The sequence below is a fragment of the Duganella sp. OV510 genome (assembly GCF_900100205.1).
GTDB lineage: Bacteria > Pseudomonadota > Gammaproteobacteria > Burkholderiales > Burkholderiaceae_D > Rugamonas.
In genome coordinates this window covers 507975-565645 of the sequence record NZ_FNEQ01000001.1, presented here as the reverse complement: position 1 = coordinate 565645, position 57671 = coordinate 507975, and the positions used below count along the sequence as shown (strand labels likewise).

The 57671-nt window shown below is 63.6% G+C and carries 45 protein-coding genes (2 of these 45 cut by a window edge); 15 read left to right on the top strand and 30 right to left on the bottom strand.

Annotated elements, in window-relative coordinates; genetic code table 11:
• Together BLS51_RS02640 and BLS51_RS02635 are read left to right on the top strand one after the other, a co-directional pair.
• Window positions 1–695, top strand: the 3' portion of a protein-coding gene (locus BLS51_RS02640) for a TonB-dependent receptor (protein ID WP_175472499.1). 1672 nt of this gene lie to the left of the window's left edge; only the last 695 of its 2367 coding nucleotides appear in the window; the start codon falls outside the window, past its left edge; it ends in the stop codon at window positions 693–695.
• A gap of 9 nt (window positions 696–704) precedes the next feature.
• Window positions 705–1940 (top strand): ComEC/Rec2 family competence protein, encoded by a 1236-nt coding sequence (locus tag BLS51_RS02635; protein WP_090180729.1) that lies wholly within the window; start codon window positions 705–707, stop codon window positions 1938–1940.
• Here BLS51_RS02635 and BLS51_RS02630 read toward each other — a convergent pair whose 3' ends face one another.
• The 4 genes from BLS51_RS02630 to BLS51_RS02615 all read right to left on the bottom strand — a co-directional run bounded on the left by BLS51_RS02630 (window position 1941) and on the right by BLS51_RS02615 (window position 5532).
• Entirely contained in the window at window positions 1941–2372 is a 432-nt protein-coding gene (locus BLS51_RS02630; protein ID WP_090178739.1) for a copper chaperone PCu(A)C, read from the bottom strand. It abuts the gene before it with no gap.
• Window positions 2369–2986, bottom strand: a complete 618-nt coding sequence (locus BLS51_RS02625; protein ID WP_090178743.1) for an SCO family protein — start codon at window positions 2984–2986, stop codon at window positions 2369–2371. Before BLS51_RS02625 ends, BLS51_RS02630 begins: the two co-directional genes overlap by 4 nt.
• Window positions 2987–3057: 71 nt before the next feature.
• Window positions 3058–3420: a DUF2946 domain-containing protein gene (locus BLS51_RS02620; protein ID WP_090178746.1), complete on the bottom strand. Its 363-nt coding sequence runs from the start codon at window positions 3418–3420 to the stop codon at window positions 3058–3060.
• A gap of 105 nt (window positions 3421–3525) precedes the next feature.
• A complete protein-coding gene (locus BLS51_RS02615; RefSeq protein ID WP_090180732.1) occupies window positions 3526–5532 on the bottom strand; it encodes a methyl-accepting chemotaxis protein in 2007 nt (668 codons plus the stop codon).
• A 426-nt stretch (window positions 5533–5958) separates the two neighbouring features.
• On the opposite strand from BLS51_RS02615, the gene BLS51_RS02610 reads away from it, so the two are divergent.
• Window positions 5959–8211, top strand: coding sequence for a carboxy terminal-processing peptidase (locus tag BLS51_RS02610; protein WP_090178749.1), 2253 nt, complete (start codon window positions 5959–5961; stop codon window positions 8209–8211).
• Between the two features lie 263 nt (window positions 8212–8474).
• Window positions 8475–10622, top strand: coding sequence for a gluconolaconase (locus BLS51_RS02605; protein WP_229207410.1), 2148 nt, complete (start codon window positions 8475–8477; stop codon window positions 10620–10622).
• A gap of 11 nt (window positions 10623–10633) precedes the next feature.
• On the opposite strand, the gene BLS51_RS02600 is transcribed toward BLS51_RS02605, so the two are convergent.
• Complete coding sequence (locus BLS51_RS02600) at window positions 10634–10891, bottom strand: NHLP-related RiPP peptide (protein WP_090178755.1); 258 nt, start codon at window positions 10889–10891, stop codon at window positions 10634–10636.
• 140 nt (window positions 10892–11031) lie between these two features.
• Here BLS51_RS02600 and BLS51_RS02595 point away from each other — a divergent pair, with 140 nt between their 5' ends.
• Complete coding sequence (locus tag BLS51_RS02595) at window positions 11032–12192, top strand: putative peptide maturation dehydrogenase (RefSeq protein ID WP_090178758.1); 1161 nt, start codon at window positions 11032–11034, stop codon at window positions 12190–12192.
• Here the strand turns inward: BLS51_RS02595 and BLS51_RS02590 are convergent.
• The 4 genes from BLS51_RS02590 to BLS51_RS02575 form a co-directional block, all read right to left on the bottom strand.
• Window positions 12189–17051, bottom strand: coding sequence for a hybrid sensor histidine kinase/response regulator (locus BLS51_RS02590; RefSeq protein WP_175472497.1), 4863 nt, complete (start codon window positions 17049–17051; stop codon window positions 12189–12191). The genes BLS51_RS02595 and BLS51_RS02590 overlap by 4 nt on opposite strands.
• A gap of 170 nt (window positions 17052–17221) precedes the next feature.
• Complete coding sequence (locus BLS51_RS02585; RefSeq protein WP_229207411.1) at window positions 17222–18421, bottom strand: DUF4861 family protein; 1200 nt, start codon at window positions 18419–18421, stop codon at window positions 17222–17224.
• Between the two features lie 19 nt (window positions 18422–18440).
• Window positions 18441–19841, bottom strand: coding sequence for a glycoside hydrolase family 88/105 protein (locus BLS51_RS02580; RefSeq protein ID WP_229207412.1), 1401 nt, complete (start codon window positions 19839–19841; stop codon window positions 18441–18443).
• Entirely contained in the window at window positions 19838–21145 is a 1308-nt protein-coding gene (locus BLS51_RS02575) for an MFS transporter (protein ID WP_090180737.1), read from the bottom strand. The genes BLS51_RS02580 and BLS51_RS02575 overlap by 4 nt, the downstream gene beginning before the upstream one ends.
• A 71-nt stretch (window positions 21146–21216) precedes the next feature.
• On the opposite strand from BLS51_RS02575, the gene BLS51_RS02570 reads away from it, so the two are divergent.
• The 4 genes from BLS51_RS02570 (at window position 21217) to BLS51_RS02555 (ending at window position 24922) form a co-directional block, all read left to right on the top strand.
• A complete protein-coding gene (locus tag BLS51_RS02570; RefSeq protein WP_090178771.1) occupies window positions 21217–21669 on the top strand; it encodes a winged helix-turn-helix transcriptional regulator in 453 nt (150 codons plus the stop codon).
• A 100-nt stretch (window positions 21670–21769) separates the two neighbouring features.
• On the top strand, window positions 21770–22960 hold the full coding sequence (locus BLS51_RS02565; protein WP_090178775.1) for an acyl-CoA dehydrogenase family protein: 1191 nt from the start codon (window positions 21770–21772) through the stop codon (window positions 22958–22960).
• A gap of 10 nt (window positions 22961–22970) precedes the next feature.
• Window positions 22971–24107 carry an acyl-CoA dehydrogenase family protein gene (locus BLS51_RS02560; RefSeq protein WP_090178779.1) on the top strand — a complete coding sequence of 379 codons (1137 nt, stop codon included), beginning with the start codon at window positions 22971–22973 and terminating at the stop codon, window positions 24105–24107.
• Between the two features lie 50 nt (window positions 24108–24157).
• Window positions 24158–24922, top strand: coding sequence for a hypothetical protein (locus BLS51_RS02555; RefSeq protein ID WP_090178782.1), 765 nt, complete (start codon window positions 24158–24160; stop codon window positions 24920–24922).
• Between the two features lie 613 nt (window positions 24923–25535).
• Here the strand turns inward: BLS51_RS02555 and BLS51_RS02550 are convergent.
• The 10 genes from BLS51_RS02550 to kduI are packed head-to-tail and all read right to left on the bottom strand — an operon-like array spanning window position 25536 to window position 37482.
• Window positions 25536–27167, bottom strand: coding sequence for a glycoside hydrolase family 43 protein (locus BLS51_RS02550; RefSeq protein WP_229207413.1), 1632 nt, complete (start codon window positions 27165–27167; stop codon window positions 25536–25538).
• Window positions 27164–28342 carry a glycoside hydrolase family 88 protein gene (locus tag BLS51_RS02545; RefSeq protein WP_217636411.1) on the bottom strand — a complete coding sequence of 393 codons (1179 nt, stop codon included), beginning with the start codon at window positions 28340–28342 and terminating at the stop codon, window positions 27164–27166. Before BLS51_RS02545 ends, BLS51_RS02550 begins: the two co-directional genes overlap by 4 nt.
• Before the next feature lie 8 nt (window positions 28343–28350).
• Entirely contained in the window at window positions 28351–29568 is a 1218-nt protein-coding gene (locus BLS51_RS02540; RefSeq protein ID WP_090178790.1) for an oligosaccharide MFS transporter, read from the bottom strand.
• Between the two features lie 33 nt (window positions 29569–29601).
• Complete coding sequence (locus BLS51_RS02535; RefSeq protein ID WP_090178793.1) at window positions 29602–31485, bottom strand: glycoside hydrolase family 97 protein; 1884 nt, start codon at window positions 31483–31485, stop codon at window positions 29602–29604.
• A complete protein-coding gene (locus BLS51_RS02530) occupies window positions 31473–32423 on the bottom strand; it encodes a carbohydrate kinase family protein (RefSeq protein WP_090178796.1) in 951 nt (316 codons plus the stop codon). Before BLS51_RS02530 ends, BLS51_RS02535 begins: the two co-directional genes overlap by 13 nt.
• Window positions 32420–33634, bottom strand: coding sequence for an AGE family epimerase/isomerase (locus tag BLS51_RS02525; protein WP_090180744.1), 1215 nt, complete (start codon window positions 33632–33634; stop codon window positions 32420–32422). The genes BLS51_RS02530 and BLS51_RS02525 overlap by 4 nt, the downstream gene beginning before the upstream one ends.
• A gap of 14 nt (window positions 33635–33648) precedes the next feature.
• A complete protein-coding gene (locus BLS51_RS02520; RefSeq protein ID WP_090178799.1) occupies window positions 33649–34713 on the bottom strand; it encodes an aldose epimerase family protein in 1065 nt (354 codons plus the stop codon).
• A complete protein-coding gene (locus tag BLS51_RS02515) occupies window positions 34700–35821 on the bottom strand; it encodes a sugar kinase (RefSeq protein ID WP_090178803.1) in 1122 nt (373 codons plus the stop codon). The genes BLS51_RS02520 and BLS51_RS02515 overlap by 14 nt, the downstream gene beginning before the upstream one ends.
• Complete coding sequence (kduD, locus tag BLS51_RS02510; protein ID WP_090178807.1) at window positions 35818–36624, bottom strand: 2-dehydro-3-deoxy-D-gluconate 5-dehydrogenase KduD; 807 nt, start codon at window positions 36622–36624, stop codon at window positions 35818–35820. The genes BLS51_RS02515 and kduD overlap by 4 nt, the downstream gene beginning before the upstream one ends.
• Window positions 36625–36633: 9 nt before the next feature.
• Complete coding sequence (kduI, locus tag BLS51_RS02505) at window positions 36634–37482, bottom strand: 5-dehydro-4-deoxy-D-glucuronate isomerase (protein WP_090180749.1); 849 nt, start codon at window positions 37480–37482, stop codon at window positions 36634–36636.
• A gap of 206 nt (window positions 37483–37688) precedes the next feature.
• On the opposite strand from kduI, the gene BLS51_RS02500 reads away from it, so the two are divergent.
• Complete coding sequence (locus BLS51_RS02500; RefSeq protein ID WP_090178810.1) at window positions 37689–38759, top strand: LacI family DNA-binding transcriptional regulator; 1071 nt, start codon at window positions 37689–37691, stop codon at window positions 38757–38759.
• Here the strand turns inward: BLS51_RS02500 and BLS51_RS02495 are convergent.
• Window positions 38756–39316 carry a hydrolase gene (locus BLS51_RS02495; RefSeq protein WP_090180753.1) on the bottom strand — a complete coding sequence of 187 codons (561 nt, stop codon included), beginning with the start codon at window positions 39314–39316 and terminating at the stop codon, window positions 38756–38758. The two genes, BLS51_RS02500 and BLS51_RS02495, sit on opposite strands and share 4 nt — an antisense overlap.
• Window positions 39317–39412: 96 nt before the next feature.
• On the opposite strand from BLS51_RS02495, the gene BLS51_RS02490 reads away from it, so the two are divergent.
• On the top strand, window positions 39413–42514 hold the full coding sequence (locus tag BLS51_RS02490; RefSeq protein WP_090178814.1) for an NAD(P)-binding protein: 3102 nt from the start codon (window positions 39413–39415) through the stop codon (window positions 42512–42514).
• On the opposite strand, the gene BLS51_RS02485 is transcribed toward BLS51_RS02490, so the two are convergent.
• The 3 genes from BLS51_RS02485 to BLS51_RS02475 are packed head-to-tail and all read right to left on the bottom strand — an operon-like array spanning window position 42511 to window position 43987.
• On the bottom strand, window positions 42511–43107 hold the full coding sequence (locus BLS51_RS02485; protein WP_373994313.1) for a GNAT family N-acetyltransferase: 597 nt from the start codon (window positions 43105–43107) through the stop codon (window positions 42511–42513). The two genes, BLS51_RS02490 and BLS51_RS02485, sit on opposite strands and share 4 nt — an antisense overlap.
• Window positions 43104–43691 (bottom strand): helix-turn-helix domain-containing protein, encoded by a 588-nt coding sequence (locus BLS51_RS02480; RefSeq protein ID WP_090178818.1) that lies wholly within the window; start codon window positions 43689–43691, stop codon window positions 43104–43106. The genes BLS51_RS02485 and BLS51_RS02480 overlap by 4 nt, the downstream gene beginning before the upstream one ends.
• 44 nt (window positions 43692–43735) lie before the next feature.
• Window positions 43736–43987, bottom strand: coding sequence for a hypothetical protein (locus BLS51_RS02475; protein WP_090178821.1), 252 nt, complete (start codon window positions 43985–43987; stop codon window positions 43736–43738).
• Between the two features lie 152 nt (window positions 43988–44139).
• Between BLS51_RS02475 and BLS51_RS02470 the strand changes: the two genes are divergently transcribed.
• The gene (locus BLS51_RS02470; RefSeq protein WP_090178825.1) at window positions 44140–45210 is read left to right on the top strand and encodes a flavodoxin family protein; all 1071 of its coding nucleotides are present in this window, start codon (window positions 44140–44142) and stop codon (window positions 45208–45210) included.
• A 14-nt stretch (window positions 45211–45224) separates the two neighbouring features.
• On the opposite strand, the gene BLS51_RS02465 is transcribed toward BLS51_RS02470, so the two are convergent.
• Genes BLS51_RS02465 through BLS51_RS02455 form a run of 3 tightly spaced genes read right to left on the bottom strand, consistent with a single transcriptional unit; the run spans window position 45225 to window position 50195 of the window.
• On the bottom strand, window positions 45225–45884 hold the full coding sequence (locus BLS51_RS02465) for a class I SAM-dependent methyltransferase (protein WP_090178828.1): 660 nt from the start codon (window positions 45882–45884) through the stop codon (window positions 45225–45227).
• Between the two features lie 57 nt (window positions 45885–45941).
• Window positions 45942–47321 carry an MFS transporter gene (locus BLS51_RS02460; RefSeq protein WP_090178832.1) on the bottom strand — a complete coding sequence of 460 codons (1380 nt, stop codon included), beginning with the start codon at window positions 47319–47321 and terminating at the stop codon, window positions 45942–45944.
• Between the two features lie 60 nt (window positions 47322–47381).
• Window positions 47382–50195, bottom strand: coding sequence for a hybrid sensor histidine kinase/response regulator (locus BLS51_RS02455; RefSeq protein ID WP_090178836.1), 2814 nt, complete (start codon window positions 50193–50195; stop codon window positions 47382–47384).
• A 102-nt stretch (window positions 50196–50297) separates the two neighbouring features.
• Here BLS51_RS02455 and BLS51_RS02450 point away from each other — a divergent pair, with 102 nt between their 5' ends.
• The gene (locus BLS51_RS02450; protein ID WP_090178840.1) at window positions 50298–50927 is read left to right on the top strand and encodes a LysE family translocator; all 630 of its coding nucleotides are present in this window, start codon (window positions 50298–50300) and stop codon (window positions 50925–50927) included.
• 124 nt (window positions 50928–51051) lie between these two features.
• Here the strand turns inward: BLS51_RS02450 and BLS51_RS02445 are convergent, their stop codons facing one another.
• Both BLS51_RS02445 and BLS51_RS02440 read right to left on the bottom strand, forming a co-directional pair.
• Window positions 51052–51753 (bottom strand): YceI family protein, encoded by a 702-nt coding sequence (locus BLS51_RS02445; protein ID WP_090178844.1) that lies wholly within the window; start codon window positions 51751–51753, stop codon window positions 51052–51054.
• A 377-nt stretch (window positions 51754–52130) separates the two neighbouring features.
• Window positions 52131–54788, bottom strand: coding sequence for a M1 family metallopeptidase (locus BLS51_RS02440; RefSeq protein ID WP_090178848.1), 2658 nt, complete (start codon window positions 54786–54788; stop codon window positions 52131–52133).
• Between the two features lie 125 nt (window positions 54789–54913).
• On the opposite strand from BLS51_RS02440, the gene BLS51_RS02435 reads away from it, so the two are divergent.
• Entirely contained in the window at window positions 54914–55582 is a 669-nt protein-coding gene (locus BLS51_RS02435; protein WP_090178852.1) for a glutathione S-transferase family protein, read from the top strand.
• Entirely contained in the window at window positions 55579–56205 is a 627-nt protein-coding gene (locus tag BLS51_RS02430; protein ID WP_090178856.1) for a glutathione S-transferase family protein, read from the top strand. The genes BLS51_RS02435 and BLS51_RS02430 overlap by 4 nt, the downstream gene beginning before the upstream one ends.
• Here BLS51_RS02430 and BLS51_RS02425 read toward each other — a convergent pair.
• Window positions 56202–57146, bottom strand: coding sequence for a CheR family methyltransferase (locus BLS51_RS02425; protein ID WP_229207414.1), 945 nt, complete (start codon window positions 57144–57146; stop codon window positions 56202–56204). The two genes, BLS51_RS02430 and BLS51_RS02425, sit on opposite strands and share 4 nt — an antisense overlap.
• Window positions 57146–57671 carry the 3' end of a HAMP domain-containing protein gene (locus BLS51_RS02420; RefSeq protein ID WP_090178863.1) on the bottom strand. Its footprint extends 4370 nt past the window's final position, so the window shows 526 of its 4896 coding nt (coding positions 4371–4896); the start codon falls outside the window, past its right edge — the gene reads right to left on this strand; it ends in the stop codon at window positions 57146–57148. The genes BLS51_RS02425 and BLS51_RS02420 overlap by 1 nt, the downstream gene beginning before the upstream one ends.

Genomic DNA, 57671 nt, shown 5'->3' with positions numbered 1-57671 from the left:
GTGGCTTCACCGCCGGCGGCTTCAACGGCGATGCGTCGACGGCGGCGATCTTCCGCACGCCGTTCGATCCCGAAAAAGTCACCAATATCGAAGCCGGCGTCAAGTCGCAATGGCTGAACAACCGTCTGCGCCTGAATGCTTCGCTGTACAAGATGAAGTACACCGACAAGCAGGAATTCGTCAACAACACGCTGACCGGCATCCTGAGCATCATCAACGCCGGCAAGGCGACCGTGAAGGGTGGCGAACTGGAAGTGGCGTACAAGCCCACGCGCTGGCTCGACCTGTCGGCCGGCTACAGCCACCTGAACGGCGTCTACGACAGCTTTGCCGTTGGCACCTTCAACTACACCGGCAACCGGCTGTCGTCGGCGCCGGCCAATCAGTATTCGGCGGCCGCCAACATGACGCTGCCGCTGAACGGCGCCGGCTTCGTCACCGCTGCTGCCAACTACGCATGGCGCGACACCTACAACACCGGCGCCGCCGCCGATCCCAACCTGCAGATCCCGGGCTACGGCCTGGCCAATATGAGCATCGGCTATGAGTCGCCCGACCGCAGCTGGAAAGTGACCGCTTGGGTGAAGAACGCCAACGACACACGCTACATCCTGACCCGCTCGACGCAGGTGGTGCGTGCAGAATATGACGGCGAGCCGCGCACCTTCGGCCTGACGCTCGGCGCGAAATTCTAAGGGATGGCCATGACCGCACCTCTGAACCGCCGTCACTTTGTATTGGGCTTGCTGGCGGCGCCGCTGGCCTTGCGCGCGGCGACTGCCGCCGTGGAAGACCAGCACCTGCCGCCATGGACGCCGGGCTGCCTGGACATCCACCACATCGCCACCGGGCGAGGCAGCGCCACGCTGGTCGTCATGCCAGACGGGACCAGCATGCTGATTGACGCTGGCGCCACCAACAATGCGCTGGATGTCTCGGCCGCGCCGATGCCGGACGCATCGCACCGGCCCGGCGAATGGATAGCGCGATATGCGCAACGGCATTTGCGCGCCACCGGCCGCCAGCAGCTGGACTACCTGCTGGTGACGCACATCCATCCGGACCATCTGGGTGATGTCAATGACGCCGCGCCACTATCGGCGCAAGGTGCTTACCGGCTGTCCGGCGTGACCGATGTGGCGGAGCTGCTGCCGGTCGGCCTGCTGGTCGATCGCGGCTATCCGGCGTATGACTTTCCGCTCAGGCCAGGCGGCCGCTATGCAGAAAACTACTATGCTTTCGTGCAGTCGCGTGTGCAGCGCGGGCTGGGCGTGGCGGCAATCCGCGCCGGCAGCGCCAGCCAGCTGGCGATGCGCGGTGGCAGCGCGCCGTTCAGCATCCGCACGGTGGCTGCCAACGGCGAGGTATGGACTGGCAGCGGCGAGCAGGCCAAAAGCATGTTCCCTCCGTTGTCGTCGCTGGCGCGCGCCGACTATCCGGATGAGAATGTGTGTTCGATCGCGCTGAAAATCAGCCTGGGAAAATTCGCCTACTTCACCGGCGGCGACCTGACCAGCTACACGCACGATGGCGAGCTGCCCTGGCGTGACGTGCTGGGTGCGGCAGCCAAGGTGGCGGGACCGGTCAATGTGGCCACTGCCGACCATCACGGCATGTTCGACGGCCTGAGTGGCGACGTGGTGCGCGCGCTGCGTCCGCAGGCGTGGGTGATACCAAGCTGGCATCTCGCGCATCCGGACATGTTGCAGCTGGAGCGCATGCTAAGCCAGCGCCTGTATCCAGGCCCGCGCGAAGTGTATGCGACATCGTTGATGGCAGCAAATCATCTGGTCAACCGGCGCCTGACCAGCCAGCTGCGCAGCCGCGACGGCCACGTGGTGGTGCGGGTGGCGCCGGATGGCGCCAGCTACACCGTCTACGTCACCGGCAACGGCGACGAAGACGACCGGCTGAAGTGGGTCAGCCGGCATGCATCATGATTAGTGCGCAGCAGCGTTGAGCGGCTTGACGGGCGCGTCGACCACTACCTTGCTGCGCACCTTCTGCGCATCTTCAAACTCCAGCGTCAGCGGTACCTTGTCGCCATCCTTCAGCGGCTGCTTCAGGCCCATCAGCATCAGGTGATAGCCGCCGGGCGCCAGCTTGACGGCCTGGCCGGCTGGCAGGTCCAGCGATTGCACCTGGCGCATGCGCATCATGTCGTTATCCATTTTCATTTCATGCACCTCGACCGCGCCGGCGGCCGGCGAGCTGGCGCCGACCAGTTTGCTGGTCTGGGTCGAGGTCAGCGTCATGAACGCGCCGGTGGCTTTTTGTGCGGCCACGGTGGCGCGCACCCATGGTTCGCCGACGGTGACTTGCGCCAGCGCGGGCAGGGCTGCCATCAGCAGCAGGGAGAGCAGTTTTCTCATTGGAAGAGTCCTTTCAGGAAATTGGTTTCTTTCTTGGGGTTCAGCAGCAGGCGCAGGTCGGCTGCGCACTCCTGGGCGGTTTGCGCGTGTTTCATCGCCAGGCGGATCTTGCCGTTGGTGTCGAACACATAGGTGAGGGCAGTGTGGTCCATGGTGTAGGAACTGCCGCTCGGCACCTTGCGGTAGAAGATCTTGAAGTCCTTGGCGGCCTTGGCCGTCTGTTCCAGGTTGCCGCGCACGGCAACAAAGGTCGGGTCGAAGGCGCGCATGTACTCGGTCAGCAGCGGCGCGGTATCGCGTTCCGGGTCGACTGTGACGAATACCACTTGCAGCTTGTCGCCGTCGGCGCCCAGCAGGCGCTTGATTTCGGCGGCGCGCGCCAGCGCTGTCGGGCAGACGTCCGGGCACTGGGTGAAGCCGAAGAACAGCATCACCAGCTTGCCCTTGAAATCGCGTAGCGTGGCGGGCTTGCCGTTGGTGTAGAACAGCTGGTAGTCGGGGCCGATGTTGGCGCCGGTGATGTCGATGGCGGTGAAACCGGCGGCGTGCGCGGTGCCGGCCAGGAACGGCACGGGCAGGGCGGCCAACGACGAGATAAAGGTACGGCGTTGCATAGTCTATCCTGTAAAGCGGAAGATGCGGAGGCACGGCCGCGCGCGGGCGCGGCGATGCGGCGGGCGGAATCTCAGGCGCGGGCGGGCGGGCCGCGTGGCTGGGCGTCAGACCAGTGGCTGTGCTGTCGCTGCGCGGCTGGGCGCGGCGCCGGATAAACGTCGTGACCTTCCAGTACCGCCGGCAGGCCGGCCGCAACAGGCGGTGGCGCGTCGCCGCCGGCGTGGACGGCGCACAGCATGCAATGCTTGAGACCATGGGCGTGGAGGCCGCCTGGCACCCGCTTGCCGCCGGCCGGGCTGACGGCGAGCGGTGTGGCGCTGCAAATTTCGCTGGCCAGCATCTCGCCAGCCAGCACGGCCGGGGTGACCGCCTGGCTGATCGCCGGCGCGAACAGGTTCAGCAGGATCGCCATGGAGACGATCAGGCTGAGCATGTTAGTCAAGCGCCGGTGCTGGAAAAGAGTAGGCATTCGGCAATTATAAAATAAAAAAGCCGCCTCCGTTTTTGACGGGGCGGCTTCGACCGGCGTGCGGCCGGATTATTTCAGTGCCAGGTGCCGGCTTTGGCTCAGCGCCGGCTGGCCGGCGTGGCTGCCCAGTTTGAAGATCTTGACCACTTCTTCCAGTTCGTGGGCCTGATCCTGCAGCGCCTGCGCGGCGGCGGCGGCTTCTTCCACCAGCGCGGCGTTCTGCTGGGTTACCTGGTCCATCTGGGTGACCGCTTCGTGCACCTGGCTGATGCCGGCGCGCTGCTCTTCGCTGGCGTGGCTGATTTCGGCCATGATATCGGTCACGCGGCGCACGCTGTCCACCACTTCCTGCATGGTGGAGCCGGCTTTTTCAACCTGCTTGCTGCCGGTTTCAACCTTGGCGACGGAATCGTCGATCAGTTCCTTGATTTCCTTGGCGGCGGTGGCCGAGCGCTGGGCCAGCGTGCGCACTTCGGACGCCACCACGGCGAAGCCGCGGCCTTGTTCGCCGGCGCGGGCCGCTTCCACGGCAGCGTTCAGCGCCAGGATGTTGGTCTGGAAGGCGATGCCGTCGATGACCGAAATGATGTCGGCGATCTTGCGCGACGAATCGGTGATCGAGCCCATGGTTTCCACCACCTGCGCCACCACTTCGCCACCCTTGGCGGCGACGCTGGACGCGGCCAGCGCCATCTGGTTGGCTTGCGAGGCGTTCTCGGCGTTTTGCGTGACGGCGCTGCTCAGTTCTTCCATCGAGGCGGCGGTTTCTTCCAGGCTGGACGCCTGTTGTTCGGTGCGTTGCGACAGGTCCAGGTTGCCGTGCGCGATTTCGCTCGACGCGGTGGTGATCTGCTCGGCGCCACGGCGCACCTGGCCGACCACGCCGGACAGGTTGTCGCTGATGTTGTTCAGCGAGCGCAGTACCTGGCCGATTTCGTCCTCGTTGTCGACCTGCAGGTGAACGTCAAGGTCGCCGGCGGCGATGCGTTCGGCAGCCTCGTCGGCACGCGCCAGCGGACGCGATACCACGCTGCGTACCAGCAGGAACAGCGCGGCGGCAAACACCACCAGCGAGATCAGGCCCAGCAGCGCGTAGCGGTTGCGCAGTTGCGCCGCTTCGCGGGTGATTTCCTCGGTGTAGGTGCCGCCGACGATCAGCCAGTTCCATGGCTTGAAGGTATGGAACTCGACCATTTTCTCGCGTGGCGAGGCGCCGTCTTTTTCGCTCCAGTCGTAGGTCATGCCGCCATCCTTCTGCGCCAGCATGTCCTTGACGAACAGGCGGCCGTCGCTGCTCTTCAGGTCCAGCAGATTCTCGCCTTCCTTGCCTGGGTGGACCAGCGCGTTGCCCAGGGTCTTGCCCTCGGCGGCGTTGATCACATAGATATAACCGGTTTCACCGATCTTGATTTCCTTGATTTTCTCCTTCAGCATCGCCATGTTCTTGGCGATATCGAGGCCGATGAACAGCACGCCGATGGTCTTGCCGCTGTCGTCCTTGATCGGGTCGTACTGGGTGATGAAAGGCTTGCCGAACAGGTTGGCCAGGCCGATATAGCTGCTGCCTGAACGCAGCACCGGATAGCTCGGGTGGGAGCGGTCGAGCTGCGTGCCGACAGCGCGGTCGCCGTTTTCCTTGCGCACGGTGGTGGTCACGCGCACGAAGTCCTCGCCGGTGGCGGCAAAGATGGTGACGATGACGCCGGTGTCGGTGGTGAACTTGTCCGGGATGGTGAAGTCCAGGTTCAGCGGCTTGCCGGCGAACTTCAGTGTCGGCGTGGCCTTGCCGCCGATATCGACGGTGGTGGACGGATCGAGCGAGAACTGGCCGCCCTTGAACTCGGCGGCAAACAGGCGGGCGAAGGCGGAGGCCTCGTTCATCATCGCCGAGTTGAATACTTCGACGGTGTTGCTGATGCCGCTGAGGTTGTAGGCCACATTGGCGCGCGCACGCTCTTTCAGCATGGCGGAGGTGCTCATATTAATCAGCACCAGCAGGATGGCCATGATGACGCTCAGCAGGCCAAAGGTAAAAACGGTAATTTTCGTACCGACACCCCAGTTACGGGGATTCATCATTATTGTTTTCATTGATCTCTTCAGAGAATAGGTATTGCGTTTGAGGTCGCTCGGAATCGAGCTGCTCCGGGGGCGGGGGAGCATAGCGTGGGGCGAAGACACTGCCGTAATAGTGCTGCCTGGCGGGGCCGTCAACATGAAACTAAGACCATTATGATATACAGTTTTTTTCTGTTAGGCAATGAAACTGAACAGGTTCTCGAAAGATTTCTATTTATAAAACAATGACTTGTGTAAAAAATTGCACATTGGTAAGTATTTATACTTAGTAAAATCGTGTTACCGGATGTTTCGTTTCAGCCATCTTTAAGCTTAGGCGGGGAAACTGTGAAATACCAGCCCCGTGCAAGTCCGCCTCCCTGTAGAATGAGATTGCACACATTTACGCAACAAATTTATTCATATATGTTTCGGAGTAAGCCGATGAAGAAGCAAATGCTGTTGGTGGCCGTGCTCGCGGCCCTGTCAGTTCAGGCCGGTATCGCCGCGCCAGAGAAAGCGGCGGACACCCCCCTCAAGCCGTTGCCAGGCCAGACCATGGCGGCCCGCTTTACCTCCGTAGTGCTGGGCAAGGCCCACTACAAGCCCTTGCCGCTGGACGATGCGATGTCGGAAAAGATCTTCGACCGCTATTTCAAGTCGCTGGACGCGGAGAAAATGTTCTTCACGCAGGCGGATATCGACCAGTATTCGATCGTGCGCACCCGCCTGGACGACGCCATCAATACTGAAAACCTCAGCGTGCCGTTTGCCATCTTCAACCTGTACCAGCAGCGCTTCAACGAGCGCATCGCCTATGCGCGCGAACTGGTCAAGCAGGGCAAGTTTGAATTCGCTTCCGACGAAAGCTATCAGTACGACCGCGAGAAGGTCGACTGGGCCAAGAGCGACGCCGAGGTCAAGGACCTGTGGCGCAAGCGTGTCAAGAATGAATGGCTGCGCCTGAAGCTGGCCGGCAAGGACGACAAGTCCATCCGCGAGACGCTGGACAAGCGCTATGAAGGCTACCTGAGCCCGTCGCGCAAGCTGACCAGCGAAGATGTGTTCCAGATCTTCATGAACGCGTATGCGATGTCGATCGAGCCGCACACCAACTACCTGGGCCCGCGCGCCGCCGACAACTTCGACATCGCCATGCGCCTGTCGCTGGAAGGCATCGGCTGCGTGCTGCAATCGCGCGACGATTACACCGTGGTGCGCGAGGTGGTGACCGGCAGTCCGGCCGGCCTGTCCGGCAAGGTCAAGGTCGGCGACAAGATCGTTGGCGTGGCCAAGGACGAGAAGACGCCGATGACCGAGGTGATGGGCTGGCGCCTGGATGACGTGGTGGCGCTGATCCGCGGTCCGAAGGATTCGACCGTCAAGCTGGAAATCATTCCGGCCGATGCCGGACCGGACGGCAAGCACACCTTTGTCACGCTGGTGCGCCAGAAGATCAGCATGGAAGAGCAGTCGGCCAAGAAATCCATCTATGAAGTCAAGGATGGCAACGCCAAGCGCCGCGTCGGCGTGATTTCGCTGCCGACCTTCTATATGGACTTCGAGGCGCGCCGCAAGGGCGACAAGGACTTCAAGAGCGCCACCCGCGACGTCAAGCGCCTGCTGGTCGAGCTGAAGAAGGACAAGGTTGACAATGTGCTCATCGACCTGCGCAACAATGGCGGCGGCTCGCTGAGCGAGGCGGTCGAGCTGACCGGCCTGTTCATCGACAAGGGCCCGGTGGTGATGCAGCGCACCGGTGACAACAAGGTCGAGGTGGAAAGCGACACCGATCCGGGCATGGCCTGGGATGGCCCGATGGGCGTGCTGATCAATCGTGGTTCGGCCTCGGCGTCGGAGATCTTTGCGGCGGCGATCCAGGATTACGGCCGTGGCATCATCATCGGCGAGCCAAGCTTCGGCAAGGGCACGGTGCAGACGCTGTTCGACCTGAACCGCTTTGCGCCGGGCGAGAAAACCCGTTACGGCGAGCTGAAATACACGGTGGCGCAGTTCTTCCGCATCAACGGCGGCACCACCCAGCTGCGCGGCGTCACGCCGGATATCAAGCTGCCGACCATGGGCGATTCCGACCAGTATGGCGAGTCGAGCTATGAGAACGCCTTGCCGTGGACGCAGATCAAGCCAGCCGTCTATATTCCGGCTGGCGAGATCAAGGATATCCTGCCGTTGCTGGACAAGCGGCATGATGCACGCGTCTCCAAGGACAAGGACTTCCAGTATCTGCTGGAAGACATCGCCCTGGTGAAGAAACAGCGCAAGGAAAATTCGGTGTCGCTGAACGAAGTGGTGCGCCGCAAGGAACGCGACCAGCAGGAATCGCGCTCCAAGCTGCGTGAGGCGCGTCTGTTGTCGCCGGTGCCTGGCGCGGACGATCCTATCCTGTTGCCTGATCCGAAAGAGGCGCTGAATAAGGCGATCTCGGCATCGGCCAAGCCGGCAGGCAAGGCGGCGCAGAAGGTGGCTGGCGTCAAAGGCGCGTTGCGTAGCGACGACGGCCTGCAAGGCTCGGAGCGTTCGCTGGCAGCCGAGCTGGAAGCCGAAAAGCAGGCCAAGGCGGCCAAGGATGTGTTGCTGAACGAAGCGGTGCACATCATGGGCGATGAGGTTGGCCTGTTGAAGACCGATACCCGTCTGGCGGCCCGCGTGCTGCCTTACGCAGCCGACGGCAAGTAAGTTTTTCCGTTGTAAAAAGGCCCGCAGCGCTGAGTAATCAGTGTGCGGGCTTTTTATTTGCCCTTAATATGCGTTTGGTGAATTTCTACTATTCGAAATATAAATTGGATCTATATGCCGCGCCGCAGCATACTTCACCTGTCTCCTCTATTCTCCTCCAAGGAAATAGACTTCAGCCCGCTCCCTGAGCGGGCTTTTTTTTATGCCGCAATGTGGCCGACATCGGTTAAACTTTCCTGAAGTCAATCTTTAGGTCTCGGCAAGTGTCTCCAACTCAATTCAAAATCATCCTGGCGGTGCTGGCGCTTGGTGGCGCGGCCATAGGTGGCGGCATCGCTTATGTGCTGATCCAGCCTTCCGCGCAACATGCTGACGCGGCCAGGCCTGCTGTTGCCAAGGGCACGCTGGCGCATTGGCATGCGCGCGTGACGACCATGGCTGGCGATGGCCTGCCAGGCGGCAGCAACGGCAATCCCAAGCGCACGCGCTTTGCCGACCCGTTTGGCGTGGCGCTCGACCAGGCCGGCAATCTGTACATCTCGGACGGCGGTAATAACAACATCATCCGCAAGATCGACCTGAACGGCGTGACGTCGACGCTGGCTGGCGGCGTCGAAGGCTATGCCGAGGGCAGTGGCACCGCCGCCGCCTTCAACACGCCGTCCGGCATCGCCGTCGACGCCGCCGGCAATGTGTACGTGGCCGATACCGGCAACAACGCCATCCGCAAAGTGACGCCGGATGGCGTCGTCTCGACGCTGGCTGGCGACGGCCTGGCCGGTGACAAGGACGGCAAGGGCGCCAACGCCCAGTTCAACGGCCCGGTCGGTGTGGCGGTGGATGCCGCCGGTGTGGTGTATGTGAGCGATACCTATAACGATCGCATCCGCCGCATCGCGCCCGATGGCAGCGTGACCACCATCGCCGGCGGCAAGCGTGCCGGGCTGGTGGATGGCACCGCCGCGCAAGCCTTGTTCGACACGCCTACCGGCATCGCCATCAACGCCCATGGCGATCTGTTCATCGCCGACACCGCCAACCACGCGATACGCAAGCTGGCCAAGGACGGCACGGTCAGCACCGTCGCCGTCGCCAAGGATGACGACCGTGACGCGCTGCTGCGTTCCCCGGTCGCCATCGCATTGACCGCCGACGGCTATATTTACACCGCCAGCACCGCGCACGGCCGCCTGGCGCAGATCACGCCCAAGGGCGAGGCGGTAACGCTGCAGGACATCGACCACCCGGCCCAGCCGGGCTACGGCGCGGATGGCAGCGTGCGCCTGTACTCGCCGCGCAGCATCGCCGTCTACAAGGACGGCTCGCTGTTCGTCACTGACGCCGCCACGTTCCGGCTGCACCACGTCGCCCAGGTCAGCGCCGACACCGAGCCGGTGCCGGACGAGCCGCAACCGGGAGCGCCGTCGCACAGCGCCACCATGCCGTGGCCGCTGGCGCCGCAGAACAAGCCGCATGAAGTGGTTGGCCTGCTGGGCGAGGTGCGTGGCGATTTCAAGGGCGAAAGCCGCGATCATTTCCACGCCGGCCTGGATGTGCAGGGCGCCATCGGCACGCCGGTGCTGGCCATCAGCGCGGCCAAGGTCAGCGATCCGCGCGCCAGTTGGGGCTACGGCGAATTGTCGGAAGGGCTGGCGCTGGAGGGCATGTATTACGTCCACATGCGCGTGGGCCGGGACGCGCGCGACAAGCTGCTCAATGATCCGCGTTTCCTGCTGTCGCGGGGCGACAAGGGTGTGGCGGAAGCGGTGCGCATCAAGCGCGGTACGCGCTTTGTCGCCGGCGAAGCGCTTGGCACCATCAACCGCATGGCGCACGTGCACCTGGAGTACAAGCCGAATGGCGGCGCGCTCAATCCGCTGCGCCTGCCGTTCATCGACCTGGAAGACAGCATCCGCCCGCAGATTCACGCGATCAGCGTGACCGACGCCAGCGGCAAGCCGCTGACCGAGCAGCGCGAAGGCCGGCTGCGCATTCCACGCAGCCTGGGCGAGGTGCAGATCGTGGTGGACGCCAGCGATCAGATCAACGGCAACCAGCAGCGTCGCCGCCTCGGCCTGTACAAGCTGGGCTACCAGTTGCTGAACAAGGATGGCGAAGTCATCCCGGGCATGAACCAGCCGCTGATGACGCAGCAGTACGACCGTCTGCCGCGCAACCGCGAGGCGGTCAAGCTGGCCTATGCGGCCAGCAGTGGCATTACCGTGCATGGCGCCAGCGAGACGCGCTTTGCCTACGCCATCAACAACAAGCTGATGAACGGCAAGCTGACGCCGGGCGCCTGGAAAGTCGGGGAACTGGGGCCGGGCCACTACATCCTGCGCATCACTGCGGAGGACTTTGCCGGCAATGCAGCCGACCGCAACCGCGATCTGGCGGTCACGATCGACTAGGGAGGGGCTGCTTAAGCGGCAGCCAGCATGCCGGACAGCAGGAATGGAATCATGGTGCCGGTGCTTTCCACCTGGTTCAGCAGCTCGGTGCGTTCGGAGACGATTTCCGCCTTCGATGGCAGGCTGAGTTCTTCCGGCACGTCCTGCGCCGACAGAGTGATGCCCAGGCCGGCCAGCGCGGCGACCGGATCGTTCAGCAGGTGCGCGCGAAACTTGTCATCACTCGCCAGTTTATCGAGGATGGCGCTGAGTTCGTTGACAGTATGCATGATGGATTTAGCCCTTATAGAGAAGGATTAAGGTGCGCGCACGGCCGTGGCGCCCAGCTTCATGCTACGACAAACTTTTCAAATTGCCAAGACGTGCGCTAGACTCGTGCTCATTGCCATCCCGACCGGAGGATATGCCCATGAAACTACGCCGTTGCGCCGTTTTGTACGTCGAATCTCGCGAAGAACTCGCTATCGATTGGAAAGTCGTTCTGTCCGGCGGCAGTGCGCTGGCCGCCAGAACGCACTGGGTGGCGCTGGCGCCGCACCTGGACCTGGAGCTGACCATTGATGCCGCTCAGCTGGCCGCGCTGGGCGGCCTGAGCCACACGGTGTGGAGCGAGCGTGCAGCGGCCGAGCAGCAATATGGCGAGGCATGCGTGGCGCAATTGCTGGAACTGGGCCTGCTGATCGGCGATACGCCGCAATACGCCGGACAGCGTGAGCGTGACGACACCTTGCGCGCCACCCACTGGCGTCCACTGTCCGCGCTGGCGCATACCTATGGCCGCTGGCGCGGCGTCACCGAAGAAACCGGCATGGAGGCGCCAAGCTTCCAGGCGCTGCTGGAGCGCTATGGCGAACCACCACCACCCACTTTCGAGCTGGGCGAAGGCGCGGCCGTCAAGCTGCCCGGCGCCGCCGGCGGACGCATGGATGAGCAACTGCTGAAGCGCTATACCGGCCGCAACTTCGACCAGCAGGCCAGCGTGCCGCTGGAGGTCGCGGCGCGGCTGCTGCAGCGGACCTTTGGCGCGCAGGAAGTGCGCCAGGTCGGGCCGCATGCGTCGGTATTGAAGAAAACCAGTCCGTCGGGCGGCGGCCTGCATCCGGTCGAAGCTTTCGTACTGGTGCAGCGGGTGGACGGCGTGGCGCCCGGGCTGTACCACTATCATCCGCTGGAACATGAATTGCGGCCGCTGCGCGCGCTGGACAGCGATGCGGCGGCCGAGCTGGCGCGCTATATGCTGGCCGACCAGCACTGGCTGTCCACCGCGCCGTTGCAAGTGGTGCTGGTGGCGCGCATGGAGCGCAGTTTCTGGAAGTATCGCAATCACCAGAAAGCCTACCGCGCGCTGGCGCTGGACGCCGGGCACTTGTCGCAGACCTTCTACCTGCTGGCGACCGAGGCCGGTTACCCGGCCTTCATCACCGCCGCCATCAACGACGCCGATATCGAAAAGACGCTGGGGCTGGACCATCTGCGCCACGCGGTGATTGCGATGTGCGGCTGTGGCCCGGCCTCTACCGGTGAGCGCACCATGGTCGAGCTGCGCTACGGCGAGAAGGACGCGCTCTAGGCCTGGGTTTCCTGCGCCTGCAAGCCGTCGAGCACGGTGTCGAGGGCGGTGCTGAATGCCGCCAGTGCGGCATCGATAGGCGCGCCTGGCGACGAAGCCAGCAGTTCTTCCAGCTCGGTGGCGGTGCGGTGCAGTTCCGGCATCGACAGGTTGCCGGCGGCGCCGCGCACCTTGTGCACCAGCATTGCCGCCTGCGGGAAGTCGTGTTGCTCGATGGCGTGCAGCATCTGGGCGGCGCTGGCTTCAAAGTCGCTGGCGAAATGGCCCAGCAGCACGCTCAGCAGCTTGCTGTTGCCGCCCAGCCGTCCCAGCGCCGCATGCATATCGATGCCGGGCAGGGCGGGCATGCCATCGTCCTGCGTTGTGGCCTGCGCTGGCATGGCCGGCGCTGTGGCGGTCGCGGCGGGCCGTGGACGGCGCAACTGGCTGGCCAGCACGCTGAACAGGCGCTCCGGATCGATCGGCTTGGTGACATAGTCGTTCATGCCCATCACCAGGCTGCTATCCCGGAAACCGGCTACCGCATGTGCCGTCATGGCGATCAGCGGCAGCGCCGCGTGCTGCGTCTTGGCGCGGATGCGCGTGGTGGTCTCGTAGCCATCCATGCCCGGCATCTGGATATCCATCAGCACCGCGTCGTAGCTGGCCTGGTCGACCATCTGCAGCGCCTCGACGCCGCTGCCAGCCAGGTCCGCCTGTACGCCGGCGCGCAGCAGCACTTCCCGCGCCACTTGCTGATTGATGACATTGTCGTCCACCACCAGCACGCGCGCACCGCTGATGCGCTGGGCCGCGTCCGACAAGGCCGTCGAAGCTGCCACCTCCGGACGTGGCGGCGATGCCAGGCCCAGCCCCACCAGCACCGCATCCAGCAATTGCGCCGGCTGCACCGGCTTGACCAAGGTGGCGGCCACGCCGGTCCGTGGCGTGGCCTGTGCTGCTGGCTCGCGACTGAATTCGGTTTTCATCAGCACCAGCGGCAAGCCGGTGTCAACGCCTTCCAGCTCGCCGTCGAGCAGCACCAGGTCGGCCGCTTGCGTGGCCAGGTGGGCCATCGCTGCGGCGCCGCTGGCCGCCGCCGCCACCTCGAAGCCGTTGTGGCGCAGCAGGCGGCACAGCATGTCGCGCACCATGGCGCTGTCGTCGACCACCAGGATGCGCTGGCCGGCCGCTTCAGCGGGCAGGGCCGGCGGCGCCGGCTGTTCGCCAGGCTGGCGGTGCAGCGCCAGGTCGAAGTGGAAACGGCTGCCTAATCCTGGCGTGCTGTCGATGCCGATCACGCCGCCCATCGCCTGCACCAGCTGCTGCGAAATCGCCAGGCCGAGGCCGGTGCCGCCGTACAGGCGGGTGGTGCTGGTGTCGGCCTGCGAGAAGGCGCGGAACAGGCGCGCCTGCTGCTCGGCGCTGATGCCGACGCCGCTGTCTTCGACGATGAAGCGCAATCGCACCGGCTGGCCGTCCTCGACCAGTTCGACACGCAGGCCGATGTGGCCGTCGGCGGTGAACTTCAGCGCGTTGCCGACCAGGTTGACCAGCACCTGGTTCAGCCGCAGCGGATCGCCGACCAGCCGCAGCGGCACCTGTGGCTCGGCCCAGGCCAGCAGGTCCAGCCCTTTCTCGGCGGCGCGCCAGGAGAACAGGTCGCTGATCTGCGCCAGTGTTTCGCCCAGGTCGAACGGGACGGCCTCCAGCTCCAGCTTGCCGGACTCGATCTTGGCGAAGTCCAGCACGTCGTCGATGATGCTGAGCAGGTTCTGGCCGGCGCGGCCGATCTTGGTGAAGTAATCGTGCGGCTTGGCCGGCAGGTCGAGATGCGTGCCGAGGCCGGCGAAGCCGAGGATGGCGTTCATCGGCGTGCGGATCTCGTGGCTGATATTGGCCAGGAATTCACTCTTGGCGCGGGTGGACGCTTCGGCGTCGGCACGTGCCCGCTGGATGGCGCGGATGGCGCTGGCTTTCTGGAAGGCTGAAACGAAGGGCTCTTTCAGCGCCTTGAACATCTCCAGGTCCTTGCGCGCAAACGGCGCTCCCTGCTTGAAGACCAGGTAGCCCTGCACCTGCTGATTGACGCGGATGCGCACCGCCAGCATGGTGCTTTGCTTGAGGAACATGTCCGGCGCGATGACGGTGGCGGCGTCGACAAACTGCGCCTGCGCGGCGGCTGGCGCCATGCCGGCGGCAGCCGATGGCAGCGCGTCGTGGCCCCAGGCGGCGCGGATCGCCAGCGGGCCGTCCGGCACCTCGGCAATCAGCGCATAGGCGACGCCGACTTCACCGATTGCCGACGATTCGCGCAGGATGGTGTGCAGCAGGGTGTCGAAATCCAGCTCGTCATTGATCGATTTGACGATGGCGTGCACCCGCTCCAGGTGCAGCGTGCGCGAATACACCTGCTGCTGCAGGTTGCGCACGCGCCAGCGGTACACGCCCCAAGCGCAGGCCAGCACCGTCAGCACCGCGCCCAGCCGCGCCCACCAGGTCTGATACCAGGCTGGCAGGAAATGCAGTTCCATGCTCAGCTCGTGCGGGCTCCAGACGCCGTTGCGGTTACTGCCGCGCATAGACAGCCGATAGCTGCCGGGCGGCACATTGGCGTAGGTGGTGGCGCGGTGGCTGGCGTCGGCTTCGACCCAGTCCTTGTCATAGCCGTCCAGCCGGAAGGCATAACGGTTGCGCTGGCTGGACGAGTAGTCCAGCGCGGCGATTTCCACCTCGACCTTGCGCGTGCCTGGCGCTATTTCCAGCGCCGGCCCGCCTGCGGTCAGCAGCGCGGCTGGCGGCACCAGCTGGCTGTCCAGCCGCACCGAGCTGACCACCAGCGGCGGCTGGTAGCGCCAGGTTTGCGGCAGCACCGGCTGCACCACCACGTAGCCGCCCGAGGTGCCGAAGACGATTTCATGATGTGCCGTCTTGCCGACCGCGCCGACGAAGTACGGCTGGAACACCAGCCCGCTGCTGCGGTCCAGCGTATGCACCTTGAAGGTGCTGGCGTCAATCACAGCGATGCCGTCCGAGGTCGACGCCCAGACGTTGCCGGCCTGGTCGGCCTGCAAGGCGCCGATATTGTTGACCGGCAGGCCTTCCTGCATGCGCAGCTTGCGGAAACGGTAGCTGCCGTCGGCATTGCGGCCGTCCATGATGCCGATGCCGTTGCTGTTGGTGCCGACCCACAGGCGATGCTGCTGGTCGAAGGTCAGGCTGGTGATGACACTGTGCGGCAGCGCGTTGGCGCGGTCGCTGCTGGACAGGATATGCTCGATCTGGCCGGTGGCCGGATCAAAGCGGTTCAGCCCGTGGCGCGTGCCCAGCCACAGCATGCCGTCCGGGCCGACCCGCATGATGGTGACGCGGCTGTCGCTCAGACCGCCTTCTGCAGGCGGGCCCTGTTCGTAGATGCGCACCGCGTGGCTGCGCAAGTTGTAGCGCATCAGGCCCGATGGCAGGGACAGCCACAGTGTCTCGCCCAGCTGCACGATGCTGCCGATGCGCGGATACGGATCGTCCAGCGGCAGCGCTACCCGCCGCACGCGCTGGCCGCGTTCGCTGGTGTGGTACAGGCCCAGCGCGGTACCGATCCAGGCTTCGTGCGGCTCGGCTTCGGCCAGGCTGAGGATCAGGCGATTGGGCAGGGCATCGTCGGGCTTGCCCGGATCGGGGCGCAGGCCGGCGCTGCGGTTGCCGTCGGCGTCGATCAGGTCGATGCCCTGGTCGCCCAGTGCCACCCACAGCCGGCCGCCGGTGTCGGTCATGAAGGCAAAGGCGGAGATTTCGCTGAGGCCGGCGCCATCCAGCACCGTATCGACGTTGCGGTTAGCGGGGTTGTGGATATCGACGCCGCGCTCGTTGGCCACCCATATCAGGCCGCTGCGGTCGCGCAGCACGGCGGCGGTGCGGTCGTGGGCCAGGCTGATGCTCATGGCCGCGCGGTGCACGATGCGGCGGCTGTGGCCGGCGGTATCGAACTCGATCACGCCGCCACCGTAAGTGGCGGCCCACCAGGTGCCGGGAAGGATCTCGGCGATCGACAGTACCATGGCGCTGCTGGCATCCTTGATCTGGCTCAGCGGCAGCAGGCGTGCGCTGTCGCCGGCGTGGGCCACGCCGATGCCGCTCTTGAGCGTGCCGAACACCACTTCGCCGGCGCTGCTGCTGCCCAGCGACAGCACCGCGTCGTTCAGCCCGTTGGCCATGGGCAGGTCTTCGATCATGCCGGTGACGGCGTCGCGCCGCGCCAGGCCAGCGTTCGAGCCTATCCACAGATGGCCGGCGCGGTCCACCAGCAGTGCGCGGACCTGGTTGGCGCGCGCGCCGCCCATGGCGCTGGCGGCGCGCGGATAATGGGTGATGGCGCCGCCTTTCTGCAAGTCGATGTAATCCAGGCCGCCGGCGGAACCGACCCAGATGTTGCCGCGCTCATCGCTGGCCAGCGACGACACTGCCGGACTGCTCAGGCCCTTGGGACCGGCCGGATAGCGGATGAAACGCTCGCTGCGCTTGTCGTACATGGCGACGCCATCGGTGGTGGTGCCGATCCACAGGCGGCCCTGGCGGTCGACATGCAGCGTTTGCACAAAGTCGCCGGGCAACGAGTGCGGATCGTCGGCCTTGTAGAAGAAATTGCGCATGCGGTAGCCATCCCAGCGGCCGAGTCCGGATTGCGTGCCAAACCAGATGAAGCCATCGCCATCCTGGGCGACGGTCATGACGATCGGGCTGGGGAAGCCGCGCTCGGCCGGCACCAGGTGTTCGAACATGGTGGGCGCCAGCTTTTGCCATGGCGTTGGCGTGGCGCCGGCCGGCAGGATCAAGGCCAGCGCCAGAGCGGTCGCGCCGGCAAGTAGGGAAAGAAAATCTCGCACAAGTAACCGTATAGGAGTCCCCATGCCCGATAGCAAGGGGCGTTACACCCTCAAAGCATACGGAATTGTTAGTCTCAAGTCTATAAAATTACCGTGCGAAAAAAAACCGGGGTCAGTTCTGCCAAACGTACACGAACTCATGTACGTTTGGCAGAACTGACCCCCGGAGTTTAAGGGGTGACGGTGGCTTTGAGGGGGTGGGTGGCGCGGGCGGCCATTTGCTTGACCTTTTCTTGCCACTCGGCCTGCGTTTTGACGTGGCCGGCGCGGTCCCAGGCGGCGCCGATGTAGTAGCGCAACGGTTTGCCGGATTCGACTGGCGCCAGGATCAGCTCGTTCAGCGGGTCTTCGGTGATGCCGCTGGCGCTCGGCAGCACGATGGCGGTGCCAAAGGCGCCGTTGCTGTTTTGCGTGACCCATTGTGTCAGCGCCACACCGTCGCGGCCGACCGTGATTTTTTCGTTCTGCTTCTTGTCGGCCGGCTTTTTGTTCAGGCCGACGGCTGCAGTCAGGGTCTGCGGGCCGCTGAAGGTGAAGGTGCTGTCCATGGTGTCGAAGTCCTGGCCGGCGTCGACCGTGAAACGCTTGACTTCGCTGACCTTGGCGCCCGCCGCGTCCCAGCTGTCGTACGTCAGCTCGAAGACGCTACGGATCGGGCCGTTGGCCAGCACTTTCCACGAGGCGTAGTTGCGGCCGACATACAGCTGCTTGCCGTCCCACACGCCGGTGCCACCGGCGCCGCGCGATTTGCCGACGTTGTACATGTCCATGCCTTCACCTTCGTCGTGATGGTAGTGGTCATGGCCTTTGTTGTACCAGCGGTCGACGATCGGGTAGGCAACGCGCTTGAACCAGATGTCCAGCCCGCTCGTGACCAGCACTTCCTTGCCGACGCCAGCCGTGTCCGGCGCCGCCAGTGCCGGGCCGTAGGTGCGGTGCGCCACGTGGTCGTTTTCCCAGCCGAAGTCGTCCAGGCGCTCCGGCACATAGCGGGCAAAGGTCTTCGGTGCGAACGGCTGCGTGACGGTCTCGGTTTTTTCGACGGTGAACGTGGCTTTTTGCTCGCCCTTGGCAAAGCTGTGCTGGAAGAACAGCTCGCCATAGGCGATGCCGACGTTGTTCGGGTCCTTGGCCTGCGGCGCGATATTGCTGACCTGGTAGGGCAGGATGTTGCCCTTGCTGTCTTTGATCGCGATTCTCTGGATCAGCGCGCCAGGCAGCACGCGGTTGATCTCGCTCCATGGCACGGCGATGGTTTCCGACGGGCGCGCCTGGTCCAGATCGTTGGTGACGGTGATACGCGCCAATTCGGCCGCGCTCAGCGTAGCGCTGGCCAGTGCGGCGGCAGCAGCGATAGGTAACAAATACATACGCATTCCGGTCATCTCCTTATTCGTGGCTGTAGTTGGTGGCGCCGGCATCTTTCGGCACGTAGTGGTAGGTGCGCAACTTGACCTGGATGTCGAGCTTCGGATTGTTGAGCAGCTTGATCATCTCGGCGCCGGCCAGCAGCGCCGGTCCGTAGCCGTGCAGCGCGTCGACGCTGGTCGGACGATTGTAGTAGTAGATGTGATCGCTGGCGAAGGTGGTGCCGACGCAGGTGCCTTCGACCTGGCCGCGCGCGTTGATGCGGGTGGTCAGGCCGACCCAGCCGGCCTGGGCGATCGAGCCATAGGTGGCGGCGTTGATCCAGCCTTCATTGATGGCGTGCGCGATCACGTAGGTGAACATGGCGCTGGCCGAGGTTTCCAGGTAGGAGTCGTTACGGTCCAGCATCTGGTGCCACAGGCCGGTGCCCGATTGCAGCTCGGCGATGCCACGCAGGCTGAGGCGCAGCTGCGCCAGCACTTTCGGATAGCCTGGATGGTCCTTCGGCAGCACGTCCAGCAGGTCGCTCATGGTCAGCACCGCCCAGCCGTTGGCGCGCGCCCAGTAGAAGCGCGGCGCGTCCGGATTGTTGGCGTTCCAGCCGTGGGTGTACAGGCCCAGCTGCGGATTGAACAGGTATTGCGACATCTGCAGCACGTTCTTGACGGCGTCGTCGTAGTATTCGCGCTTGCCGGTCAGATGGCCCATTTCGGCCAGCGCCGGCACGCCCATGTACATATCGTCGGCCCACAGCGAGACGGCTTGCGGACGCTCGCGCGCCAGCGTGCCGTCTTTCAGGCGGAATTGCTTTTTGTAGACCCAGTTGCTGCACGTTTCGATGAACTGGCTCATGTCCGGGCCGATCTTGGCGAACTTGGCACGTATCATGGCGGCGCACATGGAGCCGGCGTCATCCAGCGAGCGCGGTTCGAGGACGCGTGCGAAGCTGTTGGCGCGCTTCAGGCTGAACTGCTGTTCCTGGGCCTTGAAGTAGGGATATTTGTCGGCGATGAACTGGAAGTGGCGCGCGGTCATCGCGGTGTATTTCTTGTCGCCGGTGACGCTGGCGGCTTTCATCAGGCCGGCGTGGACGACGCCCATTTCGTAGACCTGGATGCCCCATTCGGCGCTGCTCGGCTCGACGACGGCGTCGGCCACCGGCTTGCTGAAGTCGGTGATCTGGAGGCCGCTGTCCTTATGGATCACCTTGGTTGGCGTGGTGGCTTCCATGTAGCCGCGTATCCGGTCCAGCGAGGCAGTGATTTCGGCGACGGTCGGCTTTTTGTACAGCACTGGATAGGTGCCTTCGCCGGCGTCGTAGACGCTCTTGTTGTCCGGATTACGGTAAGGGCCTTCAGCGTGGACTGGAAGGGCGAGCAGGGTAGCGGCGACAGCCGCGATCAGTGCGGTTGGGGAGGTCACGGGTTTTCGTCTCTTTGTTGTTGTAAAACGTTTATTTGGTCGAACCATTCTAAATTGGTCCGGCCACTTTTGCAATCCGGACAGGCCACTTTTGTTGTGGCCGCCCAGAAGACGAGGGCAGCAAGGCTGAGGCCGCCGCCCAGCAGGCAGACGCCGTTCCAGCCTGCCAAGGCGTGAACCTGCGTGGCCGCCAGCGCGCCACCGCCGCTGCCCAGCGCGTAGAACAGCATGTAGGCGCCTATCAGCCTGCTGTGCTCGCCTCGGGCGGTTTGCAAGATCAGGCTCTGGTTGGTGGCGTGAAGTGCTTGCACGCCCAGATCCAGCGCCAGGATGCCAATCACCAGCGCCGCCAGCGAGTGCGGCGCCATGGCGAGTGGCAGCCAGGCGAGCGTCATCAGCGCGAGCGCGGCGGCGCTGGTGTATTGCGCATGGCCTTGATCGGCCCAGTAGCCGGCGCGCGCGGCCGCCAGTGCACCAGCCATGCCGACCAGGCCGAAGGCGCCGATTGCTGTGTGCGAGTACTCGTAGGGCGGGGCGCTCAGCAGGAAGACCAGCGCGCTCCAGAAGGCGCCGAACACGGCGAACATCAGCAGCGCAATCATGCCACGCACTTGCAGCATGCGGTTGTGCCGCAGCAGCGTGAACATTGAGGCGAGCAGGCCGAAGTAGGACAATTGCGCCGGTTGGCCGGCGGCTGACAGAGGGGCACGCCGTGCATGCGATGGGCTTTGCCTTGGCGCGAAAACCGGGAGCGGGGTCAGCTTCGGCAGCCTGCGCCATAGCAGCGCGGCGAGGGCGAGCATGATGGCGGCAGAGGCTGCATAGACACCGCGCCAGCCGGCCAGGTCGGCAATCAACCCGGCGAACACACGTGCCAGCAGCAGCCCGGCCACCACGCCGCTCTGCGCCGCGCCGACCACGCGTCCACGTTCGTCCGCAGTTGTGGCGCTGGCCGCATAGGCGATCAGGCCCTGCGTCATCGCGGTGCCAAGCATGCCCACGGCCAGCATGCCAGCCATCAAAGCCGCCGTACTATGCGCCAGGCAAACACAGGCCAGGGCGACAACCAGCCCACCCACCTGCCACAGCATCAGGCGCCGGCGTGGCAGCATATCGCCCAACGGCACAAGCAACAGCAACGCCAAGACGCTGCCAGCCTGCGTCGCGGTGATGATGCCGCCGACCGCCGCCAGGCCGACGCCAAAATCCGCCGCCAACGCGTCCAGCAAGGGCTGCGCGTAATACACATTGGCGACACTCAGCCCGCAGGCGCAGGCAAACAACAATACTAAAGAACGCGGCACGATCAGCCTCCAATCCAGTTGCAAAATAAAACTTCTTGCAGCCTACCGTAAACCAGTTTTAAAATGCAACCATGGCCAAACGAAAATCCCTGCAAAATGACGATTGCCCGGTCGCCCGCGCGGTCGACCTGGTCGGCGACCGCTGGTCCATGCTGATCATTCGCGACGCCATGGACGGCATCCGCCGCTTCGGCGATTTCCAGCGCAACCTCGGCGTCGCCCGCAATATCCTGTCCGACAGGCTGGGCGCGCTGGTGGAATACGGCCTGCTCGCGATCCAGCCAGCATCTGACGGCAGCGCCTACCAGGAATACGTGCTGACGGCCAAAGGCGAAAGCCTGTTCCCGGCCATCGTCGCCTTGCGCCAATGGGGCGAGCGCCACCTGTTTGCGCCCGGCGAAGCCCATTCCACGCTGGTCGACAAAGCCAGCGGCAAGCGCGTGGCTGTCATGCAGCCCCATGATCACGAAGGTAAGGTATTGAAAGCCACGCATGCTGTGGTGAAAAAGCTTGCTTCGAAGTGAAGAAATTCCACCAATCTGTCGCCTTTTTCAAGAACATGGGAGTAGAATGGATTTGAACGGTCGTGCTTTTTTAGCGCGGCCGTAAAAACAAGGAGACAGCATGGATTTGACTTACACGGCTGCGGACCTGGCATTTCGCGACATGGTGCGCGGTTTCCTGGACACCAACCTGCCAAGCGACCTGCAAAAGAAAGTCCGCAACCACCTGCGTCTGAGCCGCCAGGATTATGTGCGCTGGCATCAGATCGTCGCCCGTCAGGGCTGGTCGGCGCCGGCCTGGCCGGTGGAGTACGGCGGACCGGGCTGGACGCCCACCCAGCGCCACATCTGGGAAGAAGAGTGCGCCCGGGCCGGCACGCCGCCCATCCTGCCGTTCGGCGTCAATATGGTGGCACCGGTCATCATGGCCTTCGGCAATGAGGCGCAAAAAGCCCACTACCTGCCGCGCATCCTGAATTGCGACGACTGGTGGTGCCAGGGCTATTCCGAACCGGGCTCCGGTTCCGATCTGGCATCGCTGAAAACCACCGCCGAGCGCGCGGGCGACCATTACATCGTCAACGGCCAGAAGACCTGGACCACGCTGGCCCAGCACGCCGACATGATCTTCTGCCTGGTGCGTACCGACAGCAGCGTGCGCAAGCAGGAAGGCATCTCCTTCCTGCTGATCGACATGAAGACGCCGGGCATCACCGTGCGTCCCATCATCATGCTGGACGAAGACCACGAGGTGAACGAAGTCTTCTTCGACAACGTCAAGGTGCCGGTGCAAAACCTGATCGGCCAGGAAAACAAGGGCTGGACCTATGCCAAATACCTGCTGGGCCACGAGCGCACCGGCATTGCGGCGGTGGGCCGCTCCAAGCGCGAACTGCTGTTCCTGAAAAAAATCGCGTCCGAGCACTACAAGCACGGCAAGCCGCTGATGCAGGACCCGGTGTTCGCCGCCAAGATCGCCAGCCTGGAAATCGACCTGATGGCGCTGGAAACCACCGTGCTGCGCGTGTTGACGCGTGAAGACCACGCGCCCGGCCCGGAAGCCTCGCTGCTGAAAGTGCGCGGCACCGAAATCCAGCAGTTGCTGACCGAGCTGATGATCGAAACGCTCGGCCCCGGTGCGCTGCCATTCGATACCGACTACCTGGAAGGCAAGACCGACCACGCGGTTACCGGCGACGATGCGGGCGCGCCGCTGACCGCGTATTACTTCAACTACCGCAAGACCTCAATCTACGGTGGCTCGAACGAGATACAGAAAAATATCATCTCCCAGATGATTCTGGGCCTGTAAGGGAGCGGCGATGGATTTCAATTTCAACGAAGAACAACAGCAATTCGCCGATGCGCTGCGTCGCTGGGTGGACAAGGACTACAGTTTCGACACGCGCAAGCGCATCATTCACTCCGCCAGCGGCGTGTCGGATGTGGCATGGAATACGCTGGTGGAACTGGGCATGACGGCCTTGCCGGTGCCGGAGGCGCAGGGAGGCTTCAACGGCAACGCGGTCGACATGCTGGTGGTGATGCAGGAGCTGGGACGTGGCCTGGTGGTCGAGCCGTATTTCTCCACGGTCTGGGGCGCGAAGTTCCTGCAACTGGCGGGCAATCAGCATCACCGGCTGGAAGACGTGGCCAAGGGTGAGCTGAAACTGGCGTGTGCGCTGACGGAAAAACACTCGCGCCACGATCTGGCCGACGTCAAGACCATCGCCAGCATCAACGGCGAAGGCTACCGCATTGATGGCACCAAGACGGTGGTGATTCACGGCGGGCAGGCGGGCGCGCTGATTGTTTCAGCCCGCAGCGCCGGCACGCAGCGTGACACCAACGGCATCAGCCTGTTTGTGGTGCCGACCGATACCAGCGGCGTCGTCATCAAGGACTACCGCACGATTGACGGCCAGCGCGCGGCGACGGTGCAGTTCAACCATGTGGCGGTGCCGGCGTCGGCGTTGCTGGGCAAGCTGGGTGGTGGCTGGGACATGCTGGAGGAGGCGGCCGATTACGGCGTCAGCCTGCTGTGCGCGGAAGCGGTCGGCGCGATGGACGCCATCTTCAACGCCACGCTGGAGTATCTGAAGACGCGCAAGCAGTTCGGCATCGCCATTGGCAGCTTCCAGTCGCTGCAGCACCGGATGGCCGATATGTATGTGCACCTGGAGCAGGCGCGCTCGATGGCGATGCTGGTGGCGGCACGCATGGCGTGCGATGCGGAGGAGCGCCGGCGGGTGGCGTCTGCGGCCAAGGTGCGCATCGGCCAGGCGGCCAAGTTCATCGGCCAGCAGGCGGTGCAGCTGCACGGCGGCATGGGCGTCACCGACGAACTGCCGGCCGCGCATCACTTCAAGCGCTTGACGATGATCGAGCTGACGCTAGGTGATGTAGACCACCACCTCGAACGCTTCGCGGCGCAGCGCGGGTTCCAGCAGCATTCGTGACGAAGCCCATCACCGTCATTCAAGTGTGAATTTTTTGAACGAAGATTTCTATGACAATCAGGGTGTTAATGTGCGCTTTACTCTTTATATCCCCCTCGTGCTTCAGTGGCGAAATCGAGGATGCATTGAGTCGTGCTGGTCTCGTCGAAAGCAACATCCCGACAGGCGGCGCGTGGCTTGCGGCTAACCACAACTTGGTCGATTATGTCGTGGCAAAGAATGCTGGACAGCTCACCATCAAGGAAGAAAAAAATTTACACCGGCCACAGGAAACCAAAATCACGTTCAACGGCAAGTCCCTCATCGGCACCAACAAAGGGGAGTGGGGAGGCAATCTTTCCGTAGTCGACTCCGATGGGACGGCACATCTACTCATCCGCGATAACATCGTTCAGCTGATACAGGAAAAAGATGAACTTTTCGTCTTTACCGGACTGGCGCACTTGGCTTCCGCGCGGGGGGCAATCTACAAAGTCACAGGTAACAAAGAAGATGTCAACGCTGAAAAAGTGACGCTGCTTCCGGGTGCGCCGGAGGCGGTGGCCATAGAGCGAAACGACAGGGAATACTTTGCATTTCTCATTGTTACCGACAACGGCCTGATCAGCTTCAGTCCGAAATTTTTGGAGATGAAGGTGCTCGCCATTGACCAGTTCTGGCATGGTCTGTATCCGAACAGCGCTTATCTGCTGGATAATCAACTTGTCATCGGGATGCGGTCTGGCGTTGCGGTACTGAGTTTCAGGCAAATTGTTGGTATCGGCTCAACGCCCCGCGTCGAAAAAATTCAGTACTTTTCAAAGAAAGTAAAATAGTGCGACGCGCTCCCGAATGCTCCCGCTTCAGTCGTTCCGTGATCTGCATTTGCAATCCGAGGCTGAAATATTTGGTGAGATGTTTGCGGCTGGCGTCACGCCGCGTAAGAGGCGGCAGGAAACACCAGTCTATCCCGTATATACGCAAAACACTCGAATTCTTACTTTCAAACTAAATGCCAGTCGCGCGCAAAAAAGTAATGCTTATGCGGACGTCCAATTGCTGCTCCTGGCCGTTTACGCTTATTCTTGCCCTTGTAAGCTGAGTCTCATCGTACTTGGAGAAATCGGGAGTATTCATAGACAACTAGTCGAAAGTGCGGCTGTTAACGTGATTCGGTCTTTTTGCGGTGGATGTTGGCCAACTACACGGTCGATTATCCAGAATATTCAATATTCCACCGGCTGCAACTGGCCGAACTCAGCCGCTGGCTGTAGAGCATAACATCTTGCTTATCTGAAAAATACGCGAAATCTCACATGTTCTGGCGGCGGCTTTACATGAGTGTGAGCGGTGGCAGTGATGAGATATTGACGTAAAAAAGCCCGAACAGGTTTGATCCTGTCCGGGCAACTGGAGGCGTGCCCGGGAGAGGTGGGCACGCTTTACTGCTCAGTAGGGGCCCGCGCCGGGCGCCGTCAATTCAAACTGCTCCACGTCGAGCCAGGAGCCGGGCTGCCTGCCGGCGCTGAACAGGCCAACCTGTGCGCCTACCCAGGTGCCGCGCGTGACCGGGAACGGTGAGCCTACCGGCTTGAACGTCTTGCCATCCACGCTGTAGGCGAAGTTGACGAAGGCGCCTTCGTTCATGTGGGCGCGCAGCGTCAGTTCCGTCGGTGCTGGTGACAGTATCACTGTCGATTGCTCCTTGCAGCGCGGGCCAAATGGTCCGCACACTGTCCAAACCAGTTCATTGACCGTGCCGTTACGGCGTAGGCCTACCCATGCGTATTGCATGGCGTTGATGATCAGGCCTGCGCGATCGCCATCTTTTGCCTGTTCCAGCCGCACGCGCGTGGTAGCGAGGAAGCGTGATGCGGGCGCTTTTTGCGTCAGGATGGCTGGCGAGGCGCGGACGAAATCATCCGCGTCGGCCAGCGGCTGTGTGTACAGGCGCAAGGCGCCAGGCTTGGCGCTCAGCGAGTACCACGATGGTTGCGGATTCGCGCCCCATTGCCATTGCAGGCCAAGCTGCGGCGTGCTGAAATCGTCAATGGTCGGCGGTGCGGCCAGCGGCTTGCCTTGCACCGGTTTGGTGTAGGTGATGACTGGTTCGCCGGTGCCCGGCTGGCGGCCAGGTTGGCCGATCAGCGGCCAGCCATCTTTCCATTGCATCGGTTGCAGGTGGACGACTCGGCCATATGGGCCCTTGTCCTGGAAGTGCAAGAACCAGTGGCGGCCGTCCGGTGCATCCACCCATGCGCCCTGGTGCGGGCCGTTGACTGGCGTGTCGCCCTGCGCCAGCACATTGCGCACTTCATAGGGACCGGTCAGCGAGCGCGAACGGAATACTGCCTGCCAGCCTTGCTCGACGCCTCCGGCTGGGGCGAACACATAGTAATAGCCGTTGGCCTTGTAGACTTTCGGGCCTTCCACTGTGTGATAACCCGGATAGTCGGCGCCGTTGATGATGTCCTGGCCTTTGCCGTCCAGGATGCGCGTGGCGCCGGCGTCCATGCGGCGCATGGTGACAACGTTGTTTTTGCCCGCGCGGCTGAAGGCCCAGGCATGCATCAGGTAAGCCTGGCCGTCGTCGTCCCATAATGGCGCTGGATCGATCAGGCCACGGCCGCCAAGCAGCAGGCGCGGTGCGCTCCACGGACCGCTGAAGTTTTGTGCTTCGGTGACGTAGATGCCGAAATCGGGATCGGGATAGAAGATGTAGAAGCGGCCGTTATGGTGGCGCAGCGCTGGCGCCCAGACGCCTTTGCCGTATTGCGGCTTGGCGAAGACATCGCGCGGCAGCAGCTCGGACAGCGCATGGCCTACCAGCGTCCAGTTGACCAGGTCCGGCGATTCCAGCAGCGGCAGGCCGGGGGCGTTGCTGAAGCTGGAGGAGGTCATGTAGAACTTGTCGCCGACGCGGATGGCGTCCGGGTCCGAATAGTCGGCGTGCAGCACCGGGTTGCGATAGCGGCCGTCGCCCAGGTCGGCGACCCATGGCGCGTCGGCTGGAGGCGTTTGCGCGTGGGCGGACTGGCACAGCAAGACGGCCAGTGCGAGGGGAATGTATTTGAGATTCACCAGTATGGCTCCCAGATGCGGCTCAGGCGCGTCAGCGCTTCGAGGTAGAAGTAATCGCCCCAGATGCAGGACTCATCGACGCCGATGCGGTTAGGCTTGTGGTAGACCGCGTGGCGCAGCAGTCCTGCGCCGGGTGCGCCCTCGTGGTTGAAGTAGTGTTCGGACAGCGTCATGACCATGCCGGCAGCGGCGTGCTCGTATTCTGCGCGCAGTGGATCGAGCAGCGGCAGGCGGCTGGCCAGTTCCAGCAGGCCGCAGGCGGCGACGGCGGCAGCAGAGCTGTCACGTTCTTCGGCGCCATCGGTGAAGATCAGGTCCCAGTAGCAGATGCCGTCGGCCGGCAGGCGGTTCAGATAGTAGTTGGCCAGTACCTTGCCCAGATCGAGCAATCGGGTGGCGCCATTGTGACGCGCCACCAGCGGGAAGCCGGAGATGCCCCAGGCCTGGCCGCGTGCCCAGCACGAATCATCGCTGTAGCCCTGGTGCGTCTTGCCTTCACGCGGCTGGCCGTTGTCGGCGTCGAAGAAGAAGGTGTGGTAGGTCGAGCCGTCGGCGCGCACGATGTGGCGTGCAGCTTGCTGGATATGGTGATCGGCCGCTTCGCGGAAGCGCAGGTCGCCGCTGGTGTCGCTGGCCCAGTAGAGTAACGGCAGGTTCAGGTTGCAGTCGATGATCATGCGGCCGCGCTGGGCCGGATCATTCAGATCGCCCCACGCCTGGATGATACCGGCGTTGGGGAAATAGCGCTCCAGCAGAAGCTTTGCTGCGCCCAGTGCCGCTTCACGCGCCTGTTCGCTGCCGGTCAGCTTGTAGCCGGCGACGCACGACAAGCTGTAGAGGAATCCCAGGTCGTGGTGATTGGTGGCGATGCGTTCGCGCTGGCGTTGATCGAAGCTGGCCACATGATTTTCCGCCACCGTGCGAAAGGCTTGCTGTCCACTTAGCTCATAAGATAACCACAGCATGCCGGTCCAGAAGCCATTGGTCCATTCGGTGTTGTCCATGGCGCCGTAGACGCCGCCGGTGCTGGAGGGCGTGGGAAAACGGTCGCCGAAATAGGCGGCGTTGCGCGCCACGGCAGCCAGTGCAGCGGCGATGGCCTGATCGATGTGGCTGCGCTGCGGCAGCTGGCGCCACGCCTGCGGCAGGCGTCCGGTCTGTAAAACTTCTGGCATGGTGTTCCTCATGGTGTGGCCTTGGTGGTTTCCGCCGGCGTTGGCGATAGCGCGAACACCGACAGCAGCAGGAAGACGGCGCCGATGGCGGCGAGCAGCAGATAGGTATGGTTAAAGCCGATCAGATCATAGGCCTTGCCGACCAGCGGCGACAACAGGGCCAGCCCGAGCGAGTGGCCGAAGCTGACGCCGACCATGTAGACAGTGGACGCCAGCCGGTTATCGAAGTGATAGGCGATGTAGCGGAACACCGATACTACCAGGATGGGCAGTTCGACCGAATGCAGCATCTTCATCGCTGATATCGACACCGGCCCGACCGCCAGCCCGGAACCGGCAATGCGGACGATCATGATGGAACCGGCCAACAGCAGGCCGTACTTGGCGCCGATGCGCCGGACCAGCAGCGGCGAGACAAACAGGCCGGCCGCCTCAACGAAGATCTGCAGCGAATTCAGGTAGCCGAACATGGCGGCGCCGGTGGCCTTGTCGGGGAATTGCGAGGCGAAGTAGCTGGGGAACTGCTGGTCGTAGACCAGGTAGATATTCGTCACCGTCAGCACAAACACCATGAAGCGCCAGAATGCCTTGTCGCGTAGCAGGGCGAGGGCGTCGGCCAGCCGCAGCTTTTCGCCGGTGGCGCTGCTGACTGCATGCTCCGGCAGGCGCCAGAAGGCCAGCATCAGCACCAGCAGCAGGCCGGCGCACGAGGCCAGCATGAAGTTGATGTGCGGGTCGACGTTGTACAAGCGGCCGGTGAGGAAGGCAGCGCTGGCGAAGCCCAGTGAGCCCCACAGCCTCACGCGGCTGTATTCAAAACCGTAGGCGCGCCCGATGCGATCAACATACGACTCGATCGCGTAGCTGCCGGCGATGAAGGTGATGCCGAGGTAGATGCCGCCCAGCGCGGCGCCGGCCAGGATGTGGGTCTTCAGCAGCGGGCCGTAGACGTACACCAGGAACAGGCCGGACAGCATGCACATCACGCCGACCGCCCACAGCACATGCTTGCGCATGCCGATCTTGTCGGAAACGTAGCCGTACACCGGCTGCGAGCACATGGCGGCGATGAAGTTGGCGGCAAAGACGATGCCGGTTTCGGCGCCGGACAGCTGTAGCGTGGAACGTAGCCACAGCGCCAGCAGCGACATGCTCATTGCCTGGGCAAAGAAATACACGTACACAAAGGTGCACAGGAAGCGGAAGTGGGCTTGCTTGCTGCTCATGATGCGGATGTCTCCATTATCTAGTTTTATTTTTTATTTTATTGGGCGCAGCCACAGCGCCTGGCCGCCGGATGCCAGCATGACCAGCGGCAGTACCGTGCGCGCATCGACCGTCTGCTTGCGGATGCCGACCTTGGTACGGGTTGGCGCCTTGGCGTCGTCGGCGTAGATGGTGGCTTCGTAGCGCTGGCCGGCTGGCAGGAAGTCCAGCTTGAGCTGCACCGTGCGCGCCTCGTTGTTGGTGATGGCGCCGATATACCATTCATTGCCACTGCGGCGGGCGATGGTGGCGTTGCGGCCCGGCGCGCCATCCAGTACGCGGGTTTCATCCCACACGGTCGGAATGCGGTCCCAGAAGGCCAGTTCCGGCTCGTCCTGCGACATCTCCGGCTTGTCGTACCAGTACAGCGTTTGCAGGGGGCTGTAATACACCACGGCCAGCGCCAGCTGGTGTGCGTGCGTGGTCTTGATGCGCGGATCGTAGTAGCAGATGGTATAGTCGGCGGCGCCTGCGAGGAAGCGGGTGAATGGCAGCACCGTGTTGTGCGTTGCGTCCGGCATTTCCTCGTTGCCGCGTATCCCTTCGGAAGTCATCAGGTTGGGCCAGGTGCGCTGTTCACCGGTCGGCCGCCAGTCGTCGTGGATGTTGACCATGATGCCGGCGGCTGCGGCCTGCTGGATGGCCTTCTCGACCCAGGTGGTCCAGCGGTGCGAGCCGACCTGCACGAAGCCGAATTTCACGCCTTTAATGCCCCAGTCACGGTAGGTCTGGAACAGCGTATCGGATTGCGTCAGCAAGGCTTGCTGGTTCACATACAGCCAGACACCGATGCCGCGTTCCTTGGCGTAGGCGATGATGGCTGGCAGGTCGAAGTCAGGAATCGCTACCTTGGTGGCGTCCGAGTCGAAGGAGAAGGCGGGGCCGTACCACTTCCAGTCGAACAGGATGTATTCCAGCTTGTGGCGCGCGGCGAAGTCGATATTGGCCTTGGCGGCTGCGGTGGTCTGCGTCATCACACGCATGATCTTGCCCGGCTTGATCCAGCTGCTGTCGGCGATGCGCGACGGCGGGTTCAGGTTCAGGATGAAGTGGTTGTTCTGCGCCAGTTCGCCCGGCGTGCGGGCGATCATGATGCCGCGCCATGGCGTCGCGAACGGCGAGATCAGGTCGGCGGCATCGTGCATGGCGGTGACCAGCGTATCCGGCTTGTCGGCGCTCAGCTTGAATTTGGTGCGCGCGTAGTCGGTCATCTGCGCCTCCAGCAGGGCAACGTGCAGACCGTTCGGCAGTTCCAGCGTCAACGGGCGCTCGGATTGATCGGGCCAATCGCGCAGCGGCAGCAGCTTGTACGGTGCCTGTGCCCAGCCGTGATACCAGGCGCGAGTGCCCGCTGGCAGCGCGAATTCAGTGTCTTCGCCGATGATGCGGTAGTAGCTGCCTTTTTCATTTTCCGGGAAGGCGAAGCGGAAGGCCACGCCTTCGTTATAGGCGCGCACCTCCACTGCCAGCTTGTAGACCGGATTGTCATCTTTGACCAGTTCCACGGTCATGGCCTGGTAGTGGTCGCGGATTTGTGCGGCTTCGCCGGTGACGGGTTTCCAGCTGCTGTCATGGCTGCTGCGGCGTACGCCAGCGACGTTCAGGTTGTCGAACCAGCGTGGGCGGCGGTCGACCGGCAGTGCCATCGCGCTTTCGGACAAATGGTTGTCAAGGCGGAGTTCCAGCAGCGAGTCGCGGATCACTGTGTGGGCGCCATAGTGCACGCTGTAGTAGAGGGCGCGCTTGCCGGCGGCATCGGTCTTTTGTTGCAAGGTCAGGACCACATTGCCATCCGGTGAGGCGAGGCGTTCTTCGAGGCCGGCGGCTTGCGCCACGCTGCAGGCCAACAGGCAAATCAAAGCAATCATACGACGCATGGCTGGCTTCCTTGAATAAATGGGATGACGCTGACCGACGGCGCCAGCGCCTCGATCTGTTGACGGGTAGGCGGTGTGGCGCCGGCTTGCGTGCAGGCGGCGGCGCCGGCGGCTACCGCATGGCGCAAGTGCTCTATGCTGCCCGCTTGCGGCCGGTGCATCATACTGTACAACAGCGCGCAGACGCTGGCGTCGCCAGCGCCGATGGTATCGGCCACGATAATGGCGGGCGGCGCCGCATGCCAGGCTTGCGCACCGCTGAACAGTTCCGCGCCCTCGGCGCCACGCGTCAGCAGGACGACGGCGTTCGGGTTGATCTGGCGCAGGCGCTCAAGTGCTGAGCGGGTATCGCTGGTGCGGAACAGGCCTTGCAGGTCTTCGTCTGACACCTTGATGACATCCGCCAGTGCCGCCATCTGGTGCAGCATCGGGTCATATGGCTGGTCCATCAGCTTGCGGAAGTTCGGGTCGTAGCTGATGCGCACACCTTGTGATTTGAGGCTGGAGGCCAGTGACAGCAGCCGGTCCGCCAGCGGCGAACGCGCCAGACTGATGCCGCCGAAGTGTACCCACTGCGCTTCGCGCTCCCAGCCGGACGGCAGTTCCCACGGTGCGAATTGCAGGTCGGCGCTGTTGTCGCCGATGAAGAAGTAGTCGGGCGGCGCTGTTTCGTGGACCACTGCCAGCAACGGCGCGCGGTCATTCAGTTGCAGGAAGCGCGGATCGAGGCCGGCCTGCTGCGCGCTGGCCTGCAAGGCCTGGCCGAAGACGTCGTTGGAAATGGCGCCAGCGAAGGCGCTTGGCACCTCCAGCCGTGCCATGGCACGCGCCACATTCAAACCGGCGCCGCCCGTCATGCTGGTCCACTGGTCAGGGCCGGTGCGTACCAGGTCGGTCAGCGCTTCGCCAGCCGAGACGAAATGCGGCAGGGCGTTCATGCGGCGCTCCCCAGCGCCCGCAGTACTTCGTAGCAGGCGCCCATGGTGTGATAGTCGGTTTTGCCGGCCGGGCTTTTCTCATCACTGAGCTTGCGGTTGTCCGGGCTGAGGATGCGATACCAGGCGCCGTGGCGGTGGTCGATCATGTGCGTCCAGCTATAGTTCCACAGGCCTTCGTACCAGCTCCAGAAGCGTGGCTCGCCGGTGCGCACCGCCAGCACAGCGGCAGCGGCCAGCGATTCGGCTTGCACCCAAAAGTATTTGTCGCCGTCGCAGATGGCGTTGTCCGGCCCGAAGCCATAGGCCATGCCGCCGTGCTGTGCGTCCCACGATTGTTCGAGGGCGTCATCGAACAGGGCGATGGCGCGCGGCAGCAGCCAGTCTCCCGGCTCCGCCAGCGCGTCGGCGTGGCGTTCCAGCAGCAGCAACAGCTTGGCCCATTCGGTGAAATGGCCCGGCTGGTAGCCCCACGGACGGAAGATATTGGTCTTGTCGTCGCGGTTGTAGTCCCAGTCGATTTGCCAGTTCTCGTCGTAGTGTTCCCAGATGCGGCCATCGGCCAGCGCGGCCTGGCGCACAGTGATGTTGTGCGCCAGTGTTTCGCCGCGCAGCAGGTAGCGGCGTTCGCCGCTGGCCTCGTAAGCGGCAATCATAGCTTCGCAGGCGTGCATATTGGCGTTCTGGCCGCGATAGGGTTGCAGCGTGCGCCAGTCGGCGCTGGCCTGGTCTGCGTATAGGCCGTGCTGCGCCTGCCAGAAGTGTTGTTCCATCAGATCGTAGGCTTCGGCCATCCACTGGCGCGCTTCGCTGACGCCGGCGGCCAGCGCCTGCGAGTAGGCCAGCAGCACGAAGGCCAGGCCATAGCAGTGGTTGTCGCCATCGGTAACGGTTTTTTGCTGACCGTTCCAGCGTAGCTGCCAGGCGTAGCCGCCGGTGGCGGGATCGCGCTGCACGTCACGCAAGAAATTCAGGCCGTGGCGTAGGGCGTCGCGGTAGCTGGCGTCGTCGTTGTGGCGGCAGGCCATGGCGTAGTTGAAGATGAAGCGTGTGCTGCTGACCAGGTGGCGCGTTTCGCGGTCGTAGATGCTGCCGTCATCCTTGAAGAAATGATAGAAGCCGCCGCTGGGATCGATGCAGCGCGGGTGGTAGAAGCGCATCGTCTGGGCGATGTGCGACTGCAGGAAGTCAGGTGATTGGAAGTCGGGTGACATAGCGGTATCCATGGTCAGTAGTCTGGCGCCAGCCCTGCTGGCAAGATGCCGCTCCAGGCGGCGATGCGGTAACGGGTGGTCCAGGCTTCGCCGGCTTGCAGCAGGATGCCGAGCCTGTCGCTGAGCGGGTGACCGGCCGGCGGTTGCGCCACGCGGCTCAGGTCAAACACGCTGTTGACCGGTTCGGCGCCCAATGCGACGTGGCGGCTTTGCCATGGAAATTCGGGGCGGCCCCGGTTGCTGAGCCACAGCATCAGGTCGGGGAACTGCTGAGGATTCCACCACATGCCGACGTGGGCGCTGTAGTCCTGGTAGTGCAGGCTGAATGGCGCCGCGCCGTCAATGGCGGTGAGTGCGCGGACTTGCAGCAGCTCTTCGCCGTCGTCGGTGAGTGGCAGTCGGCTCAGGTCCAGCGGTCCGTGGATGCCGGCCAGTGCATTCAGCTGAGCGGAGCGGGTATCAGGCAGCAGGCGGCTGACGGCGCCAGCGCTGCTGCTTGGGTAGCTGTAGATGCCTTCGTGGCGGCCCAGTTCCAGCGTGACGCGGCCGTGCGGCTGCGGCAAGCGGAAGGTGGGATGCAGGCCGGCCGGCAGTTGCGTGCTTCGGCGCGGGTGGATGGTGAGTGTGATGTCCAGCGCTGCTGCACCTTGCACGACGCTGATGTGGCGTTCGATGCTGGCGACGGGCGAGTCTTCGGGATAGTCGATCTCCAGGCAAATGCTTTGCTGGTCTGCGTGCTTGCAGCGCCAACGGTGATTGGAGGCGTAGCCGTGCGGCCAGCGGTCGTCCGGCGCCAGTGCGGTCCAGCCTTGCGGCAAGTCGGGTGGCAGGTCGGTGCGGCCGAACGGGACGCATGGCCATTCGCCACGCATGCGTCGCAGCATGCCGGGCAGGCCCATGGAGTCGACCGTGCCGGCCCAAGGGGCGACGTGCATCACTTGCAGGTCGCGTTCGGCGTCGAGGCGGAAGTGCAGGGGGCCAAGCATGCCACCCAGGGCTTGCACTTCGGCGCTGCCGTGGTCCCATTCGAGACGCCACATAGGCGGCCGCGCGATGTGTTTCATTTCAGCGGCAGACATCGTGCTTGCCTTCCATGGATTGCAGGATTTGCGCTTCGTCCAGCGGGTGAATATCACCGACGATGCTGTGCTTCGCGCAGGCGGCTGCCAGGGCGAAAGTCAGTGTGTCTGGCTCCTGCCAGCCGCGCAGCAGGCCATGCAGGAAGCCGGCGGCGAAAGCGTCGCCAGTGCCGATGCGGTCGATGATGCCGTTGATCTGCCGCGCCGGCGCCAGGTTGATGCCGTTGCGCGTGTACAGGGCGGCCGACAGTTCGTGGTGGTCGATGCTGTGCTGGCGGCGCGTGGAACAGGCGATGGCTTGCAGTGTCGGAAATGCATGGAAGGCGGCCAGTGTGGCTGTCGTTTGTTCGCCCTGGGCTAGCTGTGTATCGTTGAGTAGCAGGGCGATATCGCGTTGGTCGATGAAGGCCAGGTCGGCGCAGGCCAGGATTTGCGCTAATGTGACGGCGCCGTCTTCGCCGCGTGCGGCCCACAGTTTGGCGCGGTAGTTGCCGTCGAAGGAGACCAGCACCCCGAGGCGGCGCGCGGTTTGTAAGGCATCCAGCGTGGCGCGTGCCGCTTCGTCGCTGACGGCAGCGTTAATACCGGAAACGTGCAGCCAGCCCGCGCCGGCCAACAGCTCATCCCAGTCGTAGCTGGCGGCAGGACGCAGCGCGAAGGCCGAGCCAGCGCGGTCGTAAATAATGTCGGCAGCACGGTTGCCGGCCCCCGGTGTCAGGAAGTAGAGGCCCATGCGGCCCGTTACGATATCGGACGCTGGGCCAGCTGCGGCAATCGGCATAGCGGGGAGAGCGCGTGCGGCGTCTTGCGTGGCCGCGACACGGTGCGTTGGCGTGGCTCGCGCCAGTTCGAGCGCGGCGACATCTACGCCGTGGCTGCGCAGTACGTCGCGGGCATGCCGGCCGAGCGGGTTGTCGGGAACGGTGCTGACGAAGCTGGCGGCGTGGCCGAGGCGTGCGAGCGAGGCGGCGACATTGGCTTCTGCGCCGCCGACGTGGACGTCGAGCGCGCGCGCCTGTTCCAGCAGTTCACCGCGCGGTGCGCCAAGGCGCAGCAGCAGTTCGCCGAAGCAGACCACCGGGCCGCTGTTGTACGGGAAGAGGCTCATCGTGCCAGCCACCCGCCATCCACCGGCAGTACGACGCCGTGCACGTAGTCGCTGGCGCGGCTGGACAGGAACACGGCGGCGCCGGCGAGATCGTCCGGCTGGCCCCAGCGCCCGGCCGGAATGCGTGCCAAAATCTGCGGCTCGCGCACAGCGTCGTTGCGCAGCGCTTCGGTGTTATTGGTGGCGAAATAGCCAGGTGCGATGGCGTTGACGTTGACGCCGCGCGCGGCCCATTCATTTGCCAGCGCGTGCGTCAATCCGGCCACGCCACTTTTGCTGGCAGCGTAGGCCGGCACGCGTATGCCGCCCTGGAACGACAGCAGCGAGGCGATGTTGATGATCTTGCCGCCGCCATTGACCAGCATGTGGCGCGCCGCTGCCTGCGACAGGAAGAACATCGATTTCAAATTGGTGTCGACCACCGCATCCCAGTCCTCCTCGGTGACATCGGTGGCATCGGCGCGGCGGATGATGCCGGCGTTGTTGACCAGGATGTCCAGCCGGCCGAATGCGGCCAGTGCCTGGTCAACCACGCCCGCCAGCCCGCCTGTCTGCGTCACACTGCCGGACGGCGCTGCCGAAGCGGCGACGGAAAGCGTACCTGGCAGGAGATCAGCGTACACGCTGTGGCAGCGACGGCCGCTGGCCAGCACCTGTTCAACGGTGGCCGCAGGATCGCTGCGGCCGGCGAGCACGATGTCCGCGCCAGCCTGCGCCAGTGCCACCGCGATCGCTTGCCCCAGGCCGGTATTGGCGCCCGTGACCAGGGCGACCCGGCCGTCCAGATCGAACAAATTCTGCATGGATGCTCCTTATTTCAGCTGGCAGATGTCGAGCACATTCATGTCGGTGTAGTCGAGGTTCTCGCCGCCCATGGCCCAGATGAAGGCGTAATTGGCGGTGCCTGACCCCATGTGGATTGACCATGGCGGCGACAATACGGCTTGCTCGTTCTCGACCACGATGTGACGCGCGGCGTCCGGCTGGCCCATGAAGTGGAAGATGCGCTGATCCGGCGCCACGTTGAAGTAGAAGTACACCTCCGAGCGGCGCTCGTGCAGGTGGGGCGGCATGGTGTTCCACACGCTGCCGGTCTTCAGTTCGGTGAGGCCCAGCAGCAGCTGCGCCGACTGACACACGCCGGGTATCACGTACTGATAGATGGTGCGTGCGTTGGCGGTTTCCAGGCTGCCGCGCTCCAGCGGCACAGCGGTGGCATGGTCTATCTTCTTCAGTTCATAGCGGGCGTGCGCCGGCGTCGAGGCGAGGTAGTAGCGGGCCGGATTGGCTGCGTCGTCCGAGCTGAATTCCACCGACTGGCAGCCCATTGGCACATACAGGCCGTCACGCGCTGCCAGTGCGGTGACAATACCATCGACCGTCACGCGGCCGCTGCCTGCGCCGACGTTGATGATGCCCAGTTCGCGCCGCGTCAGGAAGGGCACGGCACCGTCGCCTGGCGTAGCCGGCTGCAGGGGCAAGACCAGCGCGGTATCCATCGGCAGCGCGCCGCCGATGATGAAACGTTCGTCGTGACTGTAGTTCAGCGCGATGGCTCCCGGGCGGAAAAGATCGCCGATCAGGTAGCGCTGGCGCAGGTCTTCATTGCTGGCCTGCGCCATCATGTCCGGATGGGTGGCGTAGTAGGTCTTGTCAAACATGGTGCTTGTCTCCTGCATGTTCATAAATTTGTTATCGATCACATTCTAGCAGAAGTTTTTTGAGAAATGCAAAGCACATTCGTAACCGGCCATCCGGCCTAAGCACCGAAATAGCGGGCGATGTAGCAAAACTTCAGGTTTTTTTGCGGAGAATGGCCATCTGCGGTAGGATGGCGAAAATTTAATCGATAACATGAGCTAGCAAAATGCCACGTGCCCCAAAGAGCCCAGCCGCCAAAGAAGAGCCGGTGCGTCCCGCCACCAACGTCACCCTGTACGATGTCGCCGAGCGCGCCCGCGTATCAGGCATGACAGTGTCGCGCGTCATCAACGGCAATGCCCATGTCAGCGAGAAGACGCGCGAGAAGGTGATGAAGGCGATCGGGGAACTGGGTTACACGGTCAACGTGGCGGCGCGCGCGGCGCGCGTCGGCACGCTGCGTGTGGGATTGCTCTACAGTAATCCGAGCGCGGCCTTTCTCAGCGCCTTTCTGGTTGGTGCTATGGGCCAATGCAACCGCAGCGGCGCGGAGCTGATCCTCGAACACTGCGAAGACCTGAAGACCCAGCGCAAGGCCATCGAGCGCCTGATCGCCATGGGCGCGGACGGCATCCTGGTGCCACCGCCGCTGTGCGACTCACGTTCGGCGTTGAAGCACCTGAAGGAAATCGGCATGCCGACCGTGGCGGTGGCCACCGCCAAGCCGTCGCCGCAGGCTTCGGCCGTGCGCATCGACGACTATGACGGCGCGCGCTCGATGACCAAATACCTGCTGTCGGCCGGCCACAAGGACATCGCCTTCATCAAGGGCGATCCGGAGCACACGCCGGCGCAACTGCGCTACCAGGCGTTTATCGATACTATGCGCGAGGAAGGCTTGCCGGTGCCGGCCGAGCGCATCGCGCAGGGGATGTTCACCTATCGTTCCGGCCTGGTGGCGGCGCGTGAGCTACTGTCGCAGAAAGTGCGGCCGACAGCGATCTTTGCCAGTAACGACGATATGGCGGCGGCGGCGATCGCGGTGGCGCATGGCATGCATTTGCAGGTGCCGGAAGATATCGCCATCGCCGGTTTCGATGATACGCCGGTAGCCGTGACGGTGTGGCCGGAACTGACCACCATTCACCAGCCGATTGGCGACATGGGCCGCGCTGCGGTCGAGATGATCGTCGATCATGTACGCGAGCGCCGCGCCGGCCATGAGGTGGTGCCACGCCACCAGCTGATGCCGTACACGCTGGAAGTGCGCGAGTCGACCGCGCCGGCAGAGGGCTAAGCCGGCTCAGTCGCGAGGTGCCGCAGTTCCTCGTAGCGTTCCAGGAACAGGCGGTAGGCCTGCTCCGGCCCGACCGGCACGATCCGTTCGGCGGCTGGCGGCGGCAAATGTCCCCATTCCATCCATGCCGGCGGCAGCAGGTCGCGCAGTTCGGTGGCCATGCAGACCAGGTCTGCGTGCTTGATCTCGGGCAGGTCGTCCTGGAAGCCGAAGCGGCGGCGCAGCGCTTCCTTCACCGGGTGCACGCGCTGCTTGACGTAGGCGCGGCCCAGCATGACCTTCACCGGTGATGGCCAGTCGCCGAGGAATTCTTCACAGTCGTGCATCAGCGCCGCGTAAGCCAGCTCTGGCCGCACAATCTTTGACACCATGATGCAGTGCTCCGCCACCGAATACCACGGCCGCGCGGCGCCACCCCAGCGCGGCTGCGACGACAGGCATAGCGCGATGTCGCTGATCGGCATGCCGCTGGCGTCCGGCGTCATCAGGTCGAGTACAAAGCCGGAAGGTAGCAGGATGGCGGTGCGGCCGTCGGGCTTGTGGGTCGGATGGTCCATGCGTGGCATTCTACACCGGGCAGGTCGATTTATTTTTGGCAACAGTGCTGGAACTGAATACACTAAGAGGATTCTCCACTTCTTCTTTGTGAGGCCATGGCGACCAGACCTTCGTATATCTATCAGGGCGGCTCGGTGATGATGCATTCACCGCTGCAGTTGAAAAACTCCGATATGTACGGCTTTTTCGTCAAGGGCGAGACGGCCAAACTGCAGGCGACAATCGACGCCACGCTGAACGCGGTGGCTGGCACGCGCATGACCTTCAAGGCGATTTCGCCGTATGTGCTGATGACGTTCACGCAGGTGAACCATGCCGATTCGGCGGCGCCGGTCGATCACGCCAAGGGCTGGATCACCGAGGTCGACATCGTCACCTGGATCATGGTGGGGGCGATGGATGACGAGGGCGAGCTGGCCCATATCTATTACTACCCTGCGCATATCTTTGTCGACGATGCGATGGCGCTGATTAACGGGCGTGAGCTGTTCGGCTATCCAAAGTATTTATGCGAGCATGAGATTTCGGAAAAGCGCTGCGCCTTGTCGGCCAAAGGCTTCCATCCATTCGGGCCGGACACCAGGATCGCCATGCATCCGCTGCTGGAGGTGAATGCGACCCACCAGTCGGGCGAGGAAACGCCGCTGGAAAACTGGGTAGACCTGATCGAGGAGGCGATCAAGCTGTTCCTGTCGATTCCCGATTTCTTCAATATGGATGTCGCCGGATGGAAGGACATTCTGTCCCTGCTGCGCAATCCACGCATCGATCAGATCTTCCTCAAGCAGTTCCCGGACAGCGCTGGCCTCAAGGCGGTGTACCAGGCCATCCTGGCGGCGCCGGCCACCATCGAGAAAATCCATGGTGGCAAGCTGCTGGCTTATGAGTATGAGGCGGTGCTGCACGCCTTCGACAGCTTCCCGCTGAACGAGACGCTGGGCCTGAAGCTGGGACCGCAGCAGGCCATCCTGCCGTATTACCTGAACTTCGATTTCACCGCGCAGCCGGGCGAGGAGCTGGTCGACAATTCGGCGATCTCCCCGCAGAAGATCGCGGTGCTTGGCGGCGGCGTCAGCGCCATGACCACGGCTTATTATTTGACCGAACAGCCGGGCTGGCAGAATAACTACGATATCACCGTCTACCAGCAGGGCTGGCGCCTGGGCGGCAAAGGCGCCAGCGGGCGCAATGCCAAACTGGGACAGCGTATCGAGGAACACGGCCTGCATATCTGGTTCGGCTTCTATTCAAATGCGTTCAAGATGATCAAGGAGGCGTATGCCAGCCTTGACCGGCCAGCAGGCTCGCCGCTGGCGACCTGGCGCGACGCTTTCAAGCAGCACGATTACGTGGCCTTGTCCGAGCTGGTCGGCGACCATTGGCATAACTGGTCCATCGTGTTCCCGACCTTGCCGGGTGAGCCGGGCGAGGGCGACCAGAAGATCACGCTGTGGCAGATGGCGGTGGCGATGGTCGGCTGGATTGAGCAGTGGATACGCAGCCTGGATAATCTGACCAAGGAAATGGTGCTGCCGCCGCATCCGCATCACACCGGCGTCATTCCGGACTGGCTGTATCACCTGGCGGAGGGCGTAACCTCGTCGGTGGAGGAGCTGATTGATGATGTGTCGCTGCTGGCTGGTGCGCTGACTGGCATGGTGTTCAATATGGCGGAGGATGCGGACGAGGGCCAGCACCTGGCGCTGGCCGGCGCCATGGCGGGCGTGCGCGGCAAGCTGCATGCGCGTTACGATAAGTTGATCGCCCGCGCCGAGGGCGATGTGGCGGACGATGTGCGCCGCCTGTTCATTTGCCTGGATCTGGGCATTACGGTGATGAAGGGCGTGTTTGCGGATGGCGTTATCAAGCATGGCTTTGATGTCATCAATGACCTCGACTTTCGTGACTGGCTGCGCAAGCACGGTGGCGACGAGCAGTTGTGTGTGCAGTCGGCGCCGGTGCGCGGCTTCTATGATCTGATCTTTGCTTACGAGGACGGCGATTTCGACAAGCCGAACGCGGAGGCGGGCACCATGCTGCGGGCGATGGCGCGCATTGGGCTGGCCTACAAGGGCGGCATCATGTTCAAGATGCAGGCGGGGATGGGCGATACCATCTTTACGCCGATGTATCAGGCGTTGTTGAAGCGCGGCGTGAAGTTCAAGTTTTTCCACAAGGTGGAGGAACTGGTGCCGGACGGTGCGCAGATCGGCAGTATCCGCATGACGCAACAGGTGCAGCTGGCCGGTGCGGATTATGATCCGCTGGTGCCGGTGAAGGGGCTGGATTGCTGGCCGAGCGAGCCGCTGTATGGTCAGATTGATGCGGCGCAGGCGGCGCTGCTGCAGGAGAAGGGCATCAATCTGGAGTCGCATTGGACGGATTGGCCGGCGGTGTATCGCGAGGCGTTCGGCAAGGAGTTGCCGCAGCTGACGTTGAAGCGTGGTGTCGATTTCGATCAGGTGGTGTTCGGCATTTCGATTGGTTCGCTGCCGGTATTGTGCCCACAGTTGCTGGCGCAAAGCCCGGCGCTGCTGGCGACTTCCGAGAAGGTGAAGACGGTGGCAACGCAGGCTTACCAAGTCTGGCTGGACAAGGATCTGACGCAGATGGGCTGGGCCTATCAGCCGGATGGTCAGCAGCCGGTGCTGAGTGGCTTCACCGAGCCTTACGATACCTGGGCGCCGATGGATCAGTTGCTGGTGCGCGAGGACTGGCCGGCGCCGCTGGACCCGCGCAATGTGTCGTACTTCTGTAGCGCGCTGCCGGTGGCGAGTTATCCGTCGGTCAGCGATCATGATTTCCCGCGCAGGATGACCGAGGTGGCGAAGCAGGGGGCGATCAATCAGTTGAGCAAGGAGATTGCGTCACTCTGGTCGGCGGCCGGGCCTGCGGGGGCGTTCCCGTGGAACTGGCTGGTGGATGGCAGCGAGGCCACTGGCGTGCAGCGCTTTGATGCGCAATATTGGCGTGCCAATGTTGATCCGTCCGAGCGGTATGTGATGTCGGTGGCGGGCAGCACGCGTTACCGGCTGCGTACCGATCAATCGGGCTTCTCTAACCTTTTCCTGACTGGCGACTGGATCAAGACCGGCATCAACGCCGGTTGCGTGGAGGCGGCGGTGATGGCGGGCATGCAGACCTCGCGCGCGATCAGCGGGTATCCGCTGGTGATCGAGGGCGAGACCGACTTTTAAAGCTGCTTGTAGAGGAAGGTGGTGCCGCAGAATGCGCCGTCGGGCATCAGGGCGTAATTCGGCACCATGCCGGCGATCTGCCAGCCGGCGCGCTGATACAGGCGTTCGGCATCGCTGCCGGTGACGGTGTCCAGTACCAGTACGGTCTTGCCCTCGTCGCGGGCGGTCTGGTCGACGGCGGCCAACAGCATCGCGGCGACGCCTTGCCGGCGGGCGTCGCGGTGGACCAGCATCTTGGCGATGTCGGCGCGGTGCGGCTGGTTGTCCGGCAGGGCGGTGATCAGCTGAACGGTGCCGATGATGCGGCCGATGGCGGTTTCGGCCACCAGCAGCACGCGCTCCTGGCGGGCGGCGCCGGCAAGCACGCCGCGCCAGAACGTCAGCGCCTTGTCGCGTGACAGCGGCAGCATGAAGCTGACCGACGCGCCGCCCTCGACGCAATCGATAAGCACATCCGCCAGCGCCTCCGCCAAAGCAGACTCGCGCAAGCGCGCTTCATCCGCACCCACACGCCGCACCGCGATCACCGGCCGCACAGTTCCGCCATCCGCGTGGCTGACTGCGGCCGTGGTGCTCCGCTGGCGGGCGCTCATGCTGCTCTCCGGCCGGTTGGCTGTGTGGTCAGGGCGACGAGATAGCGGGCTGGCTTGGTGGTGGGATTGTGGTAGACGATGTGGCGGTCGAGCCGCATGGCTAGCGTGTCGCCGGCCTCCAGCCGCCATTGCTGCTCGCCGACGCTGATCTGCATGGCGCCATCGATCATCCATACCTGCTGGTGGATGTCGGCGTTGTGCGGCACGCTGTCGTAGGCGACGCGCTGGCCGGCTGGGAGTATGACATCCACCAGTTGTAGCGGCGACGGCGCTGCCGGTGACAGCGCGCGGCGCATGTAGCCGGAGCCGGGATCGGTCCATACCGGCTGCTCGGCCACACGCGCCACCGGCGACGGTTCGGGTTCGTCGCCGCCAGCCTTGTCTTCAAATAGCGCGGCCAGCGCCACGCCCAGCGCACTGGCCAGCTTGTCCAGCACCGCAGCTGTCGGGCTGCTTTCGCCACGCTCGATGAGCGAAATGGTGGAACGGCCTACGCCGCTGCGGCTCGCCAGCGCGTCCAGCGACAAGCCATGGGCGTCGCGTAACTCCCGCACGCGGCGGGCAATTAAAAGATTGATATCCATGGATTTCCATTTTACAGGAAACCCATGTCCAGTAAACTGGAATGTTAGCCGCGACCCGAACGGTTGTTATCGGTGCCCGTGTCGGCGCGCGCACCGGCAGTGCGATCACGGTGGGTGGCCGTCTTGGCGGCAGATGATGCGCTCTGCTGGTTGCCGTGCGGCGTATCGTTGCCAGGATGGCCGGTGGCGTGGTTGCCACTCTCCGACATGCCCTGGGTTTTCGGATCGTAGTCATCCTTCGGCATATTGGCGCCGGGCTTGAAGCCACGTGGGTCTGGTTTGTTAGGTTGGCTCATGGTGCATCTCCTTTTTGAAAACACAGATATATGCTAAGCCCGTCCGGCCGTAGCTGGAGTAGGTGCACACGCCGTTGGCCTGTAGGAGCGTGCGTCAGCGCACGGAGGTCTGCTCGACGGCGTGCCAAGCTGCGTGCATAGAGGAGGCCACCATGGCAGAAGTAAGGAAGGGGCAGGCGCCGCAGCCGCTGGAGCGCCAGGAATTTCATATGCAGTTCATGCGGTCTTTCAAGGACCCGAAATTTGAGGCATTGCACGAGGCGCTGGCGCAGGTCGAGGAAATCGCCTGGCAAAACTACCACCAAGGCCGCAAGGCGCCTGTGACGCAGAAGGCCGGTAGCGAATTCGCTGATCCGGACTATGACTTGTCGGTGGAGTGGAAGGAAACGCGTGATCGTCTGCTGGCGGCGGAGCGGCGGCAGCGGGACCCTCAGTCACGTTCCCGCGTGCTGCTGATTAATGGCGCCGCGCGCAACGATGGCACATGTCCGGGCGAAATTTCAAAAACTTATCGCATGACGCTGTGGGCACAGGAGGTGTTGCAGGCAGCCGGCATCGAGACGGACGTGCTGGACCTCAGCCTGCTGACTTCCAGCTACGACTTGCACATCCATCCCTGCAAGGGCTGTGTGTCGACCGCCATGCCGCTCTGCCACTGGCCGTGCAGCTGCTATCCGAACCACGCCGAGCGCCAGACCAATGACTGGATGGCGGAGATTTACGAGAAGTGGGTAGCGGCGCACGGCGTCATCATCCTCACACCGACCTATTGGTATCAGGCGCCGTCCGTGCTGAAGCTGATGATCGACCGGCTGGTGTGCGCCGATGGCGGCAATCCCGATCCCACCAGCACCCACGGCAAGAAGGCCAATGAGGCCAAGGACATCGAGCTTCAAGGCTGGGACTATCCCAAGCACCTGGCTGGCCGCGCGTATGGGCTGGTGGTGCATGGCGACGTCGCTGGCATAGAAAGCCTGCGCCGCAACCTGGCCGACTGGCTGGACTGGATGGGTTTGATCGACGCCGGCCAGCAGTCGGCGCTGGATCGTTACGTCGGCTATTACGAATCCTATGCCGACAGCCATGCTACGCTGGACCAGGACGAGAAGTTCCAGCAGGAGGTGCGCAACGTGGCGCACGCGGTAGCGGCTGCGGTACAGCAGTTGCGCATGGGGCGGCTCGTCAAGCCGGATGCGGCGGTACGGCCGGCGCGGCCGAAGTAGAAGTAGATCCCGGCCTAGCGCTTGCGCGCCAGCGTCACGCCGTCGCTGATCGGCAGCATCGAGAGGTCGATGCGCTGATCCTCGCGCAGCTTGATGTTGAGTGCCTGCAGCGCGGCGGTATCGTCGCTGTCGGCGCGCTCAAGCACTTTACCGTCGCGCAGCGTGTTGTCGAAGACGATCAGGCCGCCCCGGCGCACCAGTTGCAAGCAGGCTTCGTAGTAGCCGTCGTAGCCGACCTTGTCGGCGTCGATGAAGGCAAAATCGTACAGGCCTGCCTCGCCATCGCGCAGCAGCGTTTGCAGCGTCTCCAGCGCTGGTGCTATGCGCAAGTCGATCTTGTCGGCGACGCCGGCTTCGCGCCAGTAGGGCTGGGCTACGCTGGTGTATTCCTCGCTGATGTCGCAGGCCACCAGCCGGCCCTCCGGCGGCAATGCCAGTGCCACCGACATCGCGCTATAGCCGGTGAAGACTCCCACTTCGATCGCATTGCGTGCCCCCATCAGCTTCACCAGCAGCGCCATGAACTGGCCCTGTTCCGGCGAGATCTGCATGCTGGCGCGTTCATGGTCGCGCGTGGCATTGCGCAGCGCGGTCTGCGCCGGATGTTCGCGCAACGAATGCGCCAGCACGTAGTCGTAGAGCGCGTCGGTCAGGTTAAGCGTGCGGTTGGACATGCTGCCATCTCCTAAGGTGGTTTGCAGGAAGTGTAACAGCGTCCGCGCAAACGCGGCTCACGCTTGCTGGCGCACGATCAAACGCGAGAAACTGGCGACGCAGGCCACGGCGGCAAACGCCGCGCCCAGCATCAGCGCATAGCTGGTGCCGCGCGTGGCCGACAGTGTGAAGCAATAAGCCACCAGCGCGGCACCGGTGGCCTGGCCGATCAGCCTTGACGTGGCAACCACGCCGCTGGCGCCGCCGGCGCGCGACGCTGGTGCGCTGCCCATGATGGCTTTCAGGTTGGGCGCCTGGAAGAAGCCGAAGCCGATGCCGCACCATGCCATGCGCCAGCCGATGTCGAACGCGGTCGGCTGCTCCGGCAGCATCAGCAACGACACCATGCCGGACGACAGCAGCGCCAGGCCGATGCCACCCAGTGCGCCCGGCGGATAGCGGTCACTGAGCTTGCCAGCGATTGGCGCCATCACCGCCACCAGCACCGCCCATGGCGTCATCAGGAAGCCGGTTTCCACCGGCGAGCGGCCCAGCGTATGCTCGAAATAAAACGGCAGCGAGACGAAGGCCAGGCCCTGCGTGGCAAAGGTGCACACGGCGGTCAGCGAGGACAGCGCGAACAGCGGCCGCTTGAACAGGTCGACCGGCAGCATTGGCGCCGCGTGGCCGGCCTGGCGGCGCAGCAGCAGCGCGAAGAATAGCGCCGTGGCGATCAGCTCCGGCAGCAGCCGGCGCCAGCTTTCCTGGTGCGCGGCGTCGCCAAAGGTCAGGATCAGCAGGCCGAAGGCCAGTACATTCAGGATGGCGGTGGGTGTATCGATCTTGTGGCTGGCGCGCGGATTGTGCGGCAGCACGCGGCGCGCCAGCAGCACGGCGGCCACACCCAGCGGCACGTTGATAGCGAACAGCCATTCCCACGGCGCTACAGCGAGTATCAGCGAGGCGGCCGTGGGGCCTACCGCAAACGCCACCGCCACCACCAGCGAATTCAGGCCGAAGCCGTGGCCGTGCAGCCGGGCCGGGAAGATGGTGCGTATCATCGCCGTGTTCACGCCCATCATGGCGGCGCCGCCTATGCCTTGCAGCAGCCGGGCGATGACCAGCGACGGCAGCGACCACGCCAGCGCGCAGGCCAGCGAGGCGGCGGTGAACAGCACCAGGCCAAACAGGCACACGCGCCGGTAGCCGATCACTTCGCCCATCGCGGCAAACGGCAGCAGCGTGGCGACCATGGCCAATTGGTAAATATTGACGATCCAGATCGAGGCGGCCGGCGTGGTGTGCAACTGGTCGGCGATGGCCGGCAGGGCGGTGTTGGCGATGGCGGTATCGAGCGAGGCCATGCCGACGCCGATGGCGACCGACAGCATGGCGAGCCGCCGCGCATCGGGCGGCAGACCGTCGCGCGCATCCAGCGCGCTATCTGGGTGGTTCATGGAAGGTCCGATGCAATAGGTGCTGAGCCTGACATTGTCGCGGAAAATGCGAAACTTTGCTTACGCCGCAGCGGCATTGCGCAAATCGGTGCAAGCCTTGTCCAGCGCTGCTTCGACGTCCGGCAGCATGTCGATCACTTCGACCAGGTCGCCGGCGCTGGCGGCGCGCTCCATCTCCTGGCATAGCGAGTGCAAATGCGTCGAGTTCAGGTAGCCGGCGCTGCCTTTCAGTGCGTGGATCGCCGCTGCTGCCGCATGGCTGTTGCCGGCGACGACCGCCGCGCGCGCGCTTTCCAGGCGGCGCGGCGCTTCGTCGAGGAAGGCCTGGGTGATGCGCTGGATATGCTTGTGCGACAGGCCGGCCAGCGGCATGATCTGCACCGTGTCCGGCCTGGCCTCCGGCGTCACGCCGAACTGCTGGTCCAGCGCGGTGACACGCTCGGCGGCCAGCCGCACGGCGTCGGTCGGGCGCAGCTGGCGGCCACGGCTCAGGTGCTGGGCGATGACTTTTTCCACCTGGTCGTACAGCAGGCGTTCGTCCACCGGCTTGCTGAGGAAACCGTCCATGCCAACCGCCAGGTAGCGCGCGCGGTCATGGTCGCTGGCGTTGGCGGTCAGCGCGATGATCGGGATCGATGGATCGAGCACGCGATAGTCTTCGCTGCCGCCAGCGCGGATCAGGCGCGCCGCCTGTTCGCCGTCCATCATCGGCATGCGGCCGTCCATCAGCACCAGGTCGTAGGCGGCGGTGCTCAGCGCGTGCAAGGCCTGCAGGCCGTTTTCGACGATGCGGATGTCATGCCCCATGCCTTCCAGCAGCGTGCTGACGATGATCTGGTTGGTGCGCACGTCTTCCGCGCACAGCACGCGCAGGCGGTAGGCATGGTGTTCCTTGCGCGGCAGCGCCAGGGCGTCGGCGGCCGGCGCCGCGCCCAGTTCCAGCGGCAGCGTGAAGCTGAAGGTGGAGCCGGCGCCGACCCGGCTTTCAACCGCGATCGAGCCGCCCATCAGTTCCACCAGTTCCTTGCAGATCGCCAGTCCAAGGCCGGTGCCGCCGTAGCGGCGCGTGGTCGAATGGTCGGCCTGTTCGAACTTCTGGAACAGGCGTGGCAGCGTGTCGGGCGGGATGCCTGGGCCGGTGTCGCTGACGTCAAAGCTGACGGCGGTGCGGCCTTCGGCGGTCAGCAGCGCCGAGACGTCCAGCCGTACTTCGCCGCGGTCGGTGAACTTGATGGCGTTGCCCAAGAGGTTAAGCAGGATCTGGCGCAGCCGTGTCGGGTCGCCGCGCACGTAGCGTGGCAGGTCCAAAGCCAGCTCGCTGCGCAGCAGCAGGCTCTTGGCGTCGGCCTGGCCTTGCAGGATGCCGAGGGCGTCATCGATCAGCGCGATCAGGTCGAAGTCCACGGTTTCGATCGACAGGCGGCCGGCGTCGATCTTGGAAAAGTCGAGGATGTCGTTGAGGATGGCCAGCAGCGACTCGCTGTTTTGCAGACCGATGCGCAGGTATTCCTCGGTCCTGCCGCGCACCGTCTGGTCGCGCATGGCGAACTTGATCATGCCGATCACGCCGGCCAGCGGCGTGCGGATATCGTGGCTCATCGCCGACAGGAAGTCGATGCGGTGACGGCTGACCACCTCGGCGTGCTCCTTGGCCTCGGTCAGCTCGGCAGTGCGTTCCTTGACGCGCTGTTCCAGGTTGTTGCGCAGCAGGCGGATCTGGTCGGCCAGCGCGAACGCCAGCAGCACGCCGTCCAGCGTGCCGCCGAGTAGCGTGAATAGCTGCGCATTGGTCACCACCGCCGGGATCAGGCCGACGTTGGCCGGCAGGATGAACAGGCCGGGCACCATCAGCGCGACGAAGCCCAGCACGAAGAAGCGCGCAGGATAGTAGCCGCGCCGCCAGACGACGATGCCGCTGGTAAGCGCCATCGTCATCCAGATGGTGATGACGATGGTGGCGATAGTGTGGGCATAGCTGAGCGCCAGGAAGCAGCTGGGCAGCGCTACCAGCGGCAGCACGATGTTGATGCGGCTGAGCTGATACAGGCGCGGCGCGTTTTCCTTCAGTCGCAGGAAGGTGGTGTAGAACAGCGTGCTGAGGACCGGCAGCAGGAAGAACGGCACGTAGTGCCAGTGCAGGTTGTGCCAGCCGAACAAATCGGCCGACATGTGGAAGGTCATGCCCCAGGCTACCGCATAGCATAGTACGTACAGCGAGTAGTACAGCGACGAGCGGTCACGCGTGATCGAGTAGATGAAGAAGTTGAACACGGTGAGCGCCAGCAGCGCACCCACCGAGCCGATAATCAGCACATTCTCGTTGGCCACCAGCTGTTGATAGTCGCTGCGCGGCAGCACCGAGAACACCGGTGTGCGTGCGTAATAGGGGCTGGAGAAACGTATCAGCACCTGATAGCGCTGGCCCGGTTGCAGGTCGATGTCCTTGCCGTAGTGGAGCATGTAGGAATGCGGCTGGCGGTAGCCGGTCAGCACCTGGCGGATGCTGCCATCCTCGCCATAGATCTGGATATCGACCATGTCGATCAGCGTGTCGTTGGGATCGATGACCCAGTGCGGTAGGCGGCTGTCGTTTTGCAGCTCCGCGTACAGCCAGTAGCTGCCGCCCAGCAGGTCGACCTTGGTGGCGGGCTTCAGCCTGGCTAGCATGGACGGCAGGCCGCTGGCGTTGACCGGGTAAGGCTCGCCATTGTCCGCATACAGCTGGCCGGCTTTGGCCAGGTCGATGCTGGCGTTGCCCAGAACGATGGGCGCGGTTGGTGCAGCGGTGGCGGGGAGACAGAAGGCCAGCAGCAGGAGCAGGGCATGGTGGCGCAAAAAGGCGATCAGGCGGAGGGTCTTGCTCGCTTTGCTCATCAGTATTCCGTGCGCCGGCTGTCCATAGAAGATGTCAGGCCCATTTTAAACGAGAACTTAGCTGTTTGGTATGATCATGGCTTTGCACGTCAGGAAAATATCTTGTTAATTTCGCCAGAACAGTTCATTGGATTTCTTAGCGCGGCGCTGCTGATTACCGTTTCACCGGGGCCGGACAACCTGATGGTGCTCAGCGTGGGCATGTCGCGTGGCCGCCGTCAGGGCATGGTCTTCGGCCTTGGCTGCGCGCTGGGTTGCCTGAGTCATACCTTGCTGGCGGCGTTTGGTGTGGGGGCGCTGATCAAGGCTTCGCCGCTGGCGTTTGGCGCGCTGAAGCTGGTGGGCGGTGCTTACCTGATCTGGCTGGGCATCGGCGCCTTGCGCAGCCGGGGCGGCGCGCGTGTTGAAGGGGCGGGCTTGCCGCATGAAAGCCTGGGTAAATTGTTCAGCAAGGGGCTGTTCGCCAATACGATCAATCCAAAGGTGGTGCTGTTCTTCCTTTCCTTCCTGCCGCAGTTTGTGGTGGCCGAGCGTGGCGACGCCGCCTGGCAGACGGCGCAACTGGGCCTGTTGTTTACTGCGCAGGCGGTGGTGCTGTTTGGTCTGCTGGGTTATTTCTCCGGCGCGGTAGGGGCCTGGATCAATCGTACGCCGAGCGCCGCCAAGTGGATGGACCGGGTGGCCGGTGCGATCTTCGTCGGCCTGGGTTTGCGCCTGATGATCGCGCGCTAAAAAAGTGTGTTTGGGCGAGCGCGATGTCATCATCGCGTCATGCAGGGCTGAGATACTGTCTTTGCTCTTTCAAGTCTCTCCCGATTTGAAACCTTTGGCCCGCGCTTCTGCTGCGGGCCTTTTTTTATCTGGCGGTCAGGTCGAAGCGCAGTTCCATCTGGTCTTGCACGGACATGGCGCCGGCCATCACGGAGAAGGGTGTCAGGCCGAAATCGGTTTGCTTCAGGTTGACCGTGCCTTTGACGTTGATGGCGCCTTGCTCTTCGCGTAGCTCGACTGGAATCGCCAGTGTACGTGTTACGCCGTGCAGTGTGATCGAGACTTGCAGCGGTTGACCGATGGCCACGCGCTCCGCGTGCACCTGCACCAGCGGATAGCGGTCGGCGTCCAGCACCTTGTTCAGCATATTGTAGCGCGTGCCTTCAATGGCGTCGGCTGACGGCTGCTTGGCCAGGCCGGCAGTCTGTCGCAGGTCCGCTTCATCGACTTTCATCTCATCCAGGCGGAACGTGAAATCTGCGATATTGCGTGAGGGTGACACAGTGCCGCTGATCGCATGGCTGGCCACCACGTGATCGTGACCGAGGCGCGCCAGCACGCCGCCGCGCCGCACGGTGACGGCGATCAGCGATTGCGTGCTGTCGATCCGCAGCAGCGGTTCCGCAGCGGCAGGCGGCGTCGCAGCGGGCGAGGGCGTCACCACGGCCGCTGCAGGGGCCGGCGCTGGCGCCGCTGCTGGCGCCGCTGCTGGCGGCGGCAATTGCGAGCAAGCGCTCAGCGAGAGCAGCGCTGCGAATATGACAAATGTAAAGTTCGTGTGCGTCATTTAGCCGTCATATTGTCCAAATATTATTGCATCCGCTGGCGACAGCGTGATTCACCTGGCCCCGTGCCCAAGACGGCGCGGACGTACACGGATCATAGCTCAGCAGGCTGGCCGGTGGCCTGAAACACCGGCACCATTCCCAATGCTTAAGCATCCTTAAGCACTACCTTAATGAACTCCTAAGCCTGTCTTTGCCGATCAGTGGCAAAGTAGAACCCATAGCGCGAGGCTAAGCCCAGCGCCCGGTTGCCGGACCGTTCAAGCCCGGCACAAATACCGTCCAGCCGGCACCATAGCCGACGGACCAATGAACATCCCCACGCTTTCGAGCGTTTTGCAACCAGCACCATCTCACGATGATGCTGGTTTTTTTTTGCTTAACCGCCGTGCTGCTTCAGCCAGGCGTCAATCTGCGGCAGGCGCTGCGAGCGTACCTTGATGCGATACTCGATCGACGCAATCGCCGTCTTCGTGTCGCCCTGGGCTTCGGCAGACAGGTACTGCTTTGCATACGCTTGCAGCTTGCCGATCATCGCCGGATCGGCAGAGCGTCCGCCCAGGCCAGGGAAGTAGCGGCTGCGCGAGGAGCCGTCGACGATCTTGTCCACCTTGGCACGATTGGCAACCGCGAAATCAAACGCCAGGTCCGGATGGTTGCTCGCGACATGGCTGATGATCGATGCACCGGCAGTCGCTTCCGGCTCATCGCTCAGCGCCAGGTCCAGCGCGCGCTGTGCCAGCGCCTTGTCGTTGGCGGTGCCTAGCAAGTCATACAGCTCAGCCTTGATCATGCTCGATTGCTCGGCCTTGGCGGCAGCATGCAGTTGCTCCCACGCCGCCCCGTCGGCATTCGCCGCGATCACGCCCAGGATAGGGCGGCGCAACGCGGCCGGCATCGCCTCCTTGTCGGTGGCCGAGGCAGCGTAGCGGCGGCGCGCTTCGGCAATCACGGCCTGGTCGCCTACTTCGGCCAGCGCGTGGATCAGTGCTTCGCGCAGGTTTGCCACCGGCGCCGCTTCATCCTTGGCGGCGGTCCAGCCGACGCGTGCGAACACCGGGGCCAGGCGCGCACGGGTATAGCGGTCCAGCGCCGCCTGCTGTTCCGGCTTGCCTTCGTAGCTGCCGTGCAGGCCGGCCAGCACGCTGGCGATGCGTTGCCATACCTGCGGCGCTGCGCCCACTGGTGCATTGTTCGCCAGGTCCATAAAGCCGGACGCAGGCATCTGGCCGGCCAGGCCCAGCGCCCAGCTATCGGCCAGCAGGCCCAGTTGATCGATGGCCGGCATGCGGGCAAACTCGCCCGCCAACGCGGCGAAGGCTTGCGGCGCATACAGCGTGCGATAGTAGCCACTTTGACCCGCGTTGACCAGCACCGCGCCGCAGCCTGGCAGCGTCACGCTGGCCTTGCCGCCGCTGACCAGCGTGCGCACCGTAGTGCCGCCCACTGTCTGTGCGATAACCGGCACGCGCCAGCTCAACGGCTTCTTGTTTTCCTGATCCTTGCTGAATTCACCCTGCGTCAGCTGGATGGTGGTCTTGCCGTTCTTGCAGACGGCATCGGACACGCGTATCAGCGGCACGCCAGGCTGCAGCGTGAAGTCATGCGCAATCGCGGTGATCGGTTTGCGCGCCGACTTCTCGATTTCGCCCCACAGGTCATCGGACACCGTATTGCCGTAGGCGTGCTTGGCGATGTAGCTGCGCACGCCGGCGCGCCAGGCTTCGTCGCCGACATAGTTTTCCAGCATGCGGATTACCGCTTCGCCCTTGCTATAGGTAATGCTGTCGAACGCCTGGCTGGCTTGCTCCACCGTGGCGATACGCTGCACGATAGGGTGGGTGGTGGCCAGCGCGTCGCGCTCCATCGCGCCTTCGCGCGTGCCGACCGCGCGCAGCTCCCAGTTCCATTCCGGATGCAGTCGGGTGGTGGTGCGCGATTCCATCCACGAGGCGAATCCTTCGTTCAGCCACAGGTCATCCCACCAGGCCATCGTGACCAGATCGCCGAACCACTGGTGTGCCATTTCGTGCGCGGCCACCAGGAAGGAAACTTCCTTGTCCGACTGCGTCGCCACGCGTGGATCGAGCAGGATCGAATTTTCAAAAGTGAAGATGGCGCCCCAGTTTTCCATCGCGCTGAAGAACTGGCTGCGGCCGGGCGCGGCGATGTTGTCCAGCTTGGGCAGCGGGTATTTGACGCCGAAGTAGTCGTTATACTCTTTCAGCACATCGCGCGACGAATCCAGCGCGAATTGCGCCTGGCCCAGCGCACCTTTTTGCGTGATCACACCCAGCTCCACGCCGTCAGCCACCGCAGTGGCGCGTTCAAATTCGCCCAGGCCGAAGAACAGCAAATAGGTCGACATCTTTGGCGAGGTGGCAAAGCGTACCAGCTCGCGGCCGTCGGCCAGCTTGGTGGTGGAGGTGACCGGCATGTTCGACACCGCCATCTGGCCGGCCGGAATGGTGGCTTCCAGCGCGAAGGTGGCCTTGTAGAACGGCTCGTCCCACGATGGAATCATGCGGCGCGCGTCGGAGTTCTCAAACTGCGTGTACAGCGCGCGCTTCTTGGCGCCGCCGTTGTCGTAATCCAGCGAGAACAGGCCGGACGCCTGGGTGCCGATGATGCCGGTGTAATCCAGCTTGAGCTGGTAGCTGCCCGGCTTCAGCGCCTGGGCAAAGTGGAAGGTGGCGGTCTGCTGCTCGGCATTGACATCGATCTTGCTCGATTGCTGCGTCGCCTTGCCCGGCCCCGCGCTGATGGCGGCGGCGCTGAATTTCAGGTCGGCCGCCTGCAGCGTCAGGCTGCTGGTGGCTTGCTTGACGTCGAGCGCTATGGTGACGCTGGCGCTGAAGCTGCTGTTGGCTGCATCCGGCGTCAGCGAAACGGCGTAGTGGGTCGGGACGGCGGTGCGCGGGAGCTGGGTGGTGACCTGCGCGGCCTTGGCGGCAGGTGCTGCGGCGACCAGGGTAGGTGCGCCAGCGGACAATCCCAGCAGCGCCATGACGGCGAGCGAAATCAGACTGCGTTGCATGTTCTTCCTTGTGATATTGAGGGCCTTGTGGGCAAGCGAGCAATCTACGGCGAACCGTGGGCGCTGTCAAATCCCAAATGGGATTATGATCTGGCCAAGCCCACTTTCCCCGAAAAGGCAAAGACATGATCGATTTGTACACGGCCGCCACACCGAACGGCCACAAAGTCTCCATCGCGCTGGAAGAGCTGGAACTGGTCTATACGCTGCATGCGCTGGACCTGCAGGCCGGCGAACAGAAGGAACCGTGGTTCCTGGCGATCAATCCGAATGGCCGCATCCCCGCCATTGTCGACCGCTCCGCAGACAATTTCGCCGTGTTCGAATCCGGCGCCATCCTGATCTACCTCGCCGAAAAGACCGGCGAATTGATGCCCAGCGACGCCAAGGGCCGCTCGCAGGTGCTGCAATGGCTGATGTTCCAGATGGGCGGCATCGGCCCGATGATGGGCCAGGCGAATGTGTTCCACCGCTACTTCCCGGAGAAGATCCAGCCGGCCATCGACCGCTATCAGGGCGAGAGCAAGCGATTGTTCCGCGTGCTGGATGCGCACCTGGCCAGCAACGAATACCTGGCCGGCGATTATTCGATCGCCGACATCGCCAACTGGGCGTGGGTGCACACGCATGACTGGTCCGGCGTGACGGTGGACGACTTGCCGCATTTGCAGCGCTGGCTGGCGGCGATTGCCGCGCGACCGGCGGTGCAGCGCGGTATCCTGCTGCCGCCGCGCGCCGAGCGCAGCGATCCCGCCACGGTGCGCACCATGCTGGAAACGGGGCAATCGCGATGAAACTCTATACCTCTGCCCGCGCGCCCAATCCGCGCCGGGTCGCCATGTTCATCGCCGAGAAAGGCATAGCCGGCATCGAACAGGTGCAGGTCGACCTGGGCGCCGGCCAGCACCGCAGCGCTGACTACCTGGCGCGCAATCCCTTTGGCCGCGTGCCGGCGCTGGTGCTGGACGATGGCCGCACCCTGTGCGAAACCCGCGCCATCTGTTCCTGGCTGGAAGGCCATGCGCCGGAGCCCAGCCTGATGGGCGAGGGCTACGACGAACGGGCCTTCATCGAAATGACCGACCGCCGCGTCGAGCTGCATTTGTTCTATGGGATAGCCAATTGCGTGCGCCACACGCATCCGGGCCTGGCGGCGCTGGAGCAGCCGCAGTTTCCGGAGTACGGTGTGGTGCAGGGCGAGAAAATGCGCGAGACGGCGCGCTGGCTGGATCAGTTGCTGGCCACGCAACCGTTTGTCGCCGGCCAGCGCTTCACCATCGCCGACATCACGGCGTTTTGCGCGCTGGAGTTTGCACGTGGCCTGATGCGTTTCCGGCCGGGCCACGAGGAGATGTCGCATTTGCAGGCGTGGCGTGACCGCATTGCCGAGCGGCCCAGCGCCGCCGCGCAGGGTTAGGCGATGCGTTTGTACCAGGGCTGGTGCGCCAGCACCGGCTTGTAGTGGCGCGCCAGCGGATCGTGATCGTCGAGGTCGCGGTCCAGCGCGAGGAGGCCGAACGGCGCCAGGCTGTCATCGAACAGTTGCAGCACGCGCCGGCGCAGCGCCGGCCCGAAATCGGGCAGGGCACGCTGGCCCAATATCATATGGAATTCGTTGAATGAGGCGTCGGTGACGAGGTTGTACTGTGCCCACGTGATGCGACCGGCCAGCTGCGGCTTGAGTACCGCGCGCGTGCCATGGTCGCTGACATCAAAGTAGTCGATCAGTTTGCCCACGCCACCGCTGCGGACATAGTTCAGTTGCAGCTCGCTCAGTTGCGCCATCGGCAGGCTGGCTTGCTGGACCTCGGCCAGCATGGCGTCGCTATTGACGGTGGCGTAGATTTCGGTGCGCGCCGCCAGTTGCTCCTGTTCGAGCAGGATGGCCAAGGTCCAGGCCTGCTGTGCGCCGGCGCAGTCAGCCAGCCAGACGCGCGGCAGGGCAACGCCGTGCAGGCTGATACCCAGCGACAGGCGCAGCATCGACGCTTCCAGCGTATCGTCGAACATCAGCGCTGGCGCCACGTACAGCGCGCGCAGCAAGGTGTGGTAGGCGCCGTCGTCGTGCAGGATGCGCGATTGCAGCGCGGAGATGGTCAGCAAGCCCATTTGCGCGCACAGCGCCTGCACCTTGCGCATGACCAGCGCGCGCTCGTAGCCGCGAAAATCATAGCCGTGGCACTGGAACAGGGCTTCCAGCAGCAGCTCCAGTTCAAGCTCCTCGACCGTCGATGGCGAATGCCGCCGTGCCGCGCCGGCCGCCGCAACGATCAGCGGCGTGACCGTTGGCGGTGGGCTGGCGGCGACTTCCTCATCGCCACGCAGCGCCGCCTTGAGGGTAGCGAATAGCGACGACATCAGTGCAACCAGACGCGCATCAGCGACAGCAGCTGTGCCACGTCCACCGGCTTGGTGATGTAGTCGGAGGCGCCGGCGGCGATACATTTGTCGCGGTCTCCCTTCATCGCCTTCGCCGTCAGCGTAATGATCGGCAGCGACTTGAACTTCGGAATGCGGCGGATCGCGCGCATCGTATCGTAGCCGTCCATTTCCGGCATCATGATGTCCATCAGGACGATCTCGATGGTCGGATCGCGTTCCAGTACCTCGATGCCATCACGGCCGTTTTCGGCAAACGACACCTGCATCTGCTGCCGTTCCAGCAGCGACGACAGCGCAAAGATGTTGCGCAAGTCATCATCGACGATCAGCACCTTGCGTCCCGCCAGGCCGCCTTCCGCCGCGTGGATTTCCTCCAGCATGCGGCGTTGCGCTTCCGGCAGGCTGGCTTGCGAGCGATGCAGGAACAGCGCCGTTTCATCCAGCAGCCGCTCGGGCGAGCGCGCATCCTTGATGACGATGGTTTTGGCATAGCGCTTCAGC

What these genes read in the sequence shown, in the direction of transcription:
- BLS51_RS02635 (WP_090180729.1), top strand. Translation starts at nt 705, where the DNA reads ATGACCGCACCTCTGAACCGCCGTCACTTTGTATTGGGCTTGCTGGCG.
- BLS51_RS02630 (WP_090178739.1), bottom strand. Translation starts at nt 2,372, where the DNA reads ATGAGAAAACTGCTCTCCCTGCTGCTGATGGCAGCCCTGCCCGCGCTG.
- BLS51_RS02625 (WP_090178743.1), bottom strand. Translation starts at nt 2,986, where the DNA reads ATGCAACGCCGTACCTTTATCTCGTCGTTGGCCGCCCTGCCCGTGCCG.
- BLS51_RS02620 (WP_090178746.1), bottom strand. Translation starts at nt 3,420, where the DNA reads ATGCTCAGCCTGATCGTCTCCATGGCGATCCTGCTGAACCTGTTCGCG.
- BLS51_RS02615 (WP_090180732.1), bottom strand. Translation starts at nt 5,532, where the DNA reads ATGAATCCCCGTAACTGGGGTGTCGGTACGAAAATTACCGTTTTTACC.
- BLS51_RS02610 (WP_090178749.1), top strand. Translation starts at nt 5,959, where the DNA reads ATGAAGAAGCAAATGCTGTTGGTGGCCGTGCTCGCGGCCCTGTCAGTT.
- BLS51_RS02600 (WP_090178755.1), bottom strand. Translation starts at nt 10,891, where the DNA reads ATGCATACTGTCAACGAACTCAGCGCCATCCTCGATAAACTGGCGAGT.
- BLS51_RS02595 (WP_090178758.1), top strand. Translation starts at nt 11,032, where the DNA reads ATGAAACTACGCCGTTGCGCCGTTTTGTACGTCGAATCTCGCGAAGAA.
- BLS51_RS02585 (WP_229207411.1), bottom strand. Translation starts at nt 18,421, where the DNA reads ATGTATTTGTTACCTATCGCTGCTGCCGCCGCACTGGCCAGCGCTACG.
- BLS51_RS02570 (WP_090178771.1), top strand. Translation starts at nt 21,217, where the DNA reads ATGGCCAAACGAAAATCCCTGCAAAATGACGATTGCCCGGTCGCCCGC.
- BLS51_RS02565 (WP_090178775.1), top strand. Translation starts at nt 21,770, where the DNA reads ATGGATTTGACTTACACGGCTGCGGACCTGGCATTTCGCGACATGGTG.
- BLS51_RS02560 (WP_090178779.1), top strand. Translation starts at nt 22,971, where the DNA reads ATGGATTTCAATTTCAACGAAGAACAACAGCAATTCGCCGATGCGCTG.
- BLS51_RS02555 (WP_090178782.1), top strand. Translation starts at nt 24,158, where the DNA reads ATGACAATCAGGGTGTTAATGTGCGCTTTACTCTTTATATCCCCCTCG.
- BLS51_RS02545 (WP_217636411.1), bottom strand. Translation starts at nt 28,342, where the DNA reads ATGCCAGAAGTTTTACAGACCGGACGCCTGCCGCAGGCGTGGCGCCAG.
- BLS51_RS02540 (WP_090178790.1), bottom strand. Translation starts at nt 29,568, where the DNA reads ATGAGCAGCAAGCAAGCCCACTTCCGCTTCCTGTGCACCTTTGTGTAC.
- BLS51_RS02535 (WP_090178793.1), bottom strand. Translation starts at nt 31,485, where the DNA reads ATGCGTCGTATGATTGCTTTGATTTGCCTGTTGGCCTGCAGCGTGGCG.
- BLS51_RS02530 (WP_090178796.1), bottom strand. Translation starts at nt 32,423, where the DNA reads ATGAACGCCCTGCCGCATTTCGTCTCGGCTGGCGAAGCGCTGACCGAC.
- BLS51_RS02525 (WP_090180744.1), bottom strand. Translation starts at nt 33,634, where the DNA reads ATGTCACCCGACTTCCAATCACCTGACTTCCTGCAGTCGCACATCGCC.
- BLS51_RS02520 (WP_090178799.1), bottom strand. Translation starts at nt 34,713, where the DNA reads ATGTCTGCCGCTGAAATGAAACACATCGCGCGGCCGCCTATGTGGCGT.
- BLS51_RS02515 (WP_090178803.1), bottom strand. Translation starts at nt 35,821, where the DNA reads ATGAGCCTCTTCCCGTACAACAGCGGCCCGGTGGTCTGCTTCGGCGAA.
- kduD (WP_090178807.1), bottom strand. Translation starts at nt 36,624, where the DNA reads ATGCAGAATTTGTTCGATCTGGACGGCCGGGTCGCCCTGGTCACGGGC.
- kduI (WP_090180749.1), bottom strand. Translation starts at nt 37,482, where the DNA reads ATGTTTGACAAGACCTACTACGCCACCCATCCGGACATGATGGCGCAG.
- BLS51_RS02500 (WP_090178810.1), top strand. Translation starts at nt 37,689, where the DNA reads ATGCCACGTGCCCCAAAGAGCCCAGCCGCCAAAGAAGAGCCGGTGCGT.
- BLS51_RS02495 (WP_090180753.1), bottom strand. Translation starts at nt 39,316, where the DNA reads ATGGACCATCCGACCCACAAGCCCGACGGCCGCACCGCCATCCTGCTA.
- BLS51_RS02490 (WP_090178814.1), top strand. Translation starts at nt 39,413, where the DNA reads ATGGCGACCAGACCTTCGTATATCTATCAGGGCGGCTCGGTGATGATG.
- BLS51_RS02485 (WP_373994313.1), bottom strand. Translation starts at nt 43,107, where the DNA reads ATGAGCGCCCGCCAGCGGAGCACCACGGCCGCAGTCAGCCACGCGGAT.
- BLS51_RS02480 (WP_090178818.1), bottom strand. Translation starts at nt 43,691, where the DNA reads ATGGATATCAATCTTTTAATTGCCCGCCGCGTGCGGGAGTTACGCGAC.
- BLS51_RS02475 (WP_090178821.1), bottom strand. Translation starts at nt 43,987, where the DNA reads ATGAGCCAACCTAACAAACCAGACCCACGTGGCTTCAAGCCCGGCGCC.
- BLS51_RS02470 (WP_090178825.1), top strand. Translation starts at nt 44,140, where the DNA reads ATGGCAGAAGTAAGGAAGGGGCAGGCGCCGCAGCCGCTGGAGCGCCAG.
- BLS51_RS02465 (WP_090178828.1), bottom strand. Translation starts at nt 45,884, where the DNA reads ATGTCCAACCGCACGCTTAACCTGACCGACGCGCTCTACGACTACGTG.
- BLS51_RS02460 (WP_090178832.1), bottom strand. Translation starts at nt 47,321, where the DNA reads ATGAACCACCCAGATAGCGCGCTGGATGCGCGCGACGGTCTGCCGCCC.
- BLS51_RS02455 (WP_090178836.1), bottom strand. Translation starts at nt 50,195, where the DNA reads ATGAGCAAAGCGAGCAAGACCCTCCGCCTGATCGCCTTTTTGCGCCAC.
- BLS51_RS02445 (WP_090178844.1), bottom strand. Translation starts at nt 51,753, where the DNA reads ATGACGCACACGAACTTTACATTTGTCATATTCGCAGCGCTGCTCTCG.
- BLS51_RS02440 (WP_090178848.1), bottom strand. Translation starts at nt 54,788, where the DNA reads ATGCAACGCAGTCTGATTTCGCTCGCCGTCATGGCGCTGCTGGGATTG.
- BLS51_RS02435 (WP_090178852.1), top strand. Translation starts at nt 54,914, where the DNA reads ATGATCGATTTGTACACGGCCGCCACACCGAACGGCCACAAAGTCTCC.
- BLS51_RS02430 (WP_090178856.1), top strand. Translation starts at nt 55,579, where the DNA reads ATGAAACTCTATACCTCTGCCCGCGCGCCCAATCCGCGCCGGGTCGCC.
- BLS51_RS02425 (WP_229207414.1), bottom strand. Translation starts at nt 57,146, where the DNA reads ATGTCGTCGCTATTCGCTACCCTCAAGGCGGCGCTGCGTGGCGATGAG.